Below are 57,671 nucleotides of genomic sequence, written 5' to 3' on the forward strand. Positions count from 1 at the left end.
CTACTTCAGTGACGAACCAACCTGAAAGTATCGCGATAAATCCCATAGGCGTCATCACCATCCATGCACGGTGAAACCATTTGCTTTGCGGGTTATAGTGCTGTTTTTTAAAGTATTTATAAATACTGAACAGACCGACAAATACCATCAAAGTGCCAATAGCAACCATGATTCGAAATGCCCAAAACACAATAGCGACAGGGGGTTGATCCTCTGGTGCCCAGTTTTTAAGCCCTTTGATCTCTCCATCTAATGAATGGGTCAAAATCAAACCTGAGACGTAAGGGATTTTAACTTCGTACTTGTTAGTCTGATTGTCTTGATCAGGAATCGCAAAAAGACGTAATGCAGCTCCGCGCTCATCCTCCCAGATACCTTCCATCGCCGCAACTTTTGCTGGTTGGTGCTCAAGCGTGTTTAGACCATGCTCATCACCAATAAATACCTGGACAGGTGCGACAAAAATAGCCATAATCATCGCCATACCCAGCATAACCTGACCATGCTTACGATGATCAGTATGCTTTTTGGACTGGATATAGTAAGCACCGATACCACCGATGACAAAGGCAGTTGTCAAAAATGCTGCCGTCACCATATGCGCAAGACGGTAGGGGAATGAGGGGTTAAATATAATCTCAAGCCAGTTGGTTGGATACAAGAGGCCATCAGCGCCTATCATAAAACCTTGTGGGGTCTGCATAAAGCTATTGGCTGACAAAATCCAAGTAGCCGATATCAGCGTACCTATAGCCACAATTGCTGTTGCGGCAAAGTGCATGCGTTTACTAACCCGTCCCCAACCAAAGAGCATAATACCCAAAAATGAGGCTTCTAAGAAAAACGCGGTCAATACTTCATAGGCTAATAATGGACCTATGACGTTACCTGCTTTATCTGCGAACACGGCCCAGTTAGTCCCAAACTGATAGGACATCACAACGCCTGATACTACACCTAGTCCAAACACTACGGCGAATATCTTAACCCAGTGCTTATAGACTTCGGCATAGATAGGCTCACCCGTTCTCAGCCAGCGAAATTCTAATACCGTCAAAAAGCTGGCAAGCCCGATAGAAAAGGCGGGAAAAACAATGTGAAAGGAGATAACAAAAGCGAACTGGATTCGCGCTAGTATTAGCGCGTCCATTTGGTCGATCATAAATGCAGCGAACATAAACGGTTACCTTTATCTGTTAGCTAAGTGGCGCAAGCTTCCATGATATGCGCAAGTAACTGTCCGTAATTGTCGTAACTATTTGTGAAAGATCAAACAGATCTTAATAATAGGGAGCGGCAAATGTCACGGGCAATAGCCAAATATTCGTGAGCTGAGAATGGATACTAGCTAAATGCAAGTAAGTAACATTTAGCTAAAGTGTCGAATTGATATCCCTATAATTCAACAACCACCCGTTAATAGAATCAATAAATTGCTATCTTTTAATGTCGATATATTATGCGCCTAGCAGCACTATGTCGCAAGTAACAGCCTGTTATAAATACACACCTAATGGTCATAAACCAGCTGTTGAAATACCAAAGCACTCTTTAAAATACTCAATGAGCCATTTACTAAAAACTGGCTATCTTCGTATTTCTATCAATCATAACCTTAGCAATATCTGCTGGGTCAGCTGCTGTAACACCATCGATTAATGCCGATTGATCAAGGTCTTTACTAGGTAAGTAGATGGCACAAACTTCGACTTGAGTTTGAGTTTTTTGCATAACAGCTTTCATTAAGCCTTGAGCGCTCATGTTCTTGGGCGGCTGACCCATAGTCACACTAGATGGAGCATCGCGTAGCGCCATATCACCAGCTGGGCCGCACAGTAGTACGCGAGTGGCAGCGCCCTGCTGTGCTGATTGCATCGTCAGTACCATTGACATCAGCTGTACTTGCGCGTCATCTGAGGTGACGATCACTAGTAAAGGAGGCGTTAATGCTTTGACAGAGCGCGTCTCTTCAGCAGAAGCAGAGCCAGCTGCTAAAAAAGTAATAGCAGCACTTAGGGCGGTAATAAGGATTCTTTTCATAATATTTCTCTCATTGTTGTACAAAGTTATCGGCTATTACTTCACTCTTTAAGGCAAACAGCCGTCGAAAGATAATGCTGATAATGTATGTGTAAGCATAAGTGTAAGAGGTAACACTACTTTATGTTTAACAGACCCTAGATATATTTAGATAAATAATAGTAATATATAAATATATAATGTATTTACATATAGTAACATGCTATAGTGAATTTATTACAGTTATTTAATAAAAAAATTAAACATATAGTTAATCCAGAATAAAAGAGATACATCCCATATCACGAAACAGTTTAGGTAGATCATTCTCCATCCACCCTTGGCGTAGAAATTTTGCCTGTGCCCATTTTTTCTCTATGGGATTAAGATCAGGACTGTAGGGTGGCAGCCATAGAATACGATGGCCATGTCTGTTCAGTAATTTTTGAATGCGTTTGTTTTTATGAAATCGAGCATTATCCATAACAATTACGCATTTGGTTTTAAGGCTTGGAATGAGTGTGTGTTTGCACCAGTGGTAGAATATGTCACCATTAATATTCTGCTCAAAGTAATCAAGCGCAAACAGCATCTTTTCATACAAAGCCCCGATAACATTAGTACGCTTTTTTGATTGCCAGTTGTAGCTACCAATGCAAGGCGTTCCAATGGGCGCATAGCCGTAAGGGCGAATGGTTTCAGCCTCAAAGCCGCTTTCATCCATGAAAACGATGGGATAGCATTGCTTCATAAAACGATCAAGCTTACTCTGATATTCCGCTCTTTTGATTGGACATGCTTTTGGATGTTCTAAGGTCTTTTTTTTGACTGATACCAAGGCGCTTTAAGGCAATCTCAATGCCTGATTTGCTACAATTTAAACGCTGTGCTCTCTCATACATATAATCGTCTGGATACTGTTCAACATCTTTTAATAGCACGTCATTAGGTATTTTACTGGGTGGTTTATTCCGAGTTTGTTTGATACTTGGGTTTTTCAGCCAGCGCTGTAATGCGGTTTTACTAATATTGTAGAAAGTACACGCTTCACGAATACTCATGTCTTTACTTTTAACACTTTTGATCACTTGAGCTCGGAAGTCTGCTGAATAGGTCATATATTCTTATACCATTTCGCTTGTTTTAAAACAATTGTATCTTATTTATAAAAGACTGACTATAGCTAACTAGTCTAAAAGTTAAGATTGGAGTCATGCCTATAGCTGAAATAGCTTAAGCGCTCCTAGGGGGAAAAATGAAAGTTATTATGTTATCGCTACTTATTATGTTTGGTCTAAGCTCATATGTTCATGCAGACGATGCGCTATCAGTGACACCCAATGAGGTTTGGCGCTTAGTGCAACAAGATCCTGATCAGTTGCTATTTATTGACATCAGAGATCCTGTAGAGATTATGTTCGTCGGGTTTACCGATGCTGTCGATATCAATATCCCGTTTAAGTCGGTTGATCGCACTCAATTCAATGAGGATAAGGCTGTTTTTGCTATGCGCAGCAATTCGGACTTTGCTAGTGATATTGAAGAGGCGCTCAAGGCTAAGGGGCTTGATAAAGACGCTTTAATAGTGACTATGTGCCGCTCAGGCTCGGAGCGTGGTAAGCCAAGCGCTGACTATTTATTAACCCAAGGATTCACCAATGTAAAGTACATCGACCATGGTTTTCAGGGCAGCGCGGTCAAGCAAGGTGTCATGAAAGGGTTTCGCATAATGAATGGTTGGCAAAACTCAAAACTGCCGTGGTCATCAACGCTTGATGCCACCAAAATTAATAAACCTTAATTCTCAGTACTGTAACCAAAGGATTATTACATCATTGATAGTAAAGCGTTGTTTGGGCTAATTAAGTCGAGTTAATTGGATAAGGCTAATCAAAATAATAGGTGTGTACTAAATGTCTGTGCATTATATGGACTGAATAGGATGAGTCTAGGGCATACTAACAAATGCTTAATTGTTTATATGCCCTAGTTTATTTACATGACACACTTGTTCATTCAAGCGATACACTTAGTAGATATCACTGCTTTAACTGCTGATGTAATATTCGGCGTAAGGTTAGGATAGTTTGCGGATTAGATTGAATACTATGACCGCCTGTGATGACGGTTTCAGAAGCTGCACCATCAAGATGAGCGCTAGTATAAGGCACGATACCATCAGATAGCGTCTCAGTTAAGGCTTGGCTAATATCTTGATTGACCGTCACTGAGGAGACCAGTGGCGCACCAGATGTATCATCGTTATTGTCATTGTTATCATCAAGTGCTACTGCCGCAGCGTTATAACCCTCACCAGCCTCCTTGTCGGACAAAGGCTGCGATAAATCTATCTTGGCACCACCTGGCTGCATTCGTGCAAGGCCTTGGGTGATATCCGCATCGTTGTTAGCGATGATAGAGTGATAAGTAATACCTTCGTCAATCTTGATATCTTTAGTTAATTCGATAAAAGAGGATTTATTACTGAGCTGGCTGGCGCCATTTTGTAGATACAAGGCACCTAATGGATTTTGAGCCAAATCTCCTTGAGTGGCGATAGTAGCCAAATTATCGGTGACTGTTTTGACCAGTCCTACGGGCAGATATACTATCCGTCGCAGCGCGCGGGTAAACCAACGATCTGCATAATCGGTACCGCGAAACGGCGCAGACAAAAACACCGCCGTATCGACTTGAGTTAAAGTTTCAAGTTTCAGGCGCTCACCCAAGTCCTCAGCGCTTAATGCTTTTCTAAGCTTATCGTCAATCTGTAACTCATTGCTATTAGCTAGTAGATTTTTATCTTTGCTCTCAAGCACACCTAAATTATTTGCCAAATTATCATCAGACACCATCATACGTGCAATCAGTGCACCCATACTATGGCTAATAATCACGCTATTACTGCTGGCGCGGTTGCTCATGCTAGGGTCAGTCTGCTGATAAGTGGCGTTAATTAATTTTTGAATCTGATAGCGATTCTCTAGAATGGGCAAATTGGTCGGATAAAATATCTGCCACACTTGGTAGTTTTCGCGCAGCTTGTCATCATTAAAGATATCGTTGGTTAGATTAACCCAAGTTGCTGGGCTTGAGGCTAGACCATGGAGCATAATAAGGACGCGCTTATTAGGATCATAAGGCTCCAGCATGAATAATTTGGGTAAAGTAGTCTCATCTTTACGACTCAACAAATTGAGATAACCGACGCCATCTAGCTGATTCTCTGCCAACCATAGTCCATAACCTGCTGAAAAATTAGCCGCTAGTGGATAGTTGCCGCCCAAAATATCAACGCTATCGCTACGATAAGGGTTATATAGATAAATATCTAGACTCTCGCTTCCAAGTACATCCAAGATACTGTCGCCTTTGGGCTGGATATATCCTGTTAGTAGTAAATGACCTGTCGGATAAATACGAGCCGTAGCTTTACTATTGTCGACGCGCTCAGTAGCAGCAGATTTGCCAAGTTTGCCAGATAGTGATGCTGATAACAGTTCGCGAATAGTAGCTGTATAGCGATCATCTAAGGATGCGACTAAGCTCACTCCTAATCCTGGACGCTTACTAATAGAGTTCAGACCCGTTAGGCGCATCTGATAAGTTGAGGTCAGATCGATTAAGGCTGAGGTATCTTTATGAGCGTTTTTTAGATAATTATTTTCATTAGGCAGATGGATATTAAGGCTATAATTATCTAATGCTATTTGCATCACATTTATCTGATCAGTAGGCTTGCCAGGCAAAGGTGTCTGATTGGCAATAGCGGCTTTGTGATCCTCGTTGACGGTCTTAATTGCAGATAGGTACTTTATCTTACTTGCGCCCATGATTTTGGTTTTATCGATCGACTCATATAATTGAGTGAGGATATCATTAGTCGCAGCGTTATAGATGTCTTGAGTTTGAATATCGGTATCATTGGGGATTCGGTACTGCTGGCGTTTATCACTATCTAAGTCCGCCCCTGCAAAATCATGCTCTAAGCGATCATAAAATAAATAGCTGTAGCTATATTTTATGGCATCAAAAAGACGGGCTTGATAATTGAGCAAGCAGTTACGGGTATTTTTTTGTTTTAAGTCAGTCTGCTCAGCACTTAGTGGCGCATTGGCATAATAAGGATCTAGTGGTGGGCGAGTTAGCGCATCGCCGCAGTCGGATGATGCTGAAAGCTCGCGAGCTTTGGCGTAATGAAGCTCAGCAAAGATTGCCATAGAGGCGCGGTAGTGCTCATTTAGCATACTATCGCTCAACTGATCCAAACACAGATCAAAGCTCTGCAAGCAAGCTTGTTCGTTGAGACCTGCTGATAATAGGGTTGAGCTGGTAGTGGTGCTCAGATTATTACTAGTGGCAATATTACCACGCTGGTCAGTAATAGTCTTTGCTGAAGTCTGTTTGTTTACTGAAACGGTGCTACACGCAGGCAGCAGCACAAGGCAAGACACCGCTATCAAAGCTAAGTTTGAGGTAGTTCTCTTGTAACGATAAGCTTTCATGCAAGCGTTAAGACTGGCGATAATCATAGAGAGTCTCAATAAATTATGCTCAGACGTAAACATCAAGCATTAGACGATAAAATTTAAGTGTAGCGTAACTTTTATTAATAAACTATTTTTTTAGCTAAATTTTGCCTTAACTGACCTTCGTTATAGCCATAAAAAAGCACATAAGCTTTATTATTGATAAGTCATCAACATAAAACTAATGTGCTTTTATTACTCTTTTAATAATACTTTCTTAATACTACTGTCTTAATATCATTATCCTAACTCTCAGCTTACTTTGGCGCTGATGTTGTTTAAGTAAATACTAGCTTAAGTAAACATTATCAAGCGAGTATTACATAGTAGACGTCACATTAATGTCAGGAGCTGGAATATTCCAAATATAAAATTTACCATCTTCAACTAATTTGATCTGTTGCTTTAATATAGGGTTATTAGGGTTTTGGCGCTCAAGGCGACGCAGTCGCTCCAAAGCTTGGCTACGACGATCACTTAATAAATCAGACTGAGCAAGACTCTGTTCCGCTTCGGTATATCCAAGCGCGACCGCACGATCTAGATATTTTTGCCCCTCTTTAAAGCCGCCGCCCTCAGCGAGCATCATCCCATACAAAAAGTTGGCTTCACCGCTATCCGCTTTTCTCTTGATAGCGCGATCCACATACTGACTACCGCGTACGGCAAAGTCAGTTCCTAAGTCTAAGTTACGCCCCATGCCGTTAAGTTTTGCTGCGCGGATGAGCACATCATAAGAGGCATCAGGCGCTTTGGCGTACGGATCGATCCACTCTGATAAAGCTTTAATTTTTTCACGCGCATTATAGCGCTGAGTACGATTAGGGAAGTTTGGCGGATAATGACGGGCGTTAGGAGAAACATCTTCGATAAAATCATCGAGCAAGCTGACATCTATCTGCTGATTGCCACGAGTATCTTGAGCAATGAGTATTGTTTTGATGAAACTAACATCAGAGATAAGCGCTTGCGGCACTGGAATATTGGCCAGTTGACCAAGGCTAATGTCAATACCTGTCGCGGTAATAGGACCTGGCTGATAAAGACGTGTTAATGGCACAGCGGCATTATTAGCGGCTAATTGCTCTGGCGTCAATTGTGCTGGAGTAGCCGTTGTGCTCGGCTGAACACGACGAACAACACGCTTACTTGAGTCAGTGGCGCTAGGAACGGCAAGAGTATCGTTTGGCGCGGCACTAGCTGGCACGGCAAACATAATGCTGCAAGCAGTAGCTAGAGCCGTAAGGGTTGCAAATTTATGATAAGTTGAGTGACTCATATTATAGGATACCTTTATTAGTATGACTAAAAAATTAGTATGATTAAAAATTAGCAGGGTTAAAATAGGATTAATAAGGTCTAACTGAGCAAGAATTATTAACAAATTATCAGTACCGTAGCAAACTATTATAAGGCCACTCAATAGTGAGTTTGTTATTAATATCTTACTACTATAACTTCACTACTAGGCCAATTTTTGACAAGCACAAATAATTTGAAGATACTTATATACTTTAAAAATACTAAGAATAATGTCCTAGAAGTGATAAGACGCCTTCTTCATACAATCAGCAAGCAAGCGCATAGTGTAACGCACAGGTGGTGACAAAGCGGCGCCGCCACTTTGTAGTGCAAGCTCTCGGTGGTGTAGCTCCTCGATATCCATTTGTGCTAATATTTCGCGCGAGCGCTGATCTTGCAGTGGTAAGCGGCCAATATGATCTTGTAGATGCTCGCTCACTTGCGCTTCGGTTTCAGCGACAAACCCTAAGCTGAACTCATTAGATATCGCACCTGCAACCGCACCAAGACCAAATGACATGCCGTACCACAAAGGCGTGAAGATACTAGGATGACTGCCTAGCTCTCCGAGACGAGTCTCACACCAAACCAAGTGATCTACCTCCTCTGCTGCTGAGTTTTGCATCGCTTGTTTGACGTCACTATTTTTGGCCGCGAACCCCTGACCATGATATAGACCTTGAGCGCAGACCTCGCCTGTATGATTGATGCGCATAAGACCAGCCACATGCCTTGATTCAGTGATACTCAGCTCAGGAATATTATCGTTGCTGACGGGTAGCGGGCGGGTGCTAGGATTGGAGCGTGGAACGATTGCTCGTAGCGCTTGGTCAACGCCAAGCAATAAATGATCCATCTTCGATAAAGTGCGCAAACTCATAATAAACTCCTACTATTAATAAATAATAGCTTTCTAATTTTAATCACATTTTAAGCGTATTGGCTAAACGTATTTCAAGTGCCTTTTAAACAATCTTTAAAAACTTTTTAAGAACAGTTGCGCTGAATAAAACAGGCTTTACTATAGCAAACCTTAGCCAATATCAGCATAGCAATTATGTACTTAGGGGTTCGTTTACGCCTTGTTTATGTCTTTTTTACACTTAGTTTTGAGCTAGCTGTTAGTCATCATGACGTTGGCTAAAGCTATCATCAGCAGTATCATGCGTTTGGATGACGGCGTGCTGAATATGCTTATTGAGCTTTAAGTATAAAAACAGTCCGAAAGCTATATTCAATAAGCCGGTAACTAAGAACAGCTGTGGCAATGACATAGCCAAAGAGTTCAACACTACAATAGCAAATATGGCCGAGGTCACCATAAAGATGGCATTGAAAATATTATTCGCACCAATGATACGCGCACGATGGCTTTTTGGTGCATAGGCTTGCATAGAAGCGTATAGGGGTACAATGTAGAGACCACCACTAAAGCCTAAAAAGAACAAATCTACAAATACGCGCCAGCTGCCTGTTATATCCAACAAACCGCCGATACCTAGCAGAGTATCACCGGTATCTATGTTCAATCCTGACAGCGAAAAATAAAGATCGATAGCAAATATACTTAACCCTGCGATACCAAAAGGTAGCAAGCGTAAACTGACTTGGTTTTTGGTCAGAGTCTTACATAATAGCGAGCCGATCGATACACCAACTGAAAACAGCGTCAATAAAAAAATAACGATGGACTCATCACCTTGTAAGATAACTTTGCTGACCTCTGGCGTCTGAGTCAAAAACGTCGCTCCATAAAACCAAAACCAGCTATTACCTAAGATGACAAAGAATAAAAACGGTAACGAATATAAGTATTTTACGGTCGCCACGCTAGTGGTAAAAATATTCCAGTTTACTTTGAGATCAGGCTGCATCGCAGGCGTCACTGGGATAAAACGCGCTGCCATGTAACCTAACACTGCCACGATCAAGACGGTAGCGCTGATCCAATACAGCGACTGAGGCAACTGCGTTAATACCCCAGCGATAATCATACCGAGTAATATCGCTAATGACGTACCCATTTGAAATAAACCGTTAGCGCCGACCAGCTCATCCTTTTTCATGGCTTGCGGTAGATAGGCGTATTTAATTGGGCCAAAAAAAGTAGAATGAGTGCCCATTAAAAACAGTGCCACAAAAAGCAGTGGATACCATTCAAAGATAAAACCTACTGCAGCCACTGCCATGATAACAAGCTCAAGCAGCTTGACAAAACGCGTCAGCTTAGACTTCTCAAACTTATCGGCGAGCTGACCTGCCAAGGCTGAAAATAAGAAATAGGGCAAGATAAATAGCATAGCCGCCAAATTGTTCAAAATACTGACTTCGACCCCAAGCTGACTGGCAGCGGTATAAGTTAGTACTAATATCAAGGCTTGCTTAAAGACATTATCGTTGAAGGCACCCAAAAACTGAGTAAAAAACATCGCACTAAAGCGCTTGCGCTTAAATAATTGAAACTGACTGGCCATAAGTGCTCCTACAAGCATATAACGTCTAGTGGTTTGGGCAAGCTTTTAGAGATTTAAATAAGCTTTAAATAAATAATAGTTAGCACTATCAAAAACTTATCTAAATATAAGATAGGTTTTATCATTATAAGGCCGTATAATAGCAAGGGTTTGCAATAAAAACCTGTTTTCGATGCTATGATTTAATATTTAACTCAGTTATTATTTGCAAGCTTTAACAGATATTAACTGAAATTCAATACTTATGAGCTAATTTATGCCAAATGAAGTGATAGGAAATAAGTCATTATGAATCATCCGTCTAAAGCTTCATTACTTGGTGTAGATCATCTACCAACTACTCATACTATAGCGTTGTCAAACCGCTCTTGCACTCGGTATTTGCTTGCGTCTTATCCGCGTAAGCATTTTGCTAGATCCGCTTTATTTACCGCCCTTGCTAGCAGTTTAGGTCTAGTGATAACCATGACGCCAGCAATGGCAGCTGATAATGCTAACAGCAATATTAACAGTAATGCCAATAACATCGTTAAGAGTGATGCATCTCTCACTACCAAAGCCGATATAGATGATGACACGGTACTAGATGCCTTACGTCTAAAAAACGCAGTCGAAAAGGGTATTATTGATCGCTCGGTATTAGAAGAGTACAACCAACAGAATATAAACAACAACGGCAAAGGTAATAGCACTACTCGCAATGAAGCTATAAGCAATAATAGCGATAGTATTAATGCTGGTAATGAAACTGCTCTCTCAGAGCAACAGCTACAACAACAAGCGCAGCAAATACAGCGAAGTGGCTATCAGATGATGACCCCTGAGCAGATTGAGAGTGAGCTTGCAGCGCTTGATATTTTAGATAATCAGCAAGACGCTGTTTCTAATGATTATAATAATGACTCTGACAACAGTGGTTTTGACAGTAGTCTCAATGACGATATCTTTACTAGTGGTAACGATTTTGACGCACCTATCGCTACTTTAGATAGCGCTCAGCCACCTATTGGGTTTGACAGTGAGCTTGATCAAGCCAGCTTGCCGACGCCTAGTAACCTTGAAACCCTAAATATGCCTCAGGATCAGCAAGATGTCGAGGAAGTGGCTGAGATTATGGCCCGTCCTATTCAAGTCAGTGACGCTGTCAGTAGTGGGCAAGTAGACCCTAGCGCCGATATCACTCAACAAGCCCGTCCTGAGCAAGCTTTGGCGCAGCAACAAGGTAAGCCTGTTACAGACGCTGGTAATCAGACCCAAGATATTCAGGCACAAGCTGGCGCAGGTAGAGTACCTGATATCGTTGACAATGGTGACCAAGCGACGCCCGATAATACGTTAGATCCTGATGATTACTTACCAGAGTACCAAGTGGCGACGGATGAGCAAGCGCTGAGCGAAGGCGTTGAGCAGGCCAACAAGCCCAAGCTCAGTGCCCGTAACTCTGAGAGCCTTGTTAAACGCGCTTACAATAAACTATTCAATGGTGGCGTTGTTGCCTTGCCGCACGTTGAGACTACCGTCTATCTGCAACAAGCGGCTACCGATAAAAATGGCGTTAGCACCACAACACTGATTAAAGCGGATAAAGATATTCAACCGATAAACAATATCAAAGCGGCCTTGGATGACACTACCATACAGTCAGTGGTTGACTTTACCGCAGCACTACCACGCTTGCGTCAATCTGCATTGGATGCTGCTCGCGCTGTTGGTTATTACGATATTAGCTTAAAATTGCGCCAGTCTAATAGCGATACTATCGATGTTATTATTGAAAAGCTTGGTGAGCCAGTACGGGTGGATAGTCGCATAGTGGATATTCGTGGCGCGGGTATCGAGCAACCTGAATTCAAAGAGCTTGAGGCCAAGCTTGCACCGCAAGAAGGTGATATTTTCAATCATCGTGTTTACAAGAATAGCAAAGCGGCTCTTGAGTCACTGAGCAACACTTATGGCTATTTTGACCAGTATTGGCTCAATAAATCAGTGGATGTTATCTTGCCTGATAATACTGCTGATGTGTCGCTGGTGTACAATACAGGCGATCGTTATGAGTTTGACGAGGTGGTGTTCTTTACTTATGATAAGGCCACAAATACTCTGACTCGAGATCCTGCTAAATTGCCTGTTGAACTAAGTTTATTACAGCAGATGTTCGACTTTGAGGCGGGCGATCCTTTTTATCGTCCATCTATTACCAAGTTTGGTAATGACTTATCCGCCACGCGCTACTTTAATACCGTAAACGTAGAATCCATCTTACCAGCTGATGCTCGCAGTGCCGCCAGCACTTTAGCGTTCGATAATGTACCTGCCAATAGCGAGAGCGACTTAGATCCTGATGTGGATAGCGATCAGACTATTAGCAATAGTAATAACAGCAGTAACGACAATAGTAATGCGACTTTAGGCCAAGCTAGTAGCGCTGATAACACTACCGATGAGAATGCTGGTACTGGTACTGGTACAGTTATAGCGGGTAGCGCCAGCTCAGACAATGCAGCAATCGTTGATCCCGCTGATATAGCCCCTATTGAATTTGAAGTTGATGAGCAAACGAGCGAGAAGCTACGAGCAATTAAGCAAAAAGCAACGCGCTTAATCCAGCTACCTAATAATCGAGTACTGGATGAAAAAGAGGAGGAGGCGCAAAACTTCTTAGGTAAAATAAGTGACTCTATTAGTAATGTGGTTAAAAAAATCATTCCTGATGAAGAGAGAGCCTTTAGGGATGAAAATTTTGTACCGCCAACTTTAGAGGGTCGTATCACTCCAGCACAAGTCAAAGAAAATAAAAAAGTACCCCTGTATGTGTTTGTATCTTCCGATAAGCCACGCGATGCCCAAGTGGGCTTAGGTTATGGCACTGATACAGGGGTGCGCGCCACGGGTAAGATCGACTATAACTTGATCAATCGCCAAGGTTATCAAGCAGGGGCTGAGGTTGAGCTCTCAAGGATTACCAAAAACGCTACGGTCTATGGCAGTCGTCCTTGGAAGCATCCGCTTAATGACAAGCTTGAGGCGCGTCTGACCTATGAAGAAGAAGTTATTGATAAAGGCGAAAGTACTTTTGATCTGTCGACCCAAACTCTAAAAGCCGCTTTAGCCCGTAACATCCGTAAAGATAGTGGCTGGAATAGCAGCTACTTTGTCAATTATCGCCTAGACAAGCTAGAATCAGGGGTCGATGAGATTGATTTACAGGATACCCCTATAGAGTTTATTTTCTCAGAACCCAAGCAGCAGGCGTTGTTATTTGGCTATGGCATTAATAAGACCGATGTCAATAATGTGATCAACCCTACCAGTGGTATACGTCAGTATTATAGTATTGAGGGTGGCACTGAGAGCCTAGCGACCGATACCGATATGGCGATTGTCAGAGCAGGGGTCAGCGGTTTATATAGTTTTGGGGATGACAATAAGCATCAGCTATTGGGTAGTTTTAATACTGGCTATATTTGGGCTGATGACTTTGATAGTGTGCCATATAAGTTGCGCTTTTTTGCAGGCGGGGATCGGAGCATTCGTGGCTATGATTATGAGAGTCTATCGCCTGTATTTGAATCGCCTTTAACTGATAAGAGCTATTTAACAGGCGGTCAAGTACTGGCAGTTGGAAGTGCTGAGTATAACTACGAGTTTATCCCTGGCTTTCGAGGCGCAGTATTTACTGATGTAGGTAATGCCTACGACACCGATTTTGACACTGAAACCAAAGTTGGTGTAGGCGTTGGTATCCGCTGGGCATCGCCAGTTGGCACAGTGCGAGTTGATGTCGCCGCTGGGGTCTCTGAGGAGAGCATTCCTGTTAGACTACACTTCTTTATCGGATCGCCCTTATAATGCTGGTCGTTAACAAGGCTATTTAACTTGCCTTAAACAAAACCAGTCCTAAGCAAAACATGCTAATCGTTGATTAGTTATGATATTTTTTAATGCAGTTGAGTGTCATGTTGCCTGATAATACTACGCCTCCTAAAGATCCAATGCAAGATCCCGCACAAAGAGATGCACGTGCGCTGCGCCGTTGGTATCCGCTATCGTTCTTGGTCAAACTATTGATCTTGATCCTTATCGTCTTCGTGATTATGTTTGCGGTGTTCTTTTATCTGGCAGGCACAGACTCTGGCACCAAGTTTTTACTGGATAAAGTAAGCGCTGAGACGGGTATTGAATTTAAATACGGTAGTGGTAATTTGCGCGATGGTATCTGGGTGACTGATATAGATATCGAGGCGACAGATGATCTTGAGATACTAGTCGATAAAGCTTATGTAAAAATAGGCTGGCGTGCGCTGTTTGCCAAAGAAGTGCATTTACGTGATGCTAATATTCAGCGTATTGAGATTATCAACAAGAAGCCACCGACTGGTGAGCCGTTTGATTATAAAACCCTTCAACTACCTGTCAATTTGCGCTTTGATCAGGCAAAAATAAAAACCATCGTCTATAACCAAGTGACCAAAGAGCCTGTCATTATCCATGATATTGACGCTCGTGATCTAACTTGGGTCGATACCAAGGTTTCCGTTGGCCGCGGCAGATTACGCTACGCCGATATTGTCAAAATTAACGCGCTAAAAGGTAGTATCGATCTGCAAGGTGATTATCCGTTAGATTTAAGCGCTATCGCTGAGGTTAGTGGATTAGAAAAAGCTTATGTAGACCCACTCAATATTACAGCAACGGGCACCTTAAAGCGTACGGTAGGTAAAGTGCGTAGCCGCTATAATGAGGGTGATGTACGCGGTGATATCGTCATCCAAGGGTTATCCAGTGATGCCCCATTCCAAGCCAAATTGCAATGGGATGATCTGCTTATTCCTTATGCAGATGCGCAAGATATTCATCTCAAAGAAGGGGTGCTAAACGCCTCAGGGGTTCTCTCTGAGATACGTCTGCGCATCAATACCGATCTTACGGCCAAAGATATTCCTTCAGGTCAGTATCAAGCGCGAGCATTGTTAGTATTAGCAGACAAAAAGCTAAATATTGAGCAGCTCAATGCCAACGTGCCAGCAGGACGGTTACTAGCACAAGGGACTTTAGGTTGGCAAGATAGCTTTGAGGCGAAAATAAGCGCCTTTGGACGTAATTTTGATATCCGTCGTGTTATCCCTGAGCAATATAGCGAGTACCAAGCCTACGCACCACAAAAATTAGATGGCAAGCTGGGATTGCACTTTCAGCAAAAAAACATAGCGGGCAATTTAGAAGTCGATGTCGATCTGCGTCAGCGTGATGGCGAGACTATTGATGCCAATATTGTCCAAGGCAAAAAGCCTGTGCGCTCCAAACAGCCTGCGCCTTTATTTATAAATGCTCAATGGCGTAATCTTAAGCGCACCGCTATTCCTAATATCGGCAACATCGATAGTCCAAGTGGGCAGGCTGATGTCACGGTTCGTGGCTCACGGCTGTCTGTCGATGCGGATGCGGTTATTAATGAGCTAAATGCTGCGCCCAAAGGCAATTATGATTTACAAATACGTAAGAACGGCAACGTCATTGACATTAATCGCCTTAATTATAAAGGAATAGTTGGAGACTTGGCAGGGACAGGCCAAATTCAATTAGCGACCAATCAACGCCCACTAACGTGGCAAATAGATGCTCGTACTACGGGTCTACTGCCTAAAAACTACCGTAGCGATTTGCCGCTTGAGCGCCTGACCGGTAATATTAGCGCGCGCGGGCGCCTGCTAGATATTAGCAAAAACCGTATCAAAGCTCAGCGTCATATCATCAGCTTTAATGATACGGATCTACAAGTTAAGCTGGATGATACGCAAGATAATCGCGGTATAGGTATCACAGGTGCAGGCGACGCAAAAGTCGATCTTATTAATGGTGAGCTGTCAATATTTGATGCGCGTTTTGATGGTCAAATCGACACCGCTGATGTGCCAAAAGGCAAGCTATCTATTGATGCTGGTGGCAGCACAAAGCTCATTAATATACGTAAGCTCAATTATGCAGGCGAAGCGGGAGCGGTAAAAGCCAAAGGCGTTATCGATCTGCGTAAAGATCTTGGCTGGCAAGTTAACGGACGTTTTGATAATTTTGATTTAGGATATTTTCTGCCGAATAACCCCGCTATTTTGACGGGCGATTTGGTTACCAGCGGCGTGTGGCAATCAGCACCTAATAGCAATGCTAATGCCAAAGGCAAGCTGCAACGTTTTGCTATCAACTTTGATGGGATGCTCGATGCTGAGCAATTACCAGCAGGCAAGCTGACTATCGACGCTAGTGGCGACTCGCAGCTGATTCGCCTTAAGCGTTTACGTCATGTAGGCGCGGCAGGCAGTATCGATGCTAAAGGCACGGTTGATGTGCGTCGCGGCATCGCTTGGGATATTAATGCGGTGATGGATCGTTTTAATTTGGGCTATTTCGTTAAGAATATTCCAAGCGCTATCACAGGCTCGATTGACACGAATGGTAGTTGGGGTAAAACTCAGCAAGTTATCAATCTAAAGCAGATTAATTTATCAGGCAATCTAAAAGGGCAGGCATTGAGCGCAAAAGGTAGCTTATCAGCTAAGCTCAATCTACCAGAGGATATCGCCAGCTACTTTAAGCGCTTGCAAGCGCAAGATGCTGGAGCGCAATACAAGCAAGTCAATGCGCTAATCGATAGCCTTAATGCCAATGATTTGGTGCTACGTTGGGGTGATAATTATCTGACCGCTAACGGCAATGCCAAGCAATTACAGACTAAGATAAATATTACCAGTCTCGATCAGCTCTCAGAAAATCTAGCAGGTAAGGTCACAGGTGGTGCTACTCTGTCTCAGCCTGAGGGTCAAGCATTACCAACGATTTATATTGATTTAGTGGGCGAGCGCATCTCACTACCAGGCTTTGTTTTACGTAAAGGCAGCATTCGCGGTAAAGTAGTCAATCTTGCCAATAGCCCAAGTCAGCTCGTGATTAGCGCTGAGGGCTTGGACGCTGCAGGTCAGACTTTTAAGAGTGTTAATGCAGCCTTTAATGGGACAGAGCAAGCGCATACTGTGAATCTTGCTATTGCTAATGAGCAGCTAAACATAGCCGCGCGCCTCAAAGGCGGCTTTAATCGTGACAAGCTAAGCTGGTCTGGGGCGATAGGTAAAGGTCAAATCAAGTCGCAATACGCCACGCTGGCTCAAGTGCAACCTGCACAGCTGATTGTGAATCTACCTAAAACTGATGCTAACGATCTACAAGTGCAGCTAGCCGCGCATTGCTGGCAGGCAACAGATCAAAGTGGCAAGTTATGTTTGCGCGAAAACTTAGTGGCTTCTGCCACAAGCGGACAAGTGAACCTTACCGTACAGAAGATTGACACCTCTTTGTTCTCCGTGTTTTTGCCTAAAGACATTGACTGGCACGGCAAAATCAATGGCAAGGCGATTGTGGGCTGGCAAAAAGGGCGTCCACCGACGATCAACACGACGCTGTATTCAGATAATGGCAAAATCGGTCTGATTCAAGATGGTGACGCCGCTCCTGTGACTCTGCCTTATAAGCGGGTCTCGTTGATAGCGGTCTCTGTGCCTGAGGGCTTAAAGCTGCGTACTGATATTAATACGGGGCGCGGTGCTCGTGGTTATGCCGAGGTGATTGTTGATCCCTATAAAACGCCAAAACCAATCTCAGGGGCTGTGGTACTAAATGAGCTAAACCTTGCTATTTTAAAACCCTTCTTCCCAGGTATGCGAGTCTTAGAAGGTAATATCACGATGGCAGGTGGACTTGGCGGCACACTCGATAAGCCGCAGTTTTATGGTGATGTCAAGCTGGTTGATGGACGAGTCGCTATGCTTGATCTACCTGTTAATCTCTCCAAAATTAATGTCGATGCTAAGATTCGGGGTACTCAAGCCACTGTCGATGGTACGTTCAATAGTGGGACAGGGACAGGAACTTTGGACGGTACTATCGACTGGCGACAAAAGCTACAAGCTAAGCTTAGCATCGTAGGGGAGCGCTTAGTCTTGACTCAGCCACCGCTACTTTTGGCTGAAGTCAATCCAGATATCGATATTATCGTGCGACCAACGGATCAGTACGTCAATATCGCAGGGGCGATTAGCGTGCCCTCTGCAACGATTCGACCGCCAGAGGCCAGTGAAGATATCATCACTCAAACTGAAGATGCGGTCGTGCTCGATCGACGTTTGATTGGCAATATCGATGAGGTATTAGCGATCTCCAAGCCTTGGTCTATCAATGCCGATATCGGGATTGATTTGGGCGATGATATTAATTTCCGTGGTTTTGGGGCGGTTATCCCATTAGCTGGCGCCTTAAATATCACTCAAAGTGGCACAGGGGTCATGCGCGCTAAAGGTGTAGTACAAGTAGCGCGTCGTACCAAGATTGATGCATTTGGACAGAATTTAGAACTCAATTATGGTCAAGTACGCTTCAATGGTGATGTTCTAAAGCCGAACTTAAGTATCGAGGCGGTAAAAATCATCAACGATGATACGGTAGGGGTTCGAGTCACAGGTACCATTGAGAGTCCAAATATCGTCGTCTTTAATAATGCAGGTCTGACCCAGCAGCAAGCCATGAATGCGCTAGTAACGGGTCGAATAGATGACGGTAGTCCTAGTCAAATTAGTGAGCAAGGATTTAAGTCGCAAGTCACTAATAACTTAGCGGCAGCTGGCCTTAACTTTGGCCTAAATAGTACGCGTGGCTTGACCAATCAGATAGGTCAAGCTTTCGGTCTACAGGGCTTAACCGTTGAAGCTTCGGGCAATAGTGAGGATACTAACCTGAATGTCACAGGCTATATCAGTCCTGATCTGTATATTCGTTATGGCGTAGGGGTGTTCAATGCTCAAAACAGTCTGTCTATTCGTTATCAGTTGACGCGGCGTATTTATGTCGAGGCTACCTCAGCCGCCGAAAACGCTGTCGATGTCGTCTACAGCCTGAAATTCTAACCATTTGATAGATAATAAAAAACGCCCTTAGAGGCGTTTTTTATTAGTTAGCTTTTATTACATGATTTTTTATTAAGTAATCTTTATTAAGAAATAAGGATACAAATAATATAGGCGACTTATTTAGTCAAAATGAGACGATTATTACGGGTCAAGCGCAAGCGATATTCTTCGCCTTCATGCTCAATGCGCACCTCTTTAGTCAAGGCGAATAAATGTTGGGACTGCATAGTAGGCAAGCGGTTGTCACGGCAGTTTAGATAACGAGAGATCACAACGCTCATAATAAAATCCTTTTGATAATTGGCTAGGTTTATAATAGTTAGCACTTAGCGAGCTATGCTATATAAATAGAACGAGGCTTCAACTAAGTAACGATAATCATTATCATTTAAAATCTTATACTTTGCAAGCTAATAAGTAAATCAGTGAGCATTATTATATAAACTTATGTGTTTAGATAAAGTTAGACTCTTAGATTTATGGTTAAAAACAAATAGAACTTATTATATAGGTCATTTTATGACACATAACTTATCAGCCAAATCGGGAAAGGTTACTGCGAACGAGTCAAGTGCTCAAGTAGTAAATGTCGCAGTCGCAGTCATCCATTATCAGCAGCACTATCTGCTAGGCTACCGTGATGCAAGCCAACACCAAGGCGATCGTTATGAGTTCGTCGGCGGCAAAATAGATACTAATGAAACAGCACAAGCAGCGCTTATTCGTGAGGTTAGCGAGGAGGTTGCTATCGATATTAGCGGCAATAACGCCCTCAAGCTTGGGCGTTTGCATCATGATTATGGCGATAAGCAAGTTTGCCTGCACGTTTATAGAGTTGAGCTAAGCGCCGCGCAGTATCAGCAGCATAAGGGTGACGATTTTGGCCCTGAGGGACAAGCTTTGGTTTGGGTAGATAAAGCTGATTTGTTAGAGAATAAATATAATTTGCCAGCGGCGAATACCACGATATTAGCTTGGTTAAGATTGCCCAAGCTTATCACTATCACTTATCCGCTAGCCCATTTTGCGACTCAATTGGACAGCTGTGAGGCTTGGCTAAGGTTTCATCAGCAAAACATTGCCAACAACGCTTGGGTATATGTGCGACTAAAAGATAAGCAAGCCAGCCACTTTGCCGCTTTAATCCTACAATCGCGTTCAGACATTATGGCCATATTACCTGTTGAAAGTAGTAGGGGTATTGATAGTTCTGATACTTTTGAAACAACTACTAAAAAAACAACTACTGATGTAAGTATACGAAGTGAAGATTTAAATTATAAAAGCTTAAGGCCACAATTAGCTGCGTATCATCTTAATCACGCTGAAGTACTCACTTGGTTTGATAATTTACGAGTTAACTATGATGATAATAAGCGCCTTTATATCGAACAGCCTTTGATATTAAGCTGTCATGATGTACAGAGTATACAAGCAGCTAATGCCATCGCTAAGATGCGTCTACAACAGCATCTGCCACCTGTGATAGGCATTTTTCTCTCGCCAGTATTAGCTACTCATACCCATCCTGATGACAATCCTTTAGGCTGGAGGCAGTGGTCTACGTTGGCACAATTGGCAGATATACCTGTTATAGCACTGGGTGGTTTGTATCCAAATATGTATGACTTAGCCAGTACTTATGGCGCGGTGAGTATTGCAGGTATCCGGAAATTTCTGAACGATTAAAATAAATTTAAATATAAATAGTTGTTTTTACTACTATTTACACAGCAGTAACTATAAAAGGCTAATAACAAACACAAGGCAAAACTAATTACAAACCGTTGCTTTTCCCTACATAGTGGCACTGTTATGAAAAACAATACCCTATTACTATAAGCTATCAAATTGAAAGCTGTCTAAGCTTTTTAATTCCAATAATTTATAACCTAATATGGTGTTTTATGAAAACCAATAAGTTACCTAAGTCAGAGTGGAATGACTTTGAGGCAGCCGGTTCTCATCTGCAACAGTACAGTCAGCCCAGTCAGCTATTAAGCACAGACTACATGACGTACAATAATGAAGAGCAAGCTATTTTTGCTAGTAATGATGCAAGTTATGAGAGCGAGTTATTCGAGGCAATGGCGTCAGTCATTGCTAATGCCAATAATAATAGAAACCATACTACTGTTTCAGGTGCGCCTTATGTAGAGCAGCCTATAAATGTGGATGGTGGCTACAAGAAAGCTGCGTGCAGTTATAGTAATGGCAGCTCTACTAGCGATAGCTCTATAGATTGTACTATTCAATATATAGATATGAGAGAGCCTGTAGATGCAGACGGCCTATATATGATAGATAAAAGTGTGGATGAACATCGGACAGATACGCTATTAGATTCAAGAGCGAAACCAGCTACTATCAAACAAAATCCTAAGGTATCAGAGCGAGTATTTATGAGTAGTTTAATTAAGCATACAGGCATAGCATTAGCCATTATTATACCTTTAGCCGCGTTTTCAGCTTATGCAGCGCCAGTTCATACACCCGTCATGCTAAATAGCGCAGCAGCGGCAGCTGATAAAGTTAGTATGACCACAAAAGATATTGAACCATCAGATATTATCTATAAATCTGCAACAACACCAACGACTGTTGATAGCGTTGATCTGCAACAATATGCAGGTACGTGGTATGAGATCGGACGTTTGCCTTTGTATTTTCAGCGTAATTGCGCCAGCGATGTAACGGCGAACTATACGGCTAGAGAAAATGATTCAGGAATTACGGTTACTAATAAATGCGTCAAAGATAATGGGGGAGTCATGGTCTCTGAAGGCCTTGCAAAACCCACAGATGATACAGGCAGTAAGCTTAAATTGAGTTTTTTACCGTCATGGATTCGCTGGTTGCCTGTAGCCCGTGGTGACTATTGGGTCTTGGCTCGCGATGCCGATTACCAAACAGCATTGGTTGGCACGCCTGACAAAGACAATTTATGGCTGCTAGCACGTACACCCAATATTTCGCAGCAAACTTATGCTAAATATCGTCAAATCGCTCAGGAACAAGGGTATGACTTAAGAGAGTTCACTTTAACCACACAGTCTAATCAGACGGTTAACTTAGTTCCTTAATTGTTAAGTAGAGTCAAAGTTGATTAAAAGCTTGCTACGATTAGCAGGCTTTATTTTTAAAATGATGTCTATCAGTAATGTTTATAAATAATGCTTATAACAGTAATTTAGGCTAGTACTGGCAAAATAAGACTTTTTAAGCTAAAATCTAGGCGATTTAATCATTTACATCAATAATGCTTGGCACAAAGCTATATTTCGCGCTTCAACCTATAATTTAAGCCAGTGAGCAGGTCAATATTGTAGACAGTAGGCAAGGTTATATTATTTTGCATAGCTATTTTATTCCCGCTATTCTTGCCCTGTTGCCCTTAAATAGCTGCTGTTATTCATTTTCTGCAAAAAATTTTAATCCTATACATCATAACGCTTTAAAACCTAATCGTATTACTTGTTTTATTCATTATTCTATCAAACTATAAGGATGTCTCTTGTGAGCAACGCTGCGACTTTACGTCAATTACATCAAGACCGTTTAACCGACTATAATAATCAAGAACAACAAGTCATTGAGTTAACGGGTTTATTGAATAAGCTTTATAACGAGCAAGATGTGCAAGTCACTTTATTTGGTGAAGCTATAGATACGAGTTCGATCAATCAAGTACTAGCACTACATCAAAAAGCCGCTATTCGTCATCAAGGCAGTCAGCCTATTGCGATTGCAGATACGCTAAAGATGGTCAAAGCTATAGCAGCAAGCGATGTTCAGTCTACCAGCGTTGATGTGGGTCAATTGATTGCCAATGACAGTGATATACAGCAAGCGCTAGCCAGTATCAGCCATGATAAGAGTCATGTTAATGGCGCAACTGATGTCGTGCTTTATGGCTTTGGTCGTATTGGCCGTGTGCTTACGCGCCTATTGTTATCACAAGCTTCAAGCGTTAAAGGGTTGCAGTTAAAAGCTATTGTTGTGCGTCCTGCAGCAGCTGGTGATTTAGCCAAGCGTGCCTCTTTGCTTGAGCGTGATTCTGTTCATGGTGGCTTTTTGGGTAGTGTGAGCGTGGATGAGGATAATAATGGCTTACTGATCAATGGTCGCTTTATCCAAGTTATCTATGCCAAAGATCCAAGTGAGATTGATTATACTGATTACGGTATCGAAAACGCGTTAGTTATCGACAATACTGGTGTATTCAAAGACGAAGCAGGGCTTGGTAAGCATTTGCAATCTAAAGGCGTTAATAAAGTTATTTTGACAGCTCCTGCTGGCGGCGATATCAAAAACGTTGTCTATGGTGTCAATAATGATACTGTCGGCGAGGACACTATTGTTAGTGCCGCAAGCTGTACCACCAATGCGATTACCCCAACGCTAAAAGTATTAAATGATAAATATGGTATTGAAAACGGTCATGTAGAGACTATTCACTCCTTTACTAACGATCAAAACTTAATTGATAATTATCATAAAGCGGATCGCCGTGGTCGTAGTGCAGTGCTAAATATGGTTATTACTAGCACAGGCGCTGCCAAAGCGGTCGGTAAAGCACTACCTGAGCTGAGCGGTAAACTGACAGGTAATGCCATACGTGTTCCTACACCAAATGTCAGCTTAGCTATTTTAAATCTGAATCTAAAAACCGCGCCAGAGAGTCGTGAGGCGCTAAATGAGTTTATGCGTGATACTGCTAATAGTCATGCTTGGCAATCGCAAATCGCTTATACTGACTCAAATGAGGCGGTATCAACTGATTTTGTCGGTACGAAACACGTTGGTATCGTAGATGCGCAGGCGACTATCGTCACTGACAATCATGCAACGGTCTACATCTGGTATGACAATGAAGTAGGATACAGCACGCAAGTATTGCGCTTGGCCACGCAAATGGCTGGTATTCATTATGCGCAAATTCCAGCATAGGGCTTTTTTGTAGCTAATAATAAGAACTAGATGATAAAATACGTTTACGATTTGGTCAGCATCTATCGATATCGCATCTTATTTATAGTTTGCTAGTAGCAGTAACTGTTATACTGAGCCGTAACACTATTTAGATCTACTACACCCGATAGTCTGTTTGGTTATCGGGTGTTTTTGTTACTACTATTGCTTATTTTAAGACGTGAATTACGACTTATTTTGAGCCGTGACAATTTTGATTAAAGTAAAAAATACAGAGTACATCGGAATAAAAAACATCTCAATAAAGTATAGATGACATTTATATTATAAAATTTGCACCACACAGAACGATTGACAATTAAGGATTGAAGCATGCGATTTATTGATGAAGCCGTCGTAACGGTAAAAGCGGGTGACGGTGGTAATGGTATCGCCAGTTTCCGTCGAGAAAAATACGTGCCTCGCGGTGGACCTGATGGCGGTGATGGTGGTACAGGTGGTGATATTTATGTTATTGCTGATGACAACACCAATACCTTAGTTGATTATCGTTATACTCGCCGTTACGATGCGATGCGTGGTGAAAACGGTCATAGCAAAAACTGTGCAGGTAAAGGCTCTGACGATGTATATCTACCTGTACCTATCGGCACCACTATCATCGACACTGAGACCGATGAAGTCATTGGTGATATGACTGAGATTGACCAAACGCTATTGATTGCCAAAGGTGGTGACGGCGGCTTAGGTAATACCCATTTTAAAAGCTCAACCAACCAAGCACCGCGTAAAGCCACTTCTGGTTTTGAAGGTGAGTTAAAGGTGTTAAAACTTGAGCTAAAAGTCGTCGCTGATGTTGGCTTAATTGGGTTGCCAAATGCTGGTAAGTCGACCTTTATCCGTCAAGTATCTGCGGCCAGGCCAAAGGTTGCCGACTATCCGTTTACCACTATCGTACCCAATTTAGGCGTAGTCGATATTGGTCGTCATCGCTCGTTTGTGATGGCAGATATTCCAGGATTGATTGAGGGAGCATCAGAGGGCGCGGGTCTTGGCATTCGCTTCTTAAAGCATGTCGCGCGTACCCGTCGCCTGCTGCATATTGTCGATATTCAGCCTATTGATGCAACAGATCCTGTACGTAATGCGCGGGTTATTCTCAACGAGCTTGAGCGTTTTTCGCCTGAACTGGCTAATCTGCCACAGATATTAGTGTTGAATAAGATTGATCAAGTTATCGATGAGCAAGAGCTAAATGAGCTATGCAATCATATCGTCACTGAACTTGGTTGGACAGGTGAAGTATTTCGCACTTCAACTTTAACGGGTGATGGCACTGACGCGGTCAAGTACCATTTGATGAATGAGATCGAGCTTGAGCGTGAGCGTGAAGAGGAAGATCCGGAATTTGCCGAAGCGCAAAAAGCACGTTTTGAGCGCTTAGAGGTTGAAGTCCGTCGCAATACTGAAGCTCAACGCGAAGCTTATCGGGCAGCTCGCAAAGCCCAACGTGAAGGAACTGATGTTTCTGATGAAGACTTTGACGACGATTTGGATGATGACGATGATGACGATGGTGTCGAAGTTGTCTATGTTCCTTAGAGCTCATGTTCCTTAAGCTTATGTGCTTTAAATCTATGTACTCTAAAAATTTTGATAATAAGTTTTGATATAGATTGTAAAATAATAATAGATAGTTAATAGGAGTTCTCATGACAGATAGTACTGAACAGACCATTGAGCCGAGATTTATTAAGCAAAAGCGTGATTTCAATATTCAGCGCGTTATTGTCAAAATTGGTTCATCATTATTGACTAATAATGGTCGCGGACTTGATAGAACCGCTATATATGAATGGGCAAAGCAAATAGCAAAGCTGCATAATAATGGTGTTGAGGTACTATTGGTATCTTCAGGCGCGGTCGCTGAAGGGGTAGTACGCATGAACTTAGAGGAGCGCCCTAAAAAGCTGGCAGCCCTACAAGCTTGTGCTTCAATCGGTCAAATGGGCTTGATTGAGACGTGGTGGTCAGCGCTGATTCAACATGGTATCCAAAGCTCACAGCTACTGCTCACTCATGATGATTTATCCAATCGTAGTCGCTATCTCAATACCGCAAGCGCCCTAACTCAACTGCTAGAATGGCGCGTCCTACCTGTCATCAATGAAAACGATACCATTACTATCGATGAGATCAAGTTTGGTGATAATGATACTCTAGGCGCGATGGCGGCAGCTATGGTTGGCGCTGACTTATATATTATCTTAACCGATCAAAAAGGCGTATTCACTGATAATCCGCGTGATAACCCTGATGCAAAAATGATTCGTCAAGAGCGCGCTATGGCCGATTACTTATTTGATATCGCAGGCGATGGCGGTAAGCTCGGTCGCGGTGGTATGCTGACGAAGATTCGTGCAGGTCGCTTGGCGGCTATGGGTGGTTGTCCAACGGTTATTGTCAGTGGTGCGATTGACGATGTCATCACCCGCGTCATATCAGGTGAGGCTGTTGGTACTTTATTGACGACCAACGACGAAGATAAAATCATTGCTCGTAAGCAGTGGATAGCGGCACATTTACGTATGGCTGGTAGTTTAATCGTTGACGCAGGCGCTGCCAAAGCGTTAATAGAGCAAAATCGTAGCTTGTTGCCTGTAGGAGTCGTTGAAGTACGCGGTGATTTTGATGAAGGCGAAGTGGTTCAAATCGTTAATCAAGATACAGGTGAGCGTTTAGCCGTTGGACAAGTGAATTTCTCATCCACTGATGCCCGCCGCGTCGCTCGTGAGCGTACCGGTGAGTTCGATAAAATCCTCGGTAATAATGAAGAGCGTATTGTCATGGTACACCGTGATAATTTAGCCCTATCTATGTAGGGCATAACCCTATATTTTTGATTAAGATAAACCGCATTTTATTTTGGAGAGTTGGCCATGAGCGCCTTATACCAGACCCCTGATTCTACCGATAATAGTTCTAACGATAATGATTCTGCCCATAATTTTGCCCCACTAAAAAATGATAGATTATTGCGCGCATTACGTTTTGAGTCCGTGGACACCACCCCAGTATGGATGATGCGTCAAGCAGGAAGATATTTGCCAGAGTATAAAGCGACTCGCGCTGAGGCTGGTGACTTTATGAGCTTATGTAAAGATACCGCGCGTGCTACTGAGGTCACCTTGCAGCCATTACGTCGCATGGACTTGGATGCTGCTATTTTATTCAGTGATATTTTGACTATTCCTGATGCTATGGGTTTAGGCTTGTATTTCGAAACAGGCGAAGGTCCAAAATTCAAGCATCCAATTCGCACGCAGGCCGATCTTGATCGCTTACCTATACTTGATGTCAATGACTCATTGGATTATGTCATGCGTGCAGTGACTAGCATTCGTCATGCACTGGGTGGTCAAGTGCCCTTATTCGGCTTTTCTGGTAGTCCATGGACGCTCGCTACCTATATGATTGAAGGGGGTAGCTCAAAAGATTATCGCTACACTAAAGGATTTTTATATAGTAATCCTGAGTTTTTACATCAATTGCTCGATAAGATTGCCGTGGCGGTTATCGATTATTTAGATGCGCAGATCGTCGCTGGCGCGCAAATTGTACAGATATTTGACAGTTGGGGCGGAGCGTTGGGTTATCGTCAGTTCATCGAGTTTTCGCATGCCTATAATAAGCGCATCGTAGCGGAGCTCAAGGTTCGCCACCCGCAAATACCGGTTGTGCTATTCACCAAAGGCGGTGGACTATGGCTTGATGTACAAGCTGATAGCGAAGCGGATGCTTTAGGGTTGGATTGGACGATGCCGATTGATCGTGCTCGTCAAGTACTGACTGAGCGCCAGCGCCAATTGACCAAACAGCATAAAAAGATTCAGCGTAGTAAAGCCATTCAAGGTAATTTGGATCCCTCTACTTTATATGGCGCACCTAGCACTATTCGTAGCGAGGTCAATCTTATGCTTGATAGCGCTTATGCAGGCGGTGAAAAAACAGGCTATATAGCCAACTTAGGTCATGGTATTACTCAATGGGTCAACCCTGATCATGCCAAAGTCTTTATCGATGCGGTACATGACTATAAGATATAAGATATAAGATTGAGTTGTATTTGCAAGTTTTTAATAGCGTACTTATAAAGCAGTAAAAGGATAAGTCATGATTTCAGCAGCTATCGTAGGTGGTACAGGGTATACGGGTATTGAGCTTATACGTTTATTATCAGCGCATCCCCAAGTTTCTCTGGACTTGTTAACGTCACGCAGCGAAGCAGGCACTCGTGCTGATGAAATATTTCCCAGCCTGCGCGGTGTCTCTGACATCGTCTTTAGTGACTTGGGTGACGATACGCTTGCAGCTCTACAACAGTGTGATGTGGTGTTTTTTGCTACCCCGCATGGCGTTGCGATGCAGCAAGCTGAAGCGCTTACCCAAGAAGGTGTCAAGGTCATTGATCTAGCCGCTGATTTTCGTTTGCAGTCCTTAACGGAGTTTGAACACTGGTACAACCAGCCTCACGCTTGTCCTGAGCTGCTCAAGAGCGCTATATATGGCTTGCCAGAGCTGAATCGTGACAAGATTGCTAATGCTTTGGTAGTCGGCAATCCTGGCTGTTACCCTACGACAGCGATATTAGGTTTAAAGCCAATAATCTTGCTACAGAACCAGCAGAATACACGTCTGATTGAGCCGCGCATTGTTATAGATGCCAAGTCTGGGGTATCAGGGGCTGGTCGGCAGGCCAGTCTTGCGCTCAATTATGCTGAGACGACTGATAATTTCAAAGCTTATGGGGTCACAGGTCACAGACATTTGCCAGAAATTGAGCAGGGCCTTGAGCAGTTACTCGCCAGCCAGTTTGCACATCGAGTACGTTTTTTACCGCACCTAGTTCCTATGATACGTGGGATGTTTAGCTCTATTCATTTAGAGCTTACTGAGGCGGGTATGGCTATCGATTGGCAGCAAGAGTTTGCAAGCAGTTATGCAGACGAGGCTTTTATTGATGTCTTGCCAAGCGGTATTTATCCAGATACTCGCAGTGTACGCGCTAGCAACCGTTTGCGCATTGCTGTTTATCAAGATAATACGCATCATGAGCTGACCATATTAGTCGTACAGGATAACTTAGTTAAGGGTGCTGCTGGACAAGCGGTGCAGAACCTTAACGTAATGTTTGGTTTTGAGGAAAGCTTAGGGTTGAACGCTGCGCCTATTGTTCCTTAATGACAGCCATCAACGCGTCAATGATACTAAGACAAATAGATGCCAATCTAGTTGACTATCATTTAGCGGCATTAATTGTAAGTAGCGCGTGTAAAACTGCTTTATTGTCAATGTAACCTTACCCTTGAGTCACTGTGGTTACAGCTGTACGCTAGGTATTAGCTGTAAACTCCGTTATAATACCTCGCCTTTACTGTTTAAGAGTACTAGTATAAATGCGTGTTAAGACTGCCCTACGCTTGCGCTCGCAGCCTGCACGTTTATCGTGTCATGCTCGTGTATCTGATCCAAAACATATTTCGACGACTGATTTTGCACAGCAGACACTACTGTATAGTGACAATCATAACGAGATTGCTGTTAGGACTATTAGTAGTCGACAGCGCGGTGCTAATACTTTGCTATTGGCTCTGTTTGCTGTTGCTATGATTGTTACCGCAATGGTAGCGATATTATTTGGTCATAAGCTTGGCTATCAAAGCGGCTATTACTCGCAACAATCCGAAAACCAGCAGGCCGCTATTAATAGTGAGCAGGCGACTACGGAGCTCAAAGACTTACGTATCAGTAATAAAGTACTGACCAATCAAGTCGCTACTGCTAAGCAAGAGCTTACTATTAGCCTAAATAATTTAGATGAGTTACGTCAAAGTCAGCGTGATCTAGCGGTTGAGAGTAGCCAAGTTAATCAGTTAAATGAGCTTTATGCTGACTTCATCAGTGAGAATGGTGGATTACCGCTACAAGTACTTGGTGCAAAAATAGAACCCCTGCCAGAGAACGCTTTTGAATATGGCTTTGATGTTGGTATGCTAAGTAGCAAAGGCAGTGCGCAAAGTTTGACAGCTACTTTAACTCTACAAAACGACGATGATTTTGTTGAAGTGCCGCTAGACCCAGCGCGCTTCTCTATTCAAGGTGTTGTTCGTATACGTGGCCGATTTATCATGCCAACAGGGTTTAAACCTTCACAAGTGAAGCTGACTCTAAAAGCAGGTGATGAAGAGGTCGAGCAGCTCTATGATTGGACGATAGGTGATATGGTTGATAGTATGCCATTATCGTTGTTGGACTTACCAGAGCCTGATCAAAGCCCTATTGTCAATACAGCTGCTGATAAGACGATTGCCAATAAAAAGACAGCACCTTAGTAATCAATACCTCTATTACTACCAATTTTTGAAATCTATTATATTTTTGAAACTTATTATGATGAAACAATCGACAATGATATATGAAAAAACGGTAGGTGACTGGCATTTTCCAAGTATGCCTGCAGGTCATCGTGCTCAAAATGACAACCCTGACGCTGAGACTGATCCACAAGCAGATGTATTGGTTGCTGAACCTGAGGTTGCCAAGCCACCGATGTATGCAGTGGTAATGTACAATGATAATTACACACCGATGGAATTTGTAGTTTATATTCTTCAGTCAGAATTTCGTCATAGTGTTGATTCGGCGGTCGCAATCATGCTAACTATTCATAATAATAGTAAAGGTATTGCAGGTATCTATCCCAAAGATATTGCTGAAACCAAAGCCAAAAAAGTTAATAGCTTAGCGCATCGCGAAGGCTACCCACTGCTCACGCAAATTGAACCGCATCAAGGCGAATAGCTCAATCATTTATAGCCTAACTGTTATAGCCTAGCCTAATTATGTATAATTTATAATCGAATGTTCAACAGAGCTCAGTTATAAGAAATTAGTTATAAAAACTCAGTTATAAAATTTGTCAAAAGCTCTTACCATTATTAATCACCCTCTACGCTTTACATCAAAACTCTCTTATTATTCTATTGTTCATCTGTCCTAAAGTAATAGGATTATCTATCTGATAATTCTATCAATTGTCCTTGAATTTTGTAGGATATAGCGCTATATAGATAGCTACCCTGCAATGCACCTTGATACTTTACTGATCATCGTAAACCCGCATAAAGTACAGCTTTTAATCAACTTCATAGTTTTTAGCCTATTCATCTCCATGCAGCTGGTTAAGCCTAGTTTTTTGTCCTGTCAGTCTCGTTATTATTACGTATTTACAAGCTTCGATACATTTTAGTCGTGCTTAAACGATTGACTATAATCAGTTATCGTGTTGATATAAATAAAGAGCATAGTTGTTATCATTATCACTGCTTGAGACCATTCTCTACTATTTTTATTTGCTGTCATTTAGTAATAATACGACCACTGCTATTGAACATATCTCTTATCGCCCAGATTGATTAATTATGTTATTCACTAAGCTATCCGCCTATAAAGATAGATATAACCGTAGGAATTCTTATGTTAAGTCGCCACCTTGAAGTCTCTTTACGTCTAGCTATGACGCTTGCGCGTCAAAAGTCTCATGAGTATCTCACTGTTGAACATCTGTTATTAGCGCTACTTGAAAATACTCATGCTGCTAACACCCTAACGGCTTGTAACGCCAATGTTTCAAGTCTGCGTACAGAGCTTGAAGCTTATATTAATAAGCATACGCCCACTGTTGATGTAGATATAGAACAGTCGCCGCAGCCCACTCAAAGCTTTGATCGTATTTTGCAGCGAGCTATTTTTCATGTACAGTCTATCGGTGGCGGTCGTCTAGTTGAAGGCTCAGACATCTTAGTCTCTATGTTCTCAGAACATGATACTTATGCGGTTTATTTACTCAAAAAGCAAGGTATCAGCCGTCTTGAGTTGACTCAGTATTTATCACATGGTCAAGAGAAGAGTGAGGCGAGCGAGCCAAGAGCATCGAGTACAGGCGATCGCCGTAGTGCTTCTGAGAAGACCAGTAAAGACCCATTAGTTGAGTTTGCGACTAACTTAAACCAGCGCGCGGCTGAGGGCAAAACTGATCCTTTGATTGGTCGTGGCCCTGAGATTGAACGCGCTGCGCAAGTATTATGTCGTCGCCGCAAAAACAATCCATTGCTAGTAGGTGAGCCAGGTGTCGGCAAAACTTCTATTGCTGAGGGTCTAGCTTGGTTAATCATTAATGATAAAGCGCCTAAGCCTCTTAACGGTTGTGTCATTTATAGTCTTGATATAGGCGCGTTGATAGCAGGTACTAAGTATCGTGGTGATTTTGAAAAGCGGATGAAGTCGTTGCTTGATGCGCTAAAAGCTAAGCCAAACGCTATTTTGTTCATTGATGAAATTCATATGATCATTGGAGCAGGGTCATCCATGAGCAGTAATATGGACGTCTCTAACTTGATTAAGCCTGCTTTAGCTAATGGCGAGCTACGCTGCGTCGGTTCAACGACTTTTACTGAGTACCGTCAAGTATTCGAGAAGGATCATGCGCTCTCACGTCGTTTCCAAAAAATTGATGTGAAAGAGCCTAGCATCGATGAGAGCATTGATATTCTGCGCGGCCTAAAGCCACGCTATGAAGAGTTTCATAACGTTGAATATTCTGATGAAGCTCTAATCAGTGCCGTACAGCTCTCTGCTAAGCATATTCATGAGCGCTTTTTACCAGATAAGGCCATTGATGTTATTGATGAAGCCGGTGCTTATAAGCGCTTAGGAGTCATTCCTGATGCCGATGATATGCAAGCAGAAGAGAGCTTTATTGCTGACATAGAAAAGCAGATTGACGCGGCAGATTATGATGATGTCAATGATATGGAAACTAGTATCGATGATAGCGACAATGAGATGCTCGACGCATCGGCTACCGCCAAAGCTAATGATCGCTTGAAATCTGACGGTTCTGATAGCGATGAGACGTCAGCAGGATTAGGTAAAGTCAAAGGTAATAAGGCACCAATAAAAATTGATGTTAATGATATCGAAGCTATTGTAGCCAAGCTGGCTCGTATTCCGCCCAAATCAGTCTCTACTGATGATAAGAGCATCCTTCAGCATTTAGATCGTGACCTTAAGCGCTTGGTATTTGGTCAAGATGAGGCGATTGCAACGCTTGCTGATGCTATCAAATTATCGCGTGCAGGTCTTAAGGCGCCCGATAAACCTATTGGCTCGTTTATGTTTGCAGGCTCTACAGGGGTTGGTAAAACAGAGGTATCGCGTCAGTTGGCAAACCTGCTAGGCGTCGAGCTGGTACGTTTTGACATGTCGGAGTACATGGAAGCCCACACTGCGTCACGTCTCATTGGTGCGCCTCCTGGTTACGTTGGCTACGATCAAGGGGGTCTGCTTACCGAAAAGATCAATCAACATCCGCATTGCGTGCTCTTGCTTGATGAGATTGAAAAAGCGCATCCAGACGTTTTTAACTTGTTATTACAAGTGATGGATCATGGTACGCTGACTGATAATAACGGTCGAGTGGCTATTTTTAAGCAAGTTATTGTCATTATGACGACCAACGTCGGCGCTGATAGTATCAGTCGCTCATCAATGGGCTTTACCCAGCAGGATCATAGCCGTGATAATAATGAGTCACTCAAACGGGTCTTTACTCCAGAGTTCCGTAACCGCTTAGATGCAATCATTCAATTCAATTCGTTGGATGCATCAGTGGTAGTATCTGTCGTAGATAAGTTCTTGGTTGAGCTACAAGTGCAGCTTGATGACAAGCAAGTCACCCTTGAGATTGATGACGAGGTTCGCGACTATCTAGCGGATAAAGGTTATGATCGCTTGATGGGTGCACGTCCTATGCAGCGCCTGATTCAAGATGAGATCAAAAAGCCATTGGCTGGGATGATTTTATTCGGCGACTTGGTCAATGGCGGGGTCGTTCACCTGACACTCGAGCCAGAGCAAATGGATGATGAAGAAGCGGTCAATCTAGATAAAAACAGCGATAAAGGATCAAGTGACAGCCGTATCATTCTGACAGTAGTTGAAACACATGAGCCTGATACTGTAGCTAGTTAAAATCCGAGCTATCTATCCAAAGCTATATAATCTAAGCGAACGGTTACTACGGTAGCCGTTTTTTTATACATGACTAGTAGCATTTATCTGTAGCCATTTGGCTTAAGTTGAGAGTGAGAGGTATAAATATTAAATTCTATAATGAAAAGCAACAGAGTTTTTTGCTACTATCCTTTTTAAATTGTATTAACCACAAAGTAGATAAACACAAAGCTTATAAAAAATTAAAAATAAGGATGTATACCTATGAATTTATTTGACGAGCTAGATGATGAGTCAACAGCTGGTAAAACAGCAGCAGAAAAAAAAGCTATTTTGGATAATGTAAAATTGCCAGAGGATTGGAAACTAGCGTTAGAAGATGAGCTGACATCGAACAATATGGACGATCTACGCGCTTTCTTAAAGGAAGCTTATCAATCAGATACTAGCGTTTATCCCCCTGCCAATCTAATGTTTAATGCCTTTAATTTAACGCCTTTAGCTCACGTTAAAGTCGTTATTCTAGGTCAAGACCCCTATCATCGTCCAGGGCAAGCGATGGGATTATCATTTTCAGTACCCAAAACTATTCCCAAGCCGCCCTCATTGAATAATGTACTCAAAGAAATGGCTGACGATATTGGCATCACGCCTTCAAAACATGGTGATTTGACTTATTGGGCTGAACAGGGCGTATTATTACTTAATGCCTCGCTCACTGTAAATGAAGGTGAGCCAACTAGTCATCAAGGTGCAGGCTGGGAGCAATTTACGGATGCGGTAATCGATGTCATTAATGAGCAAACCGAGCATATAGTGTTTATCTTATGGGGTAGCAAAGCGCAAAAGGCGGGTAAATATATCGATACCGACAAGCATCTTATTTTAACCGCAGTCCATCCTTCACCATTAGCCGCCAATCGAGGTGGGTTTTTTGGCACAAAACCCTTCTCGAAAACCAATGAGTATCTAGCACAATATGGCAAGACACCTATTGACTGGCAATTGCCGCAGTAAACGATGACTATCATTAACAGATATAACTGTGACTGTTTATTGCCAGTGACATATCCTTTGAGGACACCATCAGTAGTAAAGTCGCACTCAACTCCCGCTATTGACAAATTGTGGTCATTGGAAGATGCCCGTTGGATGCATTATGCTCTTGCTTTAGCAGAGCAGGGCGCTGAACATGGCGAAGTCCCTGTTGGTGCTGTATTAGTGCATAATGACGCTATTATTGGTCAAGGATTTAATGAGCCGATAGGACGTCATGATGCCACCGCTCATGCTGAGATTGTGGCTATCAGACAGGCTTGTGCTCAGCTGGGCAATTATCGCCTACCATTGAAGACGACACTATATGTGACTTTAGAGCCTTGTACGATGTGTGTTGGTGCTATGGTTCATGCGCGAGTTGATAGACTTGTTTTTGCCACTTGCGAGCCTAGAGCAGGTATGGCCGGTAGTCAGATGAATTTGCCCCAGCAAGATTTTTATAATCATCAAATACAAGTTTTTGCAGGATTGCAAGCTCATGCTAGTAGCCAATTGCTAAAGCGCTTTTTTCGTCAGCGTAGACAGATTGCAAAATTGAATAAAAGTTTGTAAACGACAGAAGATATCGTCTACAAAGCTAGTGATAGTAGTTTTTATTTGCTATAATATGCCCCTGTTTAACTGCATCAGCGTCGGCTAGTCGTACTAAATTATAATAGTTTGCTACATTATAATAGGTAGTTCACGCAGGTATTATCATTAGATATTGTGATTATTAATTGCGTGTTATGACTATTAATTAGGTATTATGACTATAAAATCCGATCTCAAAGCATCTGATAGCAAGGCTTTAGAAGAACGTAGCCAAGCATTGCGTTATCCCGTTATTTGTATTGATGGCCCAAGTGGCGCGGGTAAAGGCACAGCAGCATGGCGTCTAGCAAAAGAGCTAGATTATCAACTGCTAGACTCTGGTGCTTTATATCGTATCGTTGGCCTAAAAGCTTTTGAAGCAGGTTTATTGGCAAAGAGCGTGCTAGATGAGGAGGCTGTTGCCGCCTTGACTCAGAGATTAATAATTAGTTTTCAGCCCAATGAAGCAACGGGTAATATCGATATTTTAGTCAATGAGACGTTGGTCGGTACTGATATACGCAATGAGACAGTTGGTGGTTATGCATCACAAGTTGCAGTATTTCCTAAAGTTCGTCAAGCATTGCTAGACTTACAGCAAGATATGGCAAGTCGTTCAGGGTTAGTCGCTGATGGGCGTGACATGGGTACTGTAGTGTTTCCACAAGCCGATGCCAAAGTATTTTTGACCGCTAGTGCTGAGGCTCGTGCCCAGCGCCGAGTAGCCCAGCTAATAAATGCTGGACAAAATGCAAGCTATAGTTCGATTTTGGCAACCATTAAAGCGCGCGATGATCGTGATGAAAATCGTGCTATTGCACCATCTAAGCCTGCTGATGATGCATTATTACTTGATAGCTCAACAGTAGATGCTGACGTCGTCTATCAACAAATAAAACAGCATTGCCAAGCGCAAGGAATCTGTTTTTAGTACAGCATTTTGACAAGAAGAAGCTTTTATATTTATAATACAAAAAGTACCTAAACTAGATAGTTTTAGTGTAAAATTATAGTCATTATAAGCACTTACACCGTAAAAGCTTTTATAATAACGATAGGCGAGTTAGAACTTTAGAGACCGTTGTTGCTAATGAATGAATAATTATGAAAATTAATTTGTTAGCAACAACCGTTTTTTTTATATGAGCATATAAGATATAAAACCAGTATTTCGTTTTATATGCTCATAAATTTGATCCGTACTGTGCTGGACAGGCCACGGCTATACAAAGGTAGATATAATGGAATCATTTGCTGAACTATTTGAAGCGAGCATCGAAGAAACAGGTCTTGATATTGAGCGTGGCTCGGTTATCACAGGTACTGTTGTCGCCATCGATAACGACTGGATCACAGTTGACACTGGTCTAAAATCTGAAGGTATTGTCGCTCGTGAAGAGTTTTTAAGCGAAGAAGGCGAGATTGAAGTTGAAGTTGGCGATACGGTTGACGTTGTAGTTGAAGCAGTCGATAACGGTATGGGTCAAACTTTACTATCGCGTGAAAAAGCCAAGCGCGTTGAGACTTGGAATATCCTAGAAAAAATCTCTGATAACGATGAGATCGTAAAAGGTATTATCTCAAGCAAGGTTAAAGGTGGCTTTACCGTAGATATCGGTTCAGTACGCGCGTTCCTACCTGGCTCATTGGTAGATGTACGTCCTATCCGTGATACTACGCACTTAGAAGGCAAAGAGCTAGAATTCAAAGTTATTAAGCTTGATCAAAAGCGTAACAACGTTGTGGTTAGTCGTCGTGCCGTTATGGAAGCTGAAAACTCAGCTGAGCGCGAAGAGCTATTGAATAAGCTTGAAGAAGGTATCGAGATCGAAGGTATCGTTAAGAACCTAACTGATTACGGTGCGTTCGTTGACCTAGGTGGTATCGATGGTTTGCTTCACATCACTGATATGGCATGGCGTCGTATCAAGCACCCATCTGAGGTGGTTGAAGTTGGTCAAGACCTTAAAGTTAAAGTACTTAAGTTCGACCGTGAGCGCAATCGCGTTAGCCTAGGTCTTAAGCAACTAGGTACTGATCCTTGGGATAACGTTGGCGGCACTTATCCAGTAGGTGCAGTTGTTAAAGCTCGCGTAACTAACTTGACTGATTATGGTTGTTTCGCTGAAATCTCTGAAGGTATCGAAGGTCTAGTCCACGTATCAGAGATGGATCATACCAATAAAAATATTCATCCATCAAAAGTTGTTCAAGTAGGTGACGAAGTTGAAGTCATGATCTTGGATATCGATGAAGAACGCCGTCGTATCAGCTTAGGTATCAAACAGACTCTTGCTAATCCATGGGATGAGTTTGATAAGAAACATGAGCGCGGTGATAAAATCTCTGGCACGATCAAGTCAATCACTGATTTTGGTATCTTTATCGGTCTAGACGGTGGTATCGATGGTTTAGTACATCTATCTGACATCTCTTGGACTGAGACTGGCGAAGACGCTATCCGCAACTACAACAAAGGCGACACTGTAGAAGCTATGGTATTGTCAGTAGATGCAGAAGCTAATCGTATTAGCTTAGGTGTGAAGCAATTAAACTCAGATCCATTCAACGAATACCTAGTCAACAATGACCGTGGTGCTATCGTTAATGGTAAAGTAAAAGATGTTGACGCGAAAGGCGCAACGATTGAGCTTGCTGACGAAGTTGAAGCGTATCTACGTGCATCAGAGATTCAACGTGACCGTGTTGAAGATGCGACTAAGCATCTAAGCGTCGGTGATGATGTTGAAGCGAAGATCATCAGTGTTGATCGTAAGACTCGTAACATCAACTTGTCAATCAAAGCGAAAGACGAAGCTGAAGAGCGTCAAGCTATTAAAGATTTAGGCGGTGCTAATACTACAGCAGCTGCAGCTCCAGGATCTGATGCTCAGCCAAAAACTATTGGTGACTTAATCAAAGAGCAAATGCAGTAACTTTTTATTGATACGAGTTACTATATATTAGCAGAATTAAAAAGAGCGACTTAGGTTGCTCTTTTTTTGCATTCAAATTTTGCTTTTATCTCAAACACTTATATAATGTCGCTCATAATTAAAACTTAATAAATTTATGTTTATATGCACCGATTTTTCTATTACTATGTACAATACCAGTGACTAAATGTAAAATAGTGGATATTTTAGCTAAAAAATATTTTTTATCTTTATTTATAAATGGTTGGTAGACCTTGATGTTGTAGATCCCGATTTTATAAAACCTATAATATTGGCTAATATAAGCTGATAGAAAAGACGCTTTACAACCATAACCACCTATTAATAAGGCAAGTGTAGCAATGCAAGATACGATTAATAAATCCGATTTTATAAATAATTTGAGCGTCAATTGCGACACTATGACTGATGTTGTTGTCGATGATGCGGTGCGCGAAATATTAGATCTTATGGTAGATACTCTAGCCAGTGATGGTCGAGTCGAAGTTCGAGGGTTTGGTAGCTTTTGTCTACATCATCGCCGTGCCCGTATGGGTCGCAACCCAAAGACGGGCGAGAGTGTTCCTGTACCCGCCAAGGCTATTCCGCATTTTAAGCCCGGTAAAGCGCTACGCGAAGCAGTGAATGAAACCGTTGCTTCTTAATTATCTTTTAAGTAAGCTACCTTTTAAGTAAGCTATATTTAAAGCCTGCTCTTGTGTATTCTATTAATACTATCTCTTGAGGTACTTGATTCATGCGTTTTATATTATTTGTACTTCTATTTTTGAGCTTTGCTTATGCTATAGGTCTAGTGCTAGCGAATAATACAGATATCGGCGTCAATCTATTGTTCTCGCAAGCGCCTACTATGAATTTAGGATTGTTGCTAATTTTATGTATGACATTAGGCATTGTTATCGGCTTATTACTAGCGTTATTACTGTTTAGAGTCTTTCAGAATAAATGGGAGATATCACAGTTAAAGAAAAGCAACGCAAAGCTGCAAGAGCAGCTTACCCAAGCTAATGTTGTTATTGATCGGCAGGCAAATGTACCAACAGTCGATGAAGCAGGTTATCCAGCTTCAAGCGTGCCTGTAGACGTAGATAATAACTTAGGTACTCAAAAGACGGCATTATTAAGTAAGCGTCAACGCGACTAATTACGGTTATACCAGTTGTTAGTTTGCCAGTTACTAGGTTTCAGTTATTAGCTTGATATCAATAACAGGATTACTTCAAAAGGCTAATCGCTTAAAACGCCAATAGATACGGTATTATAATGAATGATAGTGCAATAAATACGAATACAGTAATCTCTCCTGTCATCGTAGCTCTTGATAGTCCTTCTATGAATGCCGCTTTAACCTTAGCGGATACTCTAGACCCAAAGTTATGCCGATTGAAGGTCGGCAAAGAGCTATTTACTCGTTCAGGGCCTGCCATTATAGACGCCTTGCATCAACTTCAGTTTGAGGTGTTTTTAGATTTAAAGTTTCATGATATACCTAACACTACCGCACAAGCAGTATTAGCAGCGGCTGAGATGGGGGTATGGATGGTTAATGTTCATGCCAGCGCTGGCTATGAGGCAATGGCATTAGCCAAGCGACGTTTAGTAGATAACAATCATAACACTCTGCTAATAGCGGTTACTGTTTTGACTTCTATGAATGCCAATGATTTAAGCCAAATAGGGGTTACAGATAGTTTAGACGGGCAAGTGAGTCGTCTGGCTCAGTTGACTCAGCAGTCGGGACTGGATGGGGTTGTTTGCTCAGCACAAGAAGCTAAGGCGCTGAAACAGCTGTGCGGTGCTGATTTTAAATTAGTCACTCCAGGTATTCGTCTGTTAGAGGATAACAGTGACGATCAGCAACGTATTTGCACCCCGAAGCAAGCATTAGAGCATGGCTCCGATTATCTAGTGATTGGGCGTTCAATCACTCAAGCACCTAATCCCACTGAAAAGCTACAGCAGATATTACAAGGTATTTAGTTTTTAAAGTAAAATAGTTCATTGTATCGATCATAAAAAAGACGACCTTGAGTTGTCTTTTTTGCTTTTGCACCTTATATAACTAGTTGACGTTTTATATTATCTTGGATGTTATGAAATTACAGATTTTAAGTGACTTACATATAGATAGTTATGCTAGGCAATCACATCCTATAGGGCATATTCCTAAGACTGATGCTGACATAGTGTTAGTCGCAGGAGATACGGCTAACAGCGATAGTGGTATGCCATGGTTACAGCAGCAAGCCACACGTTTGCAAGTGCCACTGATTACTGTTGCGGGTAATCACGAATACTTTGGTGAAGATGTGCTGCATTTTGATCATAAACTGGCAACGTGGGATAATTATAACGCTGCAAATAATCAAGGTGTAAGAGTACTACAATGCCAGCATATAGATATTGGCGAAATACGCATTTTAGGCTGTACATTGTGGACGGATTACCAATATCAAGCCGACGAGGATACGATGGAAGTCGCCAAACGCTTTATGCGCGATTATAAGCAAATCTATGCTGGAGATGAGCTATTCTCGCCTGAGGTCTCTATGCAGATCCATAGCAAGCAGCGTCAATGGCTCAGGCAGGCGCTAATCACAGCTCAGAAGCTAGGCAAGACGTCAGTAGTCATGAGCCATCATAGTATTAGTCCGTTATCTGTTTCTAAAAAGTACGCCACCTTACCAAGTAATGCTGCCTTTGTTAGTGATTTATCAGGGTGGATGAGTGAGCCTTGGGCGCCAAAATTATGGGTGCATGGTCATACTCATGAGGCTTTTGATTATAGTATTGATAAAACCCGTGTCATTGTTAATCCGCGTGCTTATCCTAACGAGATTAGCAGTACTGCTATAGAATTTGCTTGGGATAAAGTCATTGAGATTTGATGGTTGTTTATAAGGTGCTAATTTTAACTTTATTTTATAATTGCCAAACCTATATTGTATTCACTCTAAATCAAAAATCTGCTACGCTGATAGCTATGAGCAAACAACCAGATACGCCTGATAAAGTATATGCCTCTAATACTTTAGTTAAATCTCGTCTAAATGTCACAACGCCCGCGCACCTACCTGATAGTATGGTGCCATCGGTCAATCTATTGCCTGACTGTAAGCGTCTCATTCTATTTACTCGTCACTCATTACGTGAACGCTCTGATGGCAATGGGTTTGCCAGCTATCAGCTACCATTGACGTCTAAAGGGCGGGTACTTGCCAAGTCTTGGGGGCGCTGGCTCGATAGTAATCTGCCTTATTCGCTAGATGTTGATAGCATATCCAGTCCGATAGGTCGTTGCATCGATACGGCGCAGCTGATGCAAGAGGGTGCAGGTTTGCAGCGTGATATTGCGCATCAGTCGCTACTGGTCGAGCCTGGCAGCTTAGTCACTGATTCTGAAACTGTAAGTGCAGTATTTAAAGAAATTGGTGTGCTCAATTTTATCAATCGTTTTTTACAAGGCAGCATTGAGGGCACCAAAAATGCTTATCAAGGCGGTTTGGACATTTTATCGCTACTTTATCAGCACCAGCCTGAGCAAAATCATTTAATGCTGGCCGTTAGCCACGATACTTTATTATCCGCCTTTTTGGCCGTGATGCTTGATACTCCAGAGATTGACTGGAATGATTGGCCAAAGATGATGGAAGGGGTGTTTTTATGGTTTGATGATAAGCCATTTATAGAAACCAGTGCTCACTTCATTTGGCGGGGTGAGGTCTATACGCGCAGTGTCAGTAGCTTATTGGAGAGTTATCGCGCATCAGGGTTTCATTCTAGTCAGTTATTACTGCCCCCAGAGGTTAAGTGGACTTGAGGGGTGGATTAAGGGCACAGTTCTACAATCGCTAAACTACCATTCTACCTTTGCCATAACTAAACTGAGAGTTATTACCCAAGCGCTGACCGTGTGCGCAAAGTTGTCTACCGTATGCTAGCTGCTCAATCTGCCATGATTGCAAAGCAGAACGGACATCATGACAATTCGAAACTAGTGCCTGTACTAATGCCAGTGCATTTGCTGCAGCTTTTGCCGTACTCGCTGCAGTATGAGGTCTTGGAATAAAAGCGGCGTCACCTATTAGCGCAATATTATCAAAAACCATCTGCGGTACTTCTAAATCTAAGATCGATTGTACAAAAGGCGCTTTAGTAGAGGCAACTAAGGTCTTAAATGGCTCCACAAGCACAAGATCAGCGTAATCACGCATTGTGCGCTCACTGCCAGTAGCTATCATATCTGGTGGAATAGAATGGGCACGCTGTCTATCGTTTTTATCTGTGAGAATAGCAGGTAGCTCGGTCTGCTCATCGTAATTCACATACCAAACCCAATTAAACCGCCGTGTACCTGAAACAAGTGACTCATTCTCACCAGGGATAAGGTAGGCTAAGATCTGCGAATTTGGAAAGTCATAAAATACAAAGCGCTCAGTAAATATTGCGGCAGCATTCGATGGCAAGTCAGCTTCATCAACTAGGCCTCGAAAAGCGACATAACCAGCATATTGAGGCTTATAGTTAGGAAGCAGTTGCTGACGCACAGTGGACTGTGGCCCATCAGCGCCAATTAACAAATCAGCAGTCTCAATAGTGCCATCAGCAAAAATAGCCGTCGCTTTGTTATCGTTTGTTTGCACTTTAATTAGTGTTTTGCCTTGATGGTAGTGATCGTCTGGAAAGCTCTTACGCATTGAGCGATAGAGAATATTCCAAGAAGTTAGGGTTTGGCGCATTGCCATCTTTTCAATATGGCCGTCTTTTTGAATATAGTAACGCTCAGTAGCATCTACCCCCAAAGTATCAGTGGCAATACCTGCTTGCTTAAAAACTCTAATAACATCCGCCTGTAGCACTACACCGCCGCCGCGACTGTCTAAGCTATGCGCTGAGCGCTCATAAACATCTACTTGCCAGCCAATAGTGCGCAGCAGTACTCCGGCAAATAACCCTGCTAAAGAGCCGCCTATTATAATGGCGCGTTTATCTATAGATTCTGTTAAAGCTTGCACTGAAGATCTCCTAAGTTCAAATACCTATCGCTCCTATTATTTTTTAGTTTAAAGTGTTTTGCTCTAAGCACTAATGTTTTTAGGTATTATTTTAATTATTAATTGTTTTAATCGCCCATTATTTTAGGGTCTGTTGAACATTCACAAGTAGGCACTGCTGATAGCTAAAATGGTTCTAGTCTAGGTAAAAATCGCAGGTAATGCAGATGCCTTGGCTAGCTGATTTTAGTTAGACGGTTACAACGAATAGGGCGATTTTAGCATCAGCCTGCAAGGACAGGACTTTTTTTTGCCGATTCGTCATTAAAAAGATCCACTTAGAGTGACTAAACTAGATATTTTTAATCTAAAATCGCCTAAAAAATAGTCACTGTCAGTGCCACGGTCGAATGTTCAACAGACCCTAATATTTAAAAATCTTAATTTTGAGAATTTTTAAGTTTTAAGTCTTAGGTTTCAAGCGTTAGCAGTTACAGGTATTATTTGAGCGCCCATAAAAAAACCTTGCCTCGGTATTGAACCTAAGGCAAGGTTTTGATGCGTACAGTCTAAATCAAACAGTCTTAAGCTTGTAAGCCTTTGATAGTTTTATTTAGGCGACTTTTACGACGAGCCGCTTTATTCTTATGAATGATACCTTTGTCAGCCATACGATCTAAAACTGGTACCGCTTTTTTATAAGCTTCGGTAGCAGCATCATAATCTTTGGCTGCGATAGCCGCATCAACACGCTTTAAATAAGTACGAACCATAGAGCGTTGTGACGCAGAGTTCTGACGACGTTTAGTGTTTTGACGGGCGCGTTTACGAGCTTGTGCAGTATTAGCCACGCGTATCTCCTTGATAAAAGACAGGTAAAAAATGAATGTAACTTGCAACAGTGCAATAATGAATTGAACCATCATCAATGACGAGCAGCCGTCTCACAATTGATAATATCGATGTCAAATATAAACTAAGTATAAGTAGGCCATCGCAATCGTCAAATCTATTTGGAATAATTAAATAGACTCAACCAGTAAAGGCGGTTATCTTAACAAATTATTGAGCTTAGGACAATGTATTTGACAGCTAATGCGTAAACAAACACGTCACTGTACTGAGATGAGGTCAATAAGACTTTTGCTGATCATAAAACAGTTTATGATACTCTTTATGCTCTGATAGATTACGCTCTGACAGATTATAGTATTCTGATAGAATCTCTTACAATAAATTATCAACAATACATTCAGTCATGTGCTCAGCTTAGGTATGATAGGGGAATAATAACTGAATTACTTTGGTAGCCGCAATTAGCTTAGTGTTTAGACATGGAGGCTGTTTTTAATGGCTTTATATAACACTTTTACTCGGCAACAACATTTTGATGGAATGAGTCAAATATGCAACGAAAAGCAATAATAATTGGGGCGACAGGACTGGTAGGGCAGCACCTTGTAAAACAGTTGAGTGAGCTTTATGATACTTTGATTGTTATTGCTAGGCGACCACCGCGCTTTATCAATGCCAGCATGCGATTTTATCAGGTTAATGACTTTGATAATTTAACCGAAGTATTCGCTAGTGTGGGTGTCAATAAGAGCACAGATGCCTTTAGCTGCTTGGGAACGACCAAAAAACAAGCGGGTAGTGATGAGGCCTTTCGTAAAGTGGATCACGATTATAATGTCACCTTTGCTAAGCTATGCCATAGTAGGGGCGTTGAGAGATTTTTCTTATTATCATCAATGAATGCTGATATTGATAGCCGATTTCTATACAATAAAGTAAAAGCTGAAACTGAGCACTCAATTACGGCGCTTAACTTTACGCAATTGATAATATTTCGTCCATCGCTATTATTAGGTAAGCACAAAGGCCGCCCTTTAGAGAGCATTAGTCAGAAAGTTTTTGGGCTAGTATCGCCGTTGATATCTGAGTCTTTATCCCTGCATCCTATCTCGGCCAAACGTGTGGCTAGTGCTATGGCGATGAGTGCTCATGATGTTTATGAGCGCAATAAGTATCAAAAGAGTCCTTTAGATAATCGTGTCACTCTAATAGAGAATAAGCAGATGCTAACGATGACTCGAGTCAAATAGAAAGAGCTTTGGCTGCTATTGGTTTCTATCTATTGACTTCTAATTTCTAAAAGCTGCGTTATTCTAATCTTTAAGCTAGAATATATCTTGATTTGATAAAATTCACTTTGATTGGCAAGTAACTATCTTGCTGTACTTGCTTGCTGTGCTTATGATTCAATCGAGAATATACCCTAAGTTGAATCTTAAGGATGTCTTGCAAGATAGCCTAAGTGACTATAAGGTTTAATTTTATTTTCATCTTAAAATGAGTATTAACAAGGAGTGTATATATGTCAGAAACTACTATGAATAAAGAGAATTTTGTTACTTGTGATTTGTTAGATGCCAATCCTGAGTCGCAAGTATGTTTGCCAAATATAGAAGGCAAATCGTTTTATAGCTTTGGCGCTAAGGATAAGTTCTGCGGTGAAATCGTCACAGTTAAATGTTTTGAAGACAATAGCCGTGTCAAAGCGCTGCTCAATAGCGATGGAAAAGACAAAAGTGGTGAAGGCAAGGTGTTAGTGGTTGATGGCGGTGGCTCAATGCGCTGTGCTCTACTTGGCGATATGATTGCACAAGCCGCGATAGACAATGGCTGGGCTGGGGTAGTCGTTTATGGCTGCGTCCGTGATGTCGACGATATGGCACAGATGGAAATCGGTATTATGGCGCTAGGCTGTATCCCACGCAAATCAACACGCCGTGATGAAGGTCAAACGGATATTGAAATTAGCTTTGGCGATTTAACGCTTAATTCTGGCATGTTCATCTATGCCGATAATAATGGCATGATCGCAAGCGACAAAGCACTACTCTAGCTCAAGTAAGCTTATCTTAAGCTAAATGTAAATCTAAAATCTCAGCGTAGTTGCTGGGATTTTTTGCATGAGTAATGATTACCTTGATAACAACCTTGATTAAATTTTCGATAACAATTTTACTAATAATAGTTTTAATCACAAACCGTTACGGCATACATTTTGGTCAAAAGCCAAAACTTTCGTATAATGGTTATCTGACTCCTAACTTTGATCCTATTCGCTATGCCTATCACTGCTTTAACTGACGCCTTTGCTCCGATCAATCAACAGTTATTTCCAATAAAAGATACTCAGCGGCGCTGGCTGGCACCTGTGCATGGTGCGGTCAGTAGTCTATGGCTGGCAAGCTTAGTCAAATCGCCAATATGGGATGTGGCTGAGCGTCTAAAGGTGGTAGTAACCCGCGATCAAAACCAGCTCAACCAAATAGAGACCGAATTGGCCTTTTGCGGTGTTGATGCTTATGTGTTTCCTGATTGGGAGACCTTAACTTATGATGAGCTGTCGCCGCATCAAGATATTGTCAGCGAGCGGATTAATTTACTGACAGATATGCCAAGCTCAGGGGTGATGCTCATATCGATACAGGCGCTTATGCATCGAGTGGCGCCGCCCAGCTGGTTGATTGGTCAGCATTTTGACTTAAGTGTTGGTGATCGATTTGATATTAACACTCAGCGTGAGTTACTAGCTAAGGCGGGTTATCGCGCCGTTGAGAATGTTTTTGAGCCGGGTGAGTTTGCGGTACGTGGCAGTATTATTGATATCTTTGCCATGGGGCAGCCGTTTCCACTGCGCTTAGATCTGTTCGATGATGAGATTGAGAGCATTCGTTTTTTTCATCCTCAGACCCAGCGTACCTTAACTGAAGATGACTTAAAGTCTATGCTATCGGGCAATGATAGTAGTATGGGTCAAGAGTCGATATCGCTACTACATAAGCTACCGGATATCTCAAAGCCGATTGAGCAGTTTCAGATCTTACCTGCCAAAGAGTTTCCTTTGGAAGAAGGACGCGAGACCTTTCGCATGAACTTCGTTGCTATGTTCCCAAATGCTAGTAGCCGCAAGTCTGAGCTGCATAAAGACGTGATGGCAGGTATCGCTAGCAGCGGACTTGAGTATTATCAGCCCTTGTTTTTTGATCTAAAAGATTGGGCACAGCAGAGTAGTCTATTTGCCTATCTGCCAAGTGATACGCTATTTATCACCGATGAGCACATCAGTGAGCGGCAGGTAGATTACTGGTCGCAGATTCAACGTCGTTATGAGGAGCGTCGACACGATATCGACAAGCCAATTGTCGCGCCTGAATTACTCTATCTATTATCAAATACTCTTAATGAGCAGTTAAACAATTATCCACGAGTGATATTGAGCGCAGATGCAAAGCTTGCGACCATGAGCGATGTTGCTGCGATTGACAATGTTACCGCAATCGATAATGACAGTTTACAGCTTGGTTCAAACGTACATAAGCAAAAAGGCTTAGTGACCCTAAGTGCCGAAGAGCCACCACAACTTGCCGTTAATCATCAAAAATCTGAACCATTAGCCGCGCTATTAGATTTTCTATCATTACAAGGGCAAACTAATACACCGGTCTTGATCGTTGCTGAAACGGCAGGTCGCCGTGAGATACTGATTGAGCTATTTAAGGGTAAGATAGATATTACCGCTTATGCTAGCTTCAAAGACTTTCTAGCAGCGCCCAGAATAGCGGCCATCGGTAGTAATAACGGTGCAAGTGCTCGTCCACGAGTAGGGCTAACCGTTGCGCCCATTGAGCGCGGCGTCTATGTGCCTGAACGTCTAGTCATGATTAGCGAAACTCAGCTGTTTGGCAGGCAAGTACTGCAAACGCGCAGGCGGCGTCAAAGCGGAGTGTCAGAGGAGTTCTTAGTTAAGAGCGTCACTGAGATGACGCAAGGCAGTCCTATTGTCCATATTGAACACGGTATTGGCCGCTACAACGGCCTGATTACTTTGGATGTTGGCGATGGCGAACAAGAATTTATTCATCTTAAGTACGCGGAAGAAGCTAGTATTTACGTGCCTGTAGCCAATTTGCAAATGATCAGCCGCTACAGTGGTGGCGATCCAGCGCTCGCGCCACTACACAAGATAGGTAGCGGTAAATGGGATCGCGCCAAACAAAAAGCTTTAGAGCAAATTCATGATGTGGCAGCAGAGCTACTCAATATGCAAGCGCGCCGCGAAGCCAAAGTCGGTATTCACTTCAAAATCGATATTTCGCAGTATGAGCTGTTTGCCAGTCAGTTTGAATTTGAAGAAACGCCCGATCAAGCCAATGCTATTCATGCTGTCATGAATGATATGAAACAAAACCAGCCTATGGATCGTCTGATATGTGGCGATGTTGGCTTTGGTAAAACTGAGGTCGCCATGCGTGCCGCCTTTATTGCGGTAAGCGCAGGCTATCAAGTCGCAGTGCTCGTGCCGACGACTCTATTGGCAGGGCAGCATGAGGATAATTTCCGCAATCGCTTTGCAGATTGGCCCGTACGTATTGAGACTTTGTCGCGATTTGGTGGTAAAAAACACCAACAAACCGTATTAACTGATTTAGCCGCTGGTAAAGTCGATATTGTTATTGGTACTCACAAATTATTGCAATCTGACGTTAAATTTTCTAATTTAGGCCTCATGGTCGTAGATGAAGAGCATCGCTTTGGGGTACGTCATAAAGAGCGCATCAAAGCCATTCAGACGGATGTCGATAGTATGTCGATGACCGCAACCCCTATACCGCGTACGTTAAATATGGCGCTATCGGGTATGCGCGATATGTCGATTATCGCAACTCCTCCTGCACGGCGCTTATCGATCAAAACCTTTGTCATGGCAAAGAGTGACGCGCTGATGAAAGAGGCAATCTTACGTGAGCTCTTACGCGGTGGACAGGTGTATCTGTTGCATAACGATGTCGCAAGCATCGAGCGCATGGCAGAGACTATCCGCGAGCTAGTCCCTGAGGCTCGCGTAGGAGTCGCTCATGGTCAGATGCCCGAAAATCAACTTGAGCAAGTCATGCAGCAGTTTTATCATAAAAAGTTCAATGTATTGATCTGCTCAACTATCATTGAAACAGGTATTGATGTGCCCAATGCCAATACTATTATTATTGAGCGGGCTGATAAATTTGGTCTAGCGCAGTTGCATCAGCTGCGTGGTCGGGTAGGTCGCAGTCATCATCAAGCTTATTGCTACTTACTGGTACCATCGATCAAAGGACTAAAAGGTGATGCTAAGCGCCGCTTGCATGCGATTGAGCGTGCTAATACGTTAGGCGCTGGCTTTATGCTGGCAAGTGAGGACTTGGAGATTCGCGGGGCAGGTGAGATATTGGGTAAGCAGCAAAGTGGCAATATGCAAGCGATAGGCTTTAGCCTATACATGGATATGCTTGAACGCGCCACCAAAGCGATTAAAGCAGGCCGTGAGCCTGATTTGAATACGCCGCTGTCCTTGACTAGCGAGATTAATCTGCACAGCTCAGCGCTGATACCAGAAGAGTATTTGCACGATGTACATCAGCGTTTATTATTCTATAAGCGTATTAGCAGTGCTGATGATAAAGATAGTCTCATTGATATACGTACCGAGATGATTGATCGTTTTGGCACACTACCCGATCAGACTAAGCAGCTCTTTGCCGTTCATGGTTTGCGTATTCAAGCCGAACCGCTACTAATTAATAAGATTGATGCCAGTAGCAACAGTGTGACTTTAGAGTTTGCTCCTGACACACCAGTAGATGCGCTGGCCATTATCAAATTGATTCAATCAGATGCCAAGCGCTACCGGATGAATGGCGCATCTGGCATTCGCTTTAGTGATGCGGATAAGCTTGTCACAGCTCAGCAACGTGTGACTATTGTCCAAGAGCTATTGGCTTATTTTAATAATCATATAGTGGTAGAGACTGCTTAGCTATTTTTATAGCTAGGGCCAGCGCATATTTAGATGCCACTACTTAATTAGCCGAATAACTGGTAAAATATGGACATTACGCGGGCTTACGATTTAAGCTCTATACTTTTATAATAAATAACAAGAGATACTGTCATTATGTTCCAACTGCATCCTAAACTTGCTGCTGATAGTTTTTTGGTAGGTGATTTTCCATTATCGACTTGTCGTTTGATTAACGATTGCCAATTTCCTTGGCTGATCTTAGTGCCACGAGTTTCAGGTATCAAAGAGCTATATGAGCTGTCTGAAGCGGATCAAACGCAGTTTTTGCGGGAGTCTAGTTGGTTGTCAAGCCAGCTAGCTAAGACTTTTCAAGCAGAAAAAATGAACGTTGCCGCTTTAGGTAATCAAGTGCCACAGCTGCATTTTCATCATATTGTCCGTTATCAGAACGATTTACAATGGCCGAATCCAGTATGGGGTGTACCAGCTGTTCCTTATACCAAAGAGGTTATGGCGCAGATGCAGCAAACACTTATGATGGCATTACGTGGACATCATCAAATGCCGTTTGATTGGCAAATGTGATTGGTTTATTAATAATTTTTAAGTATTAAATTCTAATTTAGTATCTCATTCTGAAATATAAAAAGCCTACTCTCATTGCGATGGTAGGCTTTTGATTTTTTGATGCAAATATTTTTTAAAGCAATTTTAATGGTTTTCTTTGGCATGATTTAACGTATATTTAGGAATCTCAATAGTCAAGTCGTCGTCTTCAACCATAACCTGACAAGACAGTCGCGAATCAGGCTCAAGTCCCCAAGCTCGATCCAGCAAATCCGCTTCGATATCATCCATTTCATCCAGACCATTAAAGCCTTTGCGTACGACTACATGACAGGTAGTACAAGCCTTAGACATCTCACAGGCATGTTCTATTTTTATACCTTTTTCTAATAAGGCTTTACATAAGTTGTTGCCTGCTTCAAGCTCAACTTCAACCCCTTCAGGGCAAATCTCAAAATGAGGTAGTATAGTAATCTTTGGCATAATTCGTGTATCCGCTGCTAATTGATTCAATTAAAATTTATTAAGTATTCAAGCTAAATCTATCTAATTCTAAAATCTACCAGTCCTGTGCTTTGGTGCCAGCCATACTAGTTTGTACGCTTTGATTCATAATACGGGCAGCAAAAGTGTCGCTATGTGGTTTAAGCTTGCTTTTCTGCGCTTCAATCAATACTGAGTCGTTGGTCGCTAAAACCTCTTGCATATCTTGCATTTGCTTAGCTAGTGCTTGTTGCTCCTCGGTATCTAACAACTCACCAAACTCTGTCAAAGCCGATTGTAATGCCAATAGCTCACGCTCGCTTTCAACCTTTGTCTCAATCAAAGAGCGGGCATTTTTATCTTCTTCAGCATGCTTAAATCCAGCAACCAGTAGTTGCTCCTTTTGCTCATCGGATAACCCATAAGCTGGGGTAATCTCAATCTTACTTTCGGTTTTAGTCGTTGTCTCTTGCGCACTAACCGTCAGCTGACCGTTGGCATCGATACTAAAGGTAACCTCAATACGGGCAAAACCTGCTTTCATAGGAGGGATGCCAAATAGCTCAAATCTACCGAGCGAGCGACAGTTATCGACCGTTTCGCGCTCGCCTTGTACCACATGAATAACCATGCCTGTCTGTCCGTCTTGATAGGTAGTAAAGACTTGACGCTTTTTGACAGGGATAGGGGTGTTACGTGGGATAAGCACTTCAACCAGACCGCCCATAGTCTCAAGTCCTAATGATAAAGGCGTGACATCAAGGAGTAGCAGGTTATTATCACTATCACCATTTATCAATTGATGAGCAGTCTGTGCTGCACCCAAAGCAACAACTTCATCAGGATTGAGTCGACATAAAGGCTCTCTAGCAAAAAACTCAGCAACGATCTGTTGTACCGCTGGCATACGTGTAGAGCCGCCGACTAATATTACCTCATCTAAGTCATCAATGCTTAATTTAGCATCGCGTAGCACTTGCGCGCATACGCTGAGCGTACGACGATTTACAGGTTCAGCAATAGCCAACAAGTCTTCGCGGTTCATTGTCCCTCTAAAAGCCTGCTCATTAACTACAATGTCAATAGTCAATTGCTCATTATCAGTCAGTGCTTGCTTATAGCTCTTAGCTTTTTGGGCTAATATTGATTTATCATGCAAGCTGACATCAACAGGGTTGATATCAAGCTGCTTAATCAGCCAATTAGTCAATAATCGATCGATATCATCACCGCCCAAAGCACTATTGCCGCCAGTCGCTAGTACTTCAAAAACACCGTCGGTTAGCTTTAAGATAGAGACATCAAAGGTGCCACCGCCTAAATCATAAATAAGATAATATTTTTGCAGGTTGTTCTGGGTACTGTTACCAGTAGCAATAGAATCAGTAGCTTGATCGGCCTGATCTAAGCCATAGGCAACTGCTGCTGCCGTAGGCTCGTTGAGCAGGCGTAATACCTTTATACCAGCGGCTTGCGCGGCATCTTTAGTGGCTTGACGTTGAGCTTCATCGAAGTAGGCTGGCACCGTAATAACGGCGCCCTCGATGCTATCATCAGGCAAAGCATCGCTAGCACGCTGTTTGAGTACAGATAGTATACGTGCTGAAACGGCAACAGGTGACACCTCACCTTGGGCGGTAACAAAAGCAGGCATCGCATCTTTAGCACCACTCAACTGATAAGGATGTGAGAATTTAATATCGGCTTGACTGCGACCCATAAAGCGCTTGGCTGAGATAATAGTATTCTGAGGATCATCTGCTAAGTGAGCCAAGGCGTCAACGCCAACTACTGGAGTGCCAGTGGCAGGGTAATAGACGACTGAGGGCAATAGGTTATCTTTACCATTGTCAGCTTCTAGTACTTGTGCCTTACCCGAGCGGACTACTGCGACTAATGAGCGGGTAGTACCCAAATCAATACCGATTCCAAAACGATGCTGATGAGGCTGGGCGCTTTGATTGGGTTCAGCGATCTGTAATAAAGACATAAGACAACTCAAAGATTATAAGAATAAGAGGGATAAAAGTTTTAACTTGAAAGTGCAGATTATACGGTATTATTAGTATTAGACGTATAAATCATCATCAGTTTGATCGCTTTTGGCGACATCGTCGATGGCAGTAGTAATATCAGCATTTAGTTTGACTAAGAATTTTAGTTTTTGAGTGGCATCAATAGCTTGTGGCCAATCTTGATTCGTATAAGCATTGTCAAAACGTTCTGACTGATTTTGTAGACGCTTAACAATCTGCGGTTGCAGATGCTTCAAGGTAGCATTGTCTTTATCATCAATGGCGTCATCGAGATCAATACGTAATTGCATGGCATCTTCTAAAAAGTCTAAATCAGCAATAGAGTTCTCTAGGGTTTCAGCCTGTCCCGCTATGTCTAATAAGTAAGCCGCGCGGCTATCGAAATGGCTTAGGGTCTGATAAGCCTGATTGATAATAGCAGAAGCTTGCTCAGCTTGTTGAATGGCTTTGGCAGTATCTGCATCACCTTGCAAAGTGCTTTTTTCGACATTATCAGGATGATACTGTTTTTGTAGATGACGCAACCGCTCATCAAGCTCATTTTGTGCAAGCTTGAACTGGATAGGCTGCTTAAATAAAGCAAAGAAGTCATCAAATTGAGTATCAACTGCTACTGTCATAACAAAACCTTGTTGTATAAGTTGCTTGAATGGTAATAATGCTTAAATTTTAATACTTGAAAGTGTTTTACGATGATTTTGGACAACACAATCCATTTAACTGCTTGAATAATCAAACGTTATACCGTAAAAGATTCACCGCAGCCACATTCACCTTTTTGATTGGGATTAGTGAATTTAAAGCCTTCATTCAAGCCTTCTTTTTCATAATCCATCAATAGGCCATTTAAATAAACTAAGCTTTTTGGATCAATAAAAATACTGACATCACGACTCTCATAACGAGTATCGTTTTCATCAGGCGTATCTACGAACTCTAAGACATAAGCCAAACCTGAGCAACCTGCAGTACGAATACCCACACGAATGCCTTCACCTTTGCCGCGATTGTCCAAAAAATCTCGAACATGCTGAGCGGCGCGTTCTGTCATTTCAATCATGCCAACTCCTATTAATTGTTTAAATTATAGTCAATTGTAGAATATTTTAATAATTAAGATAAAATAAAAGGCGACAATCAAAGTCATTGTCACCTTTATAGCTAAGCTAGCTCTTTGTAAATCTTTACAGCTAACTTAGCTTTTGACATAAGATACAGTATTGATTAGTTAGCAGCTACTTCTTCAGTGTCAGCTACAGCATGCTTACCTTTGTAATCGCTAATAGCAGCTTTGATAGCATCTTCCGCTAGTACAGAGCAATGCACCTTAACAGGTGGCAGAGCAAGCTCTTCTGCGATATCACTGTTCTTGATTTCCCCAGCTTGATCTAAGCTTTTACCTTTTAACCACTCAGTCACAAGTGAGCTTGAAGCGATAGCTGAACCACAACCATAGGTTTTAAAGCGAGCATCTTCGATGATACCGTTGTTATCAACCTGAATTTGTAAGCGCATTACATCGCCACAAGCAGGAGCACCAACCATACCGGTGCCAACGTTTTCGGCGTTTTTATCAAAATTACCAACGTTGCGTGGATTTTCGTAATGATCAATAACTTGGTCACTATAGGCCATGAGTTTTCTCCTGGTTAGTCGATGAATAAAACATTTGTATCGTTAACTATTCATCTAAATTGGGGTCAAACGATTAAACCTAATACTTCAATAAGCAATCGTTTGATAAATAGTAAATTAAGATGGTGAGCATTAAATATTAATGTTCAGCCCATTCTACTGAATCTAAATCAACACCTTCTTGGTACATATCCCAAAGTGGTGATAGGGCACGTAACTTATCAACCGCAGCATGCATTTGGCTAATAACCGTATCGATATCTTCTTCGGTAGTATAACGACCAAAGCTAAAGCGGATTGAGCTATGAGCCAGCTCATCTGGACGACCGATTGCACGTAACACGTACGATGGCTCTAAGGTCGCTGATGTACAAGCTGAACCTGATGATACTGCCAAATCTTTCAGTGACATCATAAGCGATTCGCCTTCAACAAAGTTAAAGCTAATGTTGACGATATTCGGTACGCTGTGCTCAAGATCACCATTGAGATAGATCTCTTCGATATCTTGCAAACCGTCCCATAGCTTTTGACGTAGCTTAGCGGCATGAGCGTGATCCTCAGCATGACTTGAGTTCGCTAGTTCAAAGGCCGCGCCTAGTCCAACGATTTGATGCGTTGCTAGAGTACCTGAACGCATACCGCGCTCATGACCACCGCCATGCTGCTCAGCCTTCAAGCGAATACGTGGCTTACGACTAACAAATAGTGCGCCAATACCCTTAGGACCATAAGCTTTGTGACCTGAAAAACTCATCAAGTCAAATTTAGTAGTCTCAGCATCAATTTTTATTTTACCGACTGCTTGCGCGGCATCAACATGAAATACGACGCCAGCAGCACGAGTAATTTCGCCAATGGCTTTGATATCAGTAATAGTACCTAGCTCATTGTTTACGACCATAAGTGATACTAAGATAGTATCTTCACGCAGTGCATCAGCCACTTGCTGTGGTAAGATTAACCCTGTGCTTTTTTGTGGTTCAAGATAAGTAATCTCAAACCCTTCTTGCTCAAGCTCACGGCAAGTATCTAATACTGCCTTATGTTCAATCTTACTGGTGATAATATGCTTACCACGAGACTGATAAAAATGAGCTGCGCCTTTGATAGCAAGGTTATCTGACTCAGTAGCGCCAGAGGTGAATACGATCTCGCGAGGATCAGCATTGATAACGTTAGCGACTTGTTCACGCGCCGTTTCAACTGCCTCTTCAGCCTGCCACCCATAGCCATGTGAGCGTGATGCTGGATTGCCAAAAATGCCATCTACAGTCAGATACTCGCTCATCTTAGCAGCTACTGGTCTAGCAACTGGGGTAGTGGCGGCATAATCTAAGTAAATTAGTTGGTTATGTTGACTCATGCTGGGTTTGCCTCGCTGGTCGATAAAGTAATAGTAGTAATGTCATTTAAAGAAGTTATCATCTGACGCTCTGAGATGGATTGAACATTCTTCATCTCTAATAATTGTGCTAATGTTATATTTTTCAAGTACTGCTCAATATGATTGGATAGAGCACACCACAGGTCGTGAGTTAGGCACATAGTACCGCCTTGGCAATCACCGCGACCTTCACATTGCATCGCATTGACAGACTCATCAACGGCTGAGATTATACTCATGACGTCGATCTGATCAAGTGGCTTCGCTAGGTAGTAGCCACCGGCAGCACCGCGAATGCTAGTGACTAAGCCTTGCTTACGCAATTTAGAAAATAATTGCTCTAAATAAGAGATTGAGATAGATTGGCGCTTGGCGATGTCAGATAAGGAAACTGCGCTATCTTGTTGACTGGTTTGCAGCGCTAAGTCTAGTAACGCAGTGACCGCATATCTACCTCGGGTAGTCAAACGCATAAAGTATCTCCAACTAATAAATAATCCATTAAATTCAATAACGAGCTTATTGTTTGATCGAGCATTGATAGCTTGTTATTGGTTAGTCATCCTATAAAGGTTACTGATCTAATAACAGCTGTATGGACATTGTCCGATACCAAACATGGTATAAGTCACAAGTTATCACTATTAAACAACAGATACTCAAATCAATATATAACAGCTTCTGCGTGTAATATATGCTGCGATAGGGCTATTATACTTAATCCCGACTAATTTAGTCAAGATTAAAATGGTTACTGATGATTAGGTTAACAGATACCTATTATTCATAAAGTTAATCAGTGCAATAGACAGCATAACAAGAGGGCCAAAGTATTTATAACGTAGATAT

At 42.3% G+C, this 57,671-nt stretch carries 44 protein-coding genes (1 of these 44 running past the window's edge); 26 read left to right on the forward strand and 18 right to left on the reverse strand.

All coding sequences use genetic code 11. The features are described 5' to 3' along the window. From ACR63T_RS04640 to ACR63T_RS04655, 4 genes are all read right to left on the reverse strand, one after another. Window positions 1-1,177: the 5' portion of a cytochrome ubiquinol oxidase subunit I gene (locus ACR63T_RS04640; RefSeq protein ID WP_305899899.1), read on the reverse strand. Its footprint begins 329 nt before the window's first position; only the first 1,177 of its 1,506 coding nucleotides appear in the window; the start codon lies at window positions 1,175-1,177; its stop codon lies off the left edge, out of view. Window positions 1,178-1,575: 398 nt separating this feature from the next. After that, complete coding sequence (locus ACR63T_RS04645; RefSeq protein ID WP_305899900.1) at window positions 1,576-2,040, reverse strand: hypothetical protein; 465 nt, start codon at window positions 2,038-2,040, stop codon at window positions 1,576-1,578. A gap of 250 nt (window positions 2,041-2,290) precedes the next feature. After that, the gene (locus ACR63T_RS04650) at window positions 2,291-2,857 is read right to left on the reverse strand and encodes an IS630 family transposase (protein WP_305899901.1); all 567 of its coding nucleotides are present in this window, start codon (window positions 2,855-2,857) and stop codon (window positions 2,291-2,293) included. Further along, entirely contained in the window at window positions 2,784-3,137 is a 354-nt protein-coding gene (locus ACR63T_RS04655) for an IS630 transposase-related protein (RefSeq protein ID WP_201613354.1), read from the reverse strand. The genes ACR63T_RS04650 and ACR63T_RS04655 overlap by 74 nt, the downstream gene beginning before the upstream one ends. Window positions 3,138-3,274: 137 nt before the next feature. On the opposite strand from ACR63T_RS04655, the gene ACR63T_RS04660 reads away from it, so the two are divergent. Continuing rightward, window positions 3,275-3,820: a rhodanese-like domain-containing protein gene (locus tag ACR63T_RS04660; protein ID WP_305899902.1), complete on the forward strand. Its 546-nt coding sequence runs from the start codon at window positions 3,275-3,277 to the stop codon at window positions 3,818-3,820. Between the two features lie 238 nt (window positions 3,821-4,058). On the opposite strand, the gene ACR63T_RS04665 is transcribed toward ACR63T_RS04660, so the two are convergent. The 4 genes from ACR63T_RS04665 to ACR63T_RS04680 form a co-directional block, all read right to left on the reverse strand. After that, complete coding sequence (locus ACR63T_RS04665; protein ID WP_305899903.1) at window positions 4,059-6,551, reverse strand: esterase/lipase family protein; 2,493 nt, start codon at window positions 6,549-6,551, stop codon at window positions 4,059-4,061. Between the two features lie 316 nt (window positions 6,552-6,867). Beyond that, on the reverse strand, window positions 6,868-7,827 hold the full coding sequence (locus tag ACR63T_RS04670; RefSeq protein ID WP_305899904.1) for a tetratricopeptide repeat protein: 960 nt from the start codon (window positions 7,825-7,827) through the stop codon (window positions 6,868-6,870). Window positions 7,828-8,085: 258 nt separating this feature from the next. Next, the gene (gene coq7, locus ACR63T_RS04675; RefSeq protein ID WP_305900268.1) at window positions 8,086-8,724 is read right to left on the reverse strand and encodes a 2-polyprenyl-3-methyl-6-methoxy-1,4-benzoquinone monooxygenase; all 639 of its coding nucleotides are present in this window, start codon (window positions 8,722-8,724) and stop codon (window positions 8,086-8,088) included. Window positions 8,725-8,971: 247 nt separating this feature from the next. Next, complete coding sequence (locus ACR63T_RS04680) at window positions 8,972-10,324, reverse strand: MFS transporter (RefSeq protein ID WP_305899905.1); 1,353 nt, start codon at window positions 10,322-10,324, stop codon at window positions 8,972-8,974. Between the two features lie 288 nt (window positions 10,325-10,612). Here ACR63T_RS04680 and ACR63T_RS04685 point away from each other — a divergent pair, with 288 nt between their 5' ends. Next, window positions 10,613-14,173 carry an autotransporter assembly complex protein TamA gene (locus tag ACR63T_RS04685; RefSeq protein ID WP_472784923.1) on the forward strand — a complete coding sequence of 1,187 codons (3,561 nt, stop codon included), beginning with the start codon at window positions 10,613-10,615 and terminating at the stop codon, window positions 14,171-14,173. Between the two features lie 107 nt (window positions 14,174-14,280). Then, a complete protein-coding gene (locus tag ACR63T_RS04690) occupies window positions 14,281-19,272 on the forward strand; it encodes a translocation/assembly module TamB domain-containing protein (protein WP_472785231.1) in 4,992 nt (1,663 codons plus the stop codon). 119 nt (window positions 19,273-19,391) lie between these two features. On the opposite strand, the gene hemP is transcribed toward ACR63T_RS04690, so the two are convergent. Beyond that, a complete protein-coding gene (gene hemP, locus ACR63T_RS04695) occupies window positions 19,392-19,556 on the reverse strand; it encodes a hemin uptake protein HemP (RefSeq protein WP_201572725.1) in 165 nt (54 codons plus the stop codon). 238 nt (window positions 19,557-19,794) lie between these two features. Here hemP and ACR63T_RS04700 point away from each other — a divergent pair, with 238 nt between their 5' ends. The 19 genes from ACR63T_RS04700 to ACR63T_RS04790 all read left to right on the forward strand — a co-directional run bounded on the left by ACR63T_RS04700 (window position 19,795) and on the right by ACR63T_RS04790 (window position 42,690). Continuing rightward, on the forward strand, window positions 19,795-20,964 hold the full coding sequence (locus ACR63T_RS04700; protein ID WP_472784924.1) for an NUDIX domain-containing protein: 1,170 nt from the start codon (window positions 19,795-19,797) through the stop codon (window positions 20,962-20,964). 218 nt (window positions 20,965-21,182) lie between these two features. After that, a complete protein-coding gene (locus ACR63T_RS04705; protein ID WP_472784925.1) occupies window positions 21,183-22,358 on the forward strand; it encodes a lipocalin family protein in 1,176 nt (391 codons plus the stop codon). A gap of 424 nt (window positions 22,359-22,782) precedes the next feature. Next, window positions 22,783-24,225, forward strand: a complete 1,443-nt coding sequence (locus ACR63T_RS04710; protein ID WP_472784926.1) for a glyceraldehyde-3-phosphate dehydrogenase — start codon at window positions 22,783-22,785, stop codon at window positions 24,223-24,225. Window positions 24,226-24,579: 354 nt separating this feature from the next. Beyond that, on the forward strand, window positions 24,580-25,809 hold the full coding sequence (gene cgtA / locus ACR63T_RS04715) for an Obg family GTPase CgtA (protein ID WP_472784927.1): 1,230 nt from the start codon (window positions 24,580-24,582) through the stop codon (window positions 25,807-25,809). 110 nt (window positions 25,810-25,919) lie between these two features. After that, window positions 25,920-27,089, forward strand: coding sequence for a glutamate 5-kinase (gene proB, locus ACR63T_RS04720; protein WP_305899912.1), 1,170 nt, complete (start codon window positions 25,920-25,922; stop codon window positions 27,087-27,089). Window positions 27,090-27,146: 57 nt separating this feature from the next. Beyond that, window positions 27,147-28,313 (forward strand): uroporphyrinogen decarboxylase, encoded by a 1,167-nt coding sequence (hemE, locus tag ACR63T_RS04725; RefSeq protein ID WP_305899913.1) that lies wholly within the window; start codon window positions 27,147-27,149, stop codon window positions 28,311-28,313. A gap of 67 nt (window positions 28,314-28,380) precedes the next feature. Then, entirely contained in the window at window positions 28,381-29,448 is a 1,068-nt protein-coding gene (gene argC, locus ACR63T_RS04730; protein WP_472784928.1) for an N-acetyl-gamma-glutamyl-phosphate reductase, read from the forward strand. 215 nt (window positions 29,449-29,663) lie between these two features. Further along, window positions 29,664-30,599 (forward strand): hypothetical protein, encoded by a 936-nt coding sequence (locus ACR63T_RS04735; RefSeq protein WP_305899915.1) that lies wholly within the window; start codon window positions 29,664-29,666, stop codon window positions 30,597-30,599. Between the two features lie 61 nt (window positions 30,600-30,660). Then, the gene (locus tag ACR63T_RS04740; RefSeq protein ID WP_371747929.1) at window positions 30,661-31,068 is read left to right on the forward strand and encodes an ATP-dependent Clp protease adaptor ClpS; all 408 of its coding nucleotides are present in this window, start codon (window positions 30,661-30,663) and stop codon (window positions 31,066-31,068) included. A gap of 675 nt (window positions 31,069-31,743) precedes the next feature. Further along, window positions 31,744-34,299 carry an AAA family ATPase gene (locus ACR63T_RS04745; protein WP_472784929.1) on the forward strand — a complete coding sequence of 852 codons (2,556 nt, stop codon included), beginning with the start codon at window positions 31,744-31,746 and terminating at the stop codon, window positions 34,297-34,299. Between the two features lie 246 nt (window positions 34,300-34,545). Then, window positions 34,546-35,298, forward strand: a complete 753-nt coding sequence (locus tag ACR63T_RS04750) for a uracil-DNA glycosylase (RefSeq protein WP_472784930.1) — start codon at window positions 34,546-34,548, stop codon at window positions 35,296-35,298. A 108-nt stretch (window positions 35,299-35,406) separates the two neighbouring features. Beyond that, window positions 35,407-35,892: a tRNA adenosine(34) deaminase TadA gene (gene tadA, locus ACR63T_RS04755; RefSeq protein WP_472784931.1), complete on the forward strand. Its 486-nt coding sequence runs from the start codon at window positions 35,407-35,409 to the stop codon at window positions 35,890-35,892. Window positions 35,893-36,088: 196 nt separating this feature from the next. Beyond that, window positions 36,089-36,844: a (d)CMP kinase gene (gene cmk, locus ACR63T_RS04760; RefSeq protein ID WP_305899919.1), complete on the forward strand. Its 756-nt coding sequence runs from the start codon at window positions 36,089-36,091 to the stop codon at window positions 36,842-36,844. Between the two features lie 310 nt (window positions 36,845-37,154). Continuing rightward, entirely contained in the window at window positions 37,155-38,849 is a 1,695-nt protein-coding gene (gene rpsA, locus ACR63T_RS04765; RefSeq protein ID WP_201572750.1) for a 30S ribosomal protein S1, read from the forward strand. 362 nt (window positions 38,850-39,211) lie between these two features. Then, the gene (locus ACR63T_RS04770) at window positions 39,212-39,514 is read left to right on the forward strand and encodes an integration host factor subunit beta (protein ID WP_201572752.1); all 303 of its coding nucleotides are present in this window, start codon (window positions 39,212-39,214) and stop codon (window positions 39,512-39,514) included. 92 nt (window positions 39,515-39,606) lie between these two features. Beyond that, window positions 39,607-40,014, forward strand: coding sequence for a LapA family protein (locus ACR63T_RS04775; protein WP_472784932.1), 408 nt, complete (start codon window positions 39,607-39,609; stop codon window positions 40,012-40,014). A gap of 119 nt (window positions 40,015-40,133) precedes the next feature. After that, window positions 40,134-40,850, forward strand: coding sequence for an orotidine-5'-phosphate decarboxylase (gene pyrF, locus ACR63T_RS04780; protein WP_472784933.1), 717 nt, complete (start codon window positions 40,134-40,136; stop codon window positions 40,848-40,850). Between the two features lie 113 nt (window positions 40,851-40,963). Further along, window positions 40,964-41,758, forward strand: coding sequence for a metallophosphoesterase (locus ACR63T_RS04785; RefSeq protein ID WP_472784934.1), 795 nt, complete (start codon window positions 40,964-40,966; stop codon window positions 41,756-41,758). 194 nt (window positions 41,759-41,952) lie between these two features. Next, window positions 41,953-42,690, forward strand: coding sequence for a histidine phosphatase family protein (locus tag ACR63T_RS04790; RefSeq protein ID WP_472785232.1), 738 nt, complete (start codon window positions 41,953-41,955; stop codon window positions 42,688-42,690). Window positions 42,691-42,721: 31 nt separating this feature from the next. Here the strand turns inward: ACR63T_RS04790 and ACR63T_RS04795 are convergent, their stop codons facing one another. Both ACR63T_RS04795 and rpsT read right to left on the reverse strand, forming a co-directional pair. Beyond that, window positions 42,722-43,885 (reverse strand): FAD binding domain-containing protein, encoded by a 1,164-nt coding sequence (locus tag ACR63T_RS04795; protein ID WP_472784935.1) that lies wholly within the window; start codon window positions 43,883-43,885, stop codon window positions 42,722-42,724. A gap of 563 nt (window positions 43,886-44,448) precedes the next feature. Next, a complete protein-coding gene (gene rpsT / locus ACR63T_RS04800; RefSeq protein WP_010200097.1) occupies window positions 44,449-44,715 on the reverse strand; it encodes a 30S ribosomal protein S20 in 267 nt (88 codons plus the stop codon). Window positions 44,716-45,270: 555 nt separating this feature from the next. Between rpsT and ACR63T_RS04805 the strand changes: the two genes are divergently transcribed. The 4 genes from ACR63T_RS04805 (at window position 45,271) to ACR63T_RS04820 (ending at window position 51,299) form a co-directional block, all read left to right on the forward strand. After that, window positions 45,271-45,969 (forward strand): NAD-dependent epimerase/dehydratase family protein, encoded by a 699-nt coding sequence (locus tag ACR63T_RS04805; RefSeq protein WP_472784936.1) that lies wholly within the window; start codon window positions 45,271-45,273, stop codon window positions 45,967-45,969. A gap of 287 nt (window positions 45,970-46,256) precedes the next feature. Further along, a complete protein-coding gene (gene rraA, locus ACR63T_RS04810) occupies window positions 46,257-46,772 on the forward strand; it encodes a ribonuclease E activity regulator RraA (RefSeq protein ID WP_227680444.1) in 516 nt (171 codons plus the stop codon). A 225-nt stretch (window positions 46,773-46,997) separates the two neighbouring features. Next, window positions 46,998-50,729: a transcription-repair coupling factor gene (mfd, locus tag ACR63T_RS04815; RefSeq protein WP_472784937.1), complete on the forward strand. Its 3,732-nt coding sequence runs from the start codon at window positions 46,998-47,000 to the stop codon at window positions 50,727-50,729. A gap of 138 nt (window positions 50,730-50,867) precedes the next feature. Beyond that, window positions 50,868-51,299, forward strand: coding sequence for an HIT domain-containing protein (locus tag ACR63T_RS04820; RefSeq protein ID WP_201572768.1), 432 nt, complete (start codon window positions 50,868-50,870; stop codon window positions 51,297-51,299). Between the two features lie 126 nt (window positions 51,300-51,425). On the opposite strand, the gene fdx is transcribed toward ACR63T_RS04820, so the two are convergent. The 7 genes from fdx to ACR63T_RS04855 form a co-directional block, all read right to left on the reverse strand. Then, the gene (gene fdx, locus ACR63T_RS04825) at window positions 51,426-51,764 is read right to left on the reverse strand and encodes an ISC system 2Fe-2S type ferredoxin (RefSeq protein WP_201572770.1); all 339 of its coding nucleotides are present in this window, start codon (window positions 51,762-51,764) and stop codon (window positions 51,426-51,428) included. A gap of 76 nt (window positions 51,765-51,840) precedes the next feature. After that, window positions 51,841-53,754 (reverse strand): Fe-S protein assembly chaperone HscA, encoded by a 1,914-nt coding sequence (hscA, locus tag ACR63T_RS04830; protein WP_472784938.1) that lies wholly within the window; start codon window positions 53,752-53,754, stop codon window positions 51,841-51,843. Window positions 53,755-53,832: 78 nt separating this feature from the next. After that, window positions 53,833-54,420, reverse strand: a complete 588-nt coding sequence (gene hscB, locus ACR63T_RS04835) for a Fe-S protein assembly co-chaperone HscB (RefSeq protein ID WP_472784939.1) — start codon at window positions 54,418-54,420, stop codon at window positions 53,833-53,835. Between the two features lie 119 nt (window positions 54,421-54,539). Then, on the reverse strand, window positions 54,540-54,860 hold the full coding sequence (gene iscA / locus ACR63T_RS04840) for an iron-sulfur cluster assembly protein IscA (RefSeq protein WP_201572776.1): 321 nt from the start codon (window positions 54,858-54,860) through the stop codon (window positions 54,540-54,542). Window positions 54,861-55,024: 164 nt separating this feature from the next. Further along, on the reverse strand, window positions 55,025-55,435 hold the full coding sequence (gene iscU, locus ACR63T_RS04845; protein ID WP_201572778.1) for a Fe-S cluster assembly scaffold IscU: 411 nt from the start codon (window positions 55,433-55,435) through the stop codon (window positions 55,025-55,027). A 139-nt stretch (window positions 55,436-55,574) separates the two neighbouring features. Then, entirely contained in the window at window positions 55,575-56,801 is a 1,227-nt protein-coding gene (locus ACR63T_RS04850) for an IscS subfamily cysteine desulfurase (RefSeq protein ID WP_472784940.1), read from the reverse strand. After that, window positions 56,798-57,295: an Rrf2 family transcriptional regulator gene (locus ACR63T_RS04855; RefSeq protein WP_201572781.1), complete on the reverse strand. Its 498-nt coding sequence runs from the start codon at window positions 57,293-57,295 to the stop codon at window positions 56,798-56,800. Before ACR63T_RS04855 ends, ACR63T_RS04850 begins: the two co-directional genes overlap by 4 nt. Between the last annotated feature and the right edge of the window lie 376 nt (window positions 57,296-57,671).

This window comes from Psychrobacter sp. M17(2026) (assembly GCF_055699815.1).

Excerpts from the sequence above, each read along its gene's own strand:
- rraA (WP_227680444.1), top strand. The coding sequence starts at position 46,257 with ATGAATAAAGAGAATTTTGTTACTTGTGATTTGTTAGATGCCAATCCT.
- ACR63T_RS04660 (WP_305899902.1), top strand. The coding sequence starts at position 3,275 with ATGAAAGTTATTATGTTATCGCTACTTATTATGTTTGGTCTAAGCTCA.
- ACR63T_RS04855 (WP_201572781.1), bottom strand. The coding sequence starts at position 57,295 with ATGCGTTTGACTACCCGAGGTAGATATGCGGTCACTGCGTTACTAGAC.
- argC (WP_472784928.1), top strand. The coding sequence starts at position 28,381 with ATGATTTCAGCAGCTATCGTAGGTGGTACAGGGTATACGGGTATTGAG.
- hscA (WP_472784938.1), bottom strand. The coding sequence starts at position 53,754 with ATGTCTTTATTACAGATCGCTGAACCCAATCAAAGCGCCCAGCCTCAT.
- ACR63T_RS04735 (WP_305899915.1), top strand. The coding sequence starts at position 29,664 with ATGCGTGTTAAGACTGCCCTACGCTTGCGCTCGCAGCCTGCACGTTTA.
- hemE (WP_305899913.1), top strand. The coding sequence starts at position 27,147 with ATGAGCGCCTTATACCAGACCCCTGATTCTACCGATAATAGTTCTAAC.
- fdx (WP_201572770.1), bottom strand. The coding sequence starts at position 51,764 with ATGCCAAAGATTACTATACTACCTCATTTTGAGATTTGCCCTGAAGGG.
- proB (WP_305899912.1), top strand. The coding sequence starts at position 25,920 with ATGACAGATAGTACTGAACAGACCATTGAGCCGAGATTTATTAAGCAA.
- ACR63T_RS04690 (WP_472785231.1), top strand. The coding sequence starts at position 14,281 with ATGTTGCCTGATAATACTACGCCTCCTAAAGATCCAATGCAAGATCCC.
- ACR63T_RS04645 (WP_305899900.1), bottom strand. The coding sequence starts at position 2,040 with ATGAAAAGAATCCTTATTACCGCCCTAAGTGCTGCTATTACTTTTTTA.
- iscU (WP_201572778.1), bottom strand. The coding sequence starts at position 55,435 with ATGGCCTATAGTGACCAAGTTATTGATCATTACGAAAATCCACGCAAC.
- cmk (WP_305899919.1), top strand. The coding sequence starts at position 36,089 with ATGACTATAAAATCCGATCTCAAAGCATCTGATAGCAAGGCTTTAGAA.
- ACR63T_RS04685 (WP_472784923.1), top strand. The coding sequence starts at position 10,613 with ATGAATCATCCGTCTAAAGCTTCATTACTTGGTGTAGATCATCTACCA.
- ACR63T_RS04705 (WP_472784925.1), top strand. The coding sequence starts at position 21,183 with ATGAAAACCAATAAGTTACCTAAGTCAGAGTGGAATGACTTTGAGGCA.
- ACR63T_RS04740 (WP_371747929.1), top strand. The coding sequence starts at position 30,661 with ATGAAACAATCGACAATGATATATGAAAAAACGGTAGGTGACTGGCAT.
- ACR63T_RS04710 (WP_472784926.1), top strand. The coding sequence starts at position 22,783 with ATGTCTCTTGTGAGCAACGCTGCGACTTTACGTCAATTACATCAAGAC.
- hemP (WP_201572725.1), bottom strand. The coding sequence starts at position 19,556 with ATGAGCGTTGTGATCTCTCGTTATCTAAACTGCCGTGACAACCGCTTG.
- ACR63T_RS04670 (WP_305899904.1), bottom strand. The coding sequence starts at position 7,827 with ATGAGTCACTCAACTTATCATAAATTTGCAACCCTTACGGCTCTAGCT.
- ACR63T_RS04665 (WP_305899903.1), bottom strand. The coding sequence starts at position 6,551 with ATGATTATCGCCAGTCTTAACGCTTGCATGAAAGCTTATCGTTACAAG.
- ACR63T_RS04750 (WP_472784930.1), top strand. The coding sequence starts at position 34,546 with ATGAATTTATTTGACGAGCTAGATGATGAGTCAACAGCTGGTAAAACA.
- ACR63T_RS04850 (WP_472784940.1), bottom strand. The coding sequence starts at position 56,801 with ATGAGTCAACATAACCAACTAATTTACTTAGATTATGCCGCCACTACC.
- ACR63T_RS04655 (WP_201613354.1), bottom strand. The coding sequence starts at position 3,137 with ATGACCTATTCAGCAGACTTCCGAGCTCAAGTGATCAAAAGTGTTAAA.
- ACR63T_RS04680 (WP_305899905.1), bottom strand. The coding sequence starts at position 10,324 with ATGGCCAGTCAGTTTCAATTATTTAAGCGCAAGCGCTTTAGTGCGATG.
- rpsA (WP_201572750.1), top strand. The coding sequence starts at position 37,155 with ATGGAATCATTTGCTGAACTATTTGAAGCGAGCATCGAAGAAACAGGT.
- hscB (WP_472784939.1), bottom strand. The coding sequence starts at position 54,420 with ATGACAGTAGCAGTTGATACTCAATTTGATGACTTCTTTGCTTTATTT.
- ACR63T_RS04700 (WP_472784924.1), top strand. The coding sequence starts at position 19,795 with ATGACACATAACTTATCAGCCAAATCGGGAAAGGTTACTGCGAACGAG.
- pyrF (WP_472784933.1), top strand. The coding sequence starts at position 40,134 with ATGAATGATAGTGCAATAAATACGAATACAGTAATCTCTCCTGTCATC.
- ACR63T_RS04820 (WP_201572768.1), top strand. The coding sequence starts at position 50,868 with ATGTTCCAACTGCATCCTAAACTTGCTGCTGATAGTTTTTTGGTAGGT.
- iscA (WP_201572776.1), bottom strand. The coding sequence starts at position 54,860 with ATGATTGAAATGACAGAACGCGCCGCTCAGCATGTTCGAGATTTTTTG.
- ACR63T_RS04785 (WP_472784934.1), top strand. The coding sequence starts at position 40,964 with ATGAAATTACAGATTTTAAGTGACTTACATATAGATAGTTATGCTAGG.
- cgtA (WP_472784927.1), top strand. The coding sequence starts at position 24,580 with ATGCGATTTATTGATGAAGCCGTCGTAACGGTAAAAGCGGGTGACGGT.
- ACR63T_RS04775 (WP_472784932.1), top strand. The coding sequence starts at position 39,607 with ATGCGTTTTATATTATTTGTACTTCTATTTTTGAGCTTTGCTTATGCT.
- ACR63T_RS04770 (WP_201572752.1), top strand. The coding sequence starts at position 39,212 with ATGCAAGATACGATTAATAAATCCGATTTTATAAATAATTTGAGCGTC.
- mfd (WP_472784937.1), top strand. The coding sequence starts at position 46,998 with ATGCCTATCACTGCTTTAACTGACGCCTTTGCTCCGATCAATCAACAG.
- ACR63T_RS04745 (WP_472784929.1), top strand. The coding sequence starts at position 31,744 with ATGTTAAGTCGCCACCTTGAAGTCTCTTTACGTCTAGCTATGACGCTT.
- ACR63T_RS04805 (WP_472784936.1), top strand. The coding sequence starts at position 45,271 with ATGCAACGAAAAGCAATAATAATTGGGGCGACAGGACTGGTAGGGCAG.
- ACR63T_RS04790 (WP_472785232.1), top strand. The coding sequence starts at position 41,953 with ATGGTGCCATCGGTCAATCTATTGCCTGACTGTAAGCGTCTCATTCTA.